Origin of the sequence: Mesorhizobium sp. B3-1-6 (assembly GCF_006439555.1) — a bacterium.
In the GTDB taxonomy this organism is placed as follows: domain Bacteria; phylum Pseudomonadota; class Alphaproteobacteria; order Rhizobiales; family Rhizobiaceae; genus Mesorhizobium.
The window spans coordinates 1-50362 of sequence record NZ_VFTM01000002.1; the positions used below are offsets into that span (position 1 = coordinate 1).

At 63.0% G+C, this 50362-nt stretch carries 73 protein-coding genes and 3 pseudogenes; 31 read left to right on the forward strand and 45 right to left on the reverse strand.

Annotated features, from left to right (window positions below):
- The first annotated feature begins 110 nt into the window (after positions 1–110).
- Positions 111–2207: an EAL domain-containing protein gene (locus FJ414_RS02155; protein WP_140640874.1), complete on the forward strand. Its 2097-nt coding sequence runs from the start codon at positions 111–113 to the stop codon at positions 2205–2207.
- Between the two features lie 24 nt (positions 2208–2231).
- Here the strand turns inward: FJ414_RS02155 and FJ414_RS02160 are convergent, their stop codons facing one another.
- The gene (locus FJ414_RS02160) at positions 2232–2534 is read right to left on the reverse strand and encodes an AzlD family protein (protein WP_140640876.1); all 303 of its coding nucleotides are present in this window, start codon (positions 2532–2534) and stop codon (positions 2232–2234) included.
- The gene (locus tag FJ414_RS02165) at positions 2531–3274 is read right to left on the reverse strand and encodes an AzlC family ABC transporter permease (protein ID WP_140640878.1); all 744 of its coding nucleotides are present in this window, start codon (positions 3272–3274) and stop codon (positions 2531–2533) included. The genes FJ414_RS02160 and FJ414_RS02165 overlap by 4 nt, the downstream gene beginning before the upstream one ends.
- A 169-nt stretch (positions 3275–3443) precedes the next feature.
- On the opposite strand from FJ414_RS02165, the gene FJ414_RS02170 reads away from it, so the two are divergent.
- Complete coding sequence (locus tag FJ414_RS02170) at positions 3444–3902, forward strand: Lrp/AsnC family transcriptional regulator (protein WP_140640880.1); 459 nt, start codon at positions 3444–3446, stop codon at positions 3900–3902.
- Between the two features lie 50 nt (positions 3903–3952).
- Here the strand turns inward: FJ414_RS02170 and FJ414_RS02175 are convergent, their stop codons facing one another.
- The 5 genes from FJ414_RS02175 to FJ414_RS31315 all read right to left on the reverse strand — a co-directional run bounded on the left by FJ414_RS02175 (position 3953) and on the right by FJ414_RS31315 (position 5540).
- Complete coding sequence (locus FJ414_RS02175) at positions 3953–4270, reverse strand: plasmid stabilization protein (protein ID WP_140640882.1); 318 nt, start codon at positions 4268–4270, stop codon at positions 3953–3955.
- Positions 4271–4305: 35 nt separating this feature from the next.
- Positions 4306–4503, reverse strand: coding sequence for a hypothetical protein (locus FJ414_RS02180; protein WP_140640884.1), 198 nt, complete (start codon positions 4501–4503; stop codon positions 4306–4308).
- A gap of 25 nt (positions 4504–4528) precedes the next feature.
- Entirely contained in the window at positions 4529–4747 is a 219-nt protein-coding gene (locus tag FJ414_RS02185; protein ID WP_140640886.1) for a hypothetical protein, read from the reverse strand.
- 27 nt (positions 4748–4774) lie between these two features.
- Complete coding sequence (locus tag FJ414_RS02190) at positions 4775–5269, reverse strand: hypothetical protein (RefSeq protein ID WP_140640888.1); 495 nt, start codon at positions 5267–5269, stop codon at positions 4775–4777.
- A gap of 169 nt (positions 5270–5438) precedes the next feature.
- Complete coding sequence (locus FJ414_RS31315; RefSeq protein ID WP_082056318.1) at positions 5439–5540, reverse strand: KGG domain-containing protein; 102 nt, start codon at positions 5538–5540, stop codon at positions 5439–5441.
- Between the two features lie 441 nt (positions 5541–5981).
- Here FJ414_RS31315 and FJ414_RS02200 point away from each other — a divergent pair, with 441 nt between their 5' ends.
- Entirely contained in the window at positions 5982–6206 is a 225-nt protein-coding gene (locus FJ414_RS02200) for a hypothetical protein (protein ID WP_140640890.1), read from the forward strand.
- A 75-nt stretch (positions 6207–6281) separates the two neighbouring features.
- On the opposite strand, the gene FJ414_RS02205 is transcribed toward FJ414_RS02200, so the two are convergent.
- A complete protein-coding gene (locus tag FJ414_RS02205) occupies positions 6282–7175 on the reverse strand; it encodes an alpha/beta hydrolase (protein ID WP_140640892.1) in 894 nt (297 codons plus the stop codon).
- A 40-nt stretch (positions 7176–7215) separates the two neighbouring features.
- Positions 7216–7446 (reverse strand): hypothetical protein, encoded by a 231-nt coding sequence (locus FJ414_RS02210; protein ID WP_140640894.1) that lies wholly within the window; start codon positions 7444–7446, stop codon positions 7216–7218.
- A gap of 164 nt (positions 7447–7610) precedes the next feature.
- On the opposite strand from FJ414_RS02210, the gene FJ414_RS02215 reads away from it, so the two are divergent.
- The gene (locus tag FJ414_RS02215) at positions 7611–8330 is read left to right on the forward strand and encodes a Crp/Fnr family transcriptional regulator (RefSeq protein WP_140640895.1); all 720 of its coding nucleotides are present in this window, start codon (positions 7611–7613) and stop codon (positions 8328–8330) included.
- Between the two features lie 4 nt (positions 8331–8334).
- On the opposite strand, the gene FJ414_RS02220 is transcribed toward FJ414_RS02215, so the two are convergent.
- Together FJ414_RS02220 and FJ414_RS31320 are read right to left on the reverse strand one after the other, a co-directional pair.
- Positions 8335–8634, reverse strand: a complete 300-nt coding sequence (locus tag FJ414_RS02220; protein WP_140640897.1) for a DUF982 domain-containing protein — start codon at positions 8632–8634, stop codon at positions 8335–8337.
- Between the two features lie 208 nt (positions 8635–8842).
- Complete coding sequence (locus tag FJ414_RS31320) at positions 8843–9019, reverse strand: hypothetical protein (protein WP_181181498.1); 177 nt, start codon at positions 9017–9019, stop codon at positions 8843–8845.
- Positions 9020–9179: 160 nt separating this feature from the next.
- Between FJ414_RS31320 and FJ414_RS02225 the strand changes: the two genes are divergently transcribed.
- Positions 9180–10199 (forward strand): SDR family oxidoreductase, encoded by a 1020-nt coding sequence (locus tag FJ414_RS02225; protein WP_140640899.1) that lies wholly within the window; start codon positions 9180–9182, stop codon positions 10197–10199.
- Between the two features lie 17 nt (positions 10200–10216).
- Positions 10217–10522, forward strand: coding sequence for a hypothetical protein (locus FJ414_RS02230; RefSeq protein WP_140640901.1), 306 nt, complete (start codon positions 10217–10219; stop codon positions 10520–10522).
- A 15-nt stretch (positions 10523–10537) separates the two neighbouring features.
- Here FJ414_RS02230 and FJ414_RS02235 read toward each other — a convergent pair whose 3' ends face one another.
- Both FJ414_RS02235 and FJ414_RS02240 read right to left on the reverse strand, forming a co-directional pair.
- Positions 10538–10723 (reverse strand): hypothetical protein, encoded by a 186-nt coding sequence (locus tag FJ414_RS02235; protein WP_140640903.1) that lies wholly within the window; start codon positions 10721–10723, stop codon positions 10538–10540.
- Positions 10724–10804: 81 nt separating this feature from the next.
- The gene (locus tag FJ414_RS02240) at positions 10805–11395 is read right to left on the reverse strand and encodes an NAD(P)H-dependent oxidoreductase (RefSeq protein WP_181181499.1); all 591 of its coding nucleotides are present in this window, start codon (positions 11393–11395) and stop codon (positions 10805–10807) included.
- A gap of 268 nt (positions 11396–11663) precedes the next feature.
- On the opposite strand from FJ414_RS02240, the gene FJ414_RS02245 reads away from it, so the two are divergent.
- A complete protein-coding gene (locus tag FJ414_RS02245) occupies positions 11664–12767 on the forward strand; it encodes a flavodoxin family protein (RefSeq protein WP_140640907.1) in 1104 nt (367 codons plus the stop codon).
- Positions 12768–12774: 7 nt separating this feature from the next.
- Positions 12775–13836 (forward strand): YihY/virulence factor BrkB family protein, encoded by a 1062-nt coding sequence (locus tag FJ414_RS02250; protein ID WP_140640909.1) that lies wholly within the window; start codon positions 12775–12777, stop codon positions 13834–13836.
- A 16-nt stretch (positions 13837–13852) separates the two neighbouring features.
- On the opposite strand, the gene FJ414_RS02255 is transcribed toward FJ414_RS02250, so the two are convergent.
- From FJ414_RS02255 to FJ414_RS02290, 8 genes and pseudogenes are all read right to left on the reverse strand, one after another.
- Entirely contained in the window at positions 13853–14065 is a 213-nt protein-coding gene (locus FJ414_RS02255) for a hypothetical protein (RefSeq protein WP_140640911.1), read from the reverse strand.
- A gap of 512 nt (positions 14066–14577) precedes the next feature.
- The gene (locus FJ414_RS02260) at positions 14578–14775 is read right to left on the reverse strand and encodes a hypothetical protein (RefSeq protein WP_140640913.1); all 198 of its coding nucleotides are present in this window, start codon (positions 14773–14775) and stop codon (positions 14578–14580) included.
- 70 nt (positions 14776–14845) lie between these two features.
- Positions 14846–15133 (reverse strand): DUF982 domain-containing protein, encoded by a 288-nt coding sequence (locus FJ414_RS02265; RefSeq protein ID WP_140640915.1) that lies wholly within the window; start codon positions 15131–15133, stop codon positions 14846–14848.
- 28 nt (positions 15134–15161) lie between these two features.
- Positions 15162–15464: a DUF982 domain-containing protein gene (locus FJ414_RS02270; protein ID WP_140640917.1), complete on the reverse strand. Its 303-nt coding sequence runs from the start codon at positions 15462–15464 to the stop codon at positions 15162–15164.
- Positions 15465–15781: 317 nt separating this feature from the next.
- Positions 15782–16294 (reverse strand): ferritin-like domain-containing protein, encoded by a 513-nt coding sequence (locus FJ414_RS02275; RefSeq protein WP_140640919.1) that lies wholly within the window; start codon positions 16292–16294, stop codon positions 15782–15784.
- 156 nt (positions 16295–16450) lie between these two features.
- Complete coding sequence (locus FJ414_RS02280; RefSeq protein WP_140640921.1) at positions 16451–17758, reverse strand: Nramp family divalent metal transporter; 1308 nt, start codon at positions 17756–17758, stop codon at positions 16451–16453.
- Positions 17759–18319: 561 nt separating this feature from the next.
- Positions 18320–18613 (reverse strand): hypothetical protein, encoded by a 294-nt coding sequence (locus FJ414_RS02285; RefSeq protein ID WP_140640923.1) that lies wholly within the window; start codon positions 18611–18613, stop codon positions 18320–18322.
- 229 nt (positions 18614–18842) lie between these two features.
- A pseudogene (locus FJ414_RS02290) lies at positions 18843–19404 on the reverse strand (Crp/Fnr family transcriptional regulator); the annotation flags it as partial.
- Between the two features lie 2 nt (positions 19405–19406).
- Between FJ414_RS02290 and FJ414_RS02295 the strand changes: the two are divergent.
- Entirely contained in the window at positions 19407–20156 is a 750-nt protein-coding gene (locus FJ414_RS02295) for a trimethylamine methyltransferase family protein (protein ID WP_140640925.1), read from the forward strand.
- A gap of 59 nt (positions 20157–20215) precedes the next feature.
- Here the strand turns inward: FJ414_RS02295 and FJ414_RS02300 are convergent, their stop codons facing one another.
- Positions 20216–20419 carry a CsbD family protein gene (locus tag FJ414_RS02300; protein WP_140640927.1) on the reverse strand — a complete coding sequence of 68 codons (204 nt, stop codon included), beginning with the start codon at positions 20417–20419 and terminating at the stop codon, positions 20216–20218.
- 447 nt (positions 20420–20866) lie between these two features.
- Between FJ414_RS02300 and FJ414_RS02305 the strand changes: the two genes are divergently transcribed.
- The 3 genes from FJ414_RS02305 (at position 20867) to FJ414_RS02315 (ending at position 22427) form a co-directional block, all read left to right on the forward strand.
- Positions 20867–21280: an HD domain-containing protein gene (locus FJ414_RS02305; protein ID WP_140640929.1), complete on the forward strand. Its 414-nt coding sequence runs from the start codon at positions 20867–20869 to the stop codon at positions 21278–21280.
- Between the two features lie 465 nt (positions 21281–21745).
- On the forward strand, positions 21746–21955 hold the full coding sequence (locus tag FJ414_RS02310) for a cold-shock protein (RefSeq protein ID WP_140640931.1): 210 nt from the start codon (positions 21746–21748) through the stop codon (positions 21953–21955).
- A 262-nt stretch (positions 21956–22217) separates the two neighbouring features.
- Positions 22218–22427: a hypothetical protein gene (locus FJ414_RS02315; RefSeq protein WP_140640933.1), complete on the forward strand. Its 210-nt coding sequence runs from the start codon at positions 22218–22220 to the stop codon at positions 22425–22427.
- 140 nt (positions 22428–22567) lie between these two features.
- Here the strand turns inward: FJ414_RS02315 and FJ414_RS02320 are convergent, their stop codons facing one another.
- The gene (locus FJ414_RS02320) at positions 22568–22831 is read right to left on the reverse strand and encodes a hypothetical protein (protein ID WP_140640935.1); all 264 of its coding nucleotides are present in this window, start codon (positions 22829–22831) and stop codon (positions 22568–22570) included.
- A gap of 351 nt (positions 22832–23182) precedes the next feature.
- On the opposite strand from FJ414_RS02320, the gene FJ414_RS02325 reads away from it, so the two are divergent.
- The 7 genes from FJ414_RS02325 to FJ414_RS02350 all read left to right on the forward strand — a co-directional run bounded on the left by FJ414_RS02325 (position 23183) and on the right by FJ414_RS02350 (position 28081).
- On the forward strand, positions 23183–23425 hold the full coding sequence (locus FJ414_RS02325; protein WP_140640937.1) for a hypothetical protein: 243 nt from the start codon (positions 23183–23185) through the stop codon (positions 23423–23425).
- A 38-nt stretch (positions 23426–23463) separates the two neighbouring features.
- Positions 23464–24555: a PAS domain S-box protein gene (locus FJ414_RS02330; protein WP_140640939.1), complete on the forward strand. Its 1092-nt coding sequence runs from the start codon at positions 23464–23466 to the stop codon at positions 24553–24555.
- Between the two features lie 143 nt (positions 24556–24698).
- Complete coding sequence (locus tag FJ414_RS02335; RefSeq protein WP_140640941.1) at positions 24699–25058, forward strand: SPW repeat protein; 360 nt, start codon at positions 24699–24701, stop codon at positions 25056–25058.
- A gap of 142 nt (positions 25059–25200) precedes the next feature.
- Positions 25201–25368 carry a hypothetical protein gene (locus FJ414_RS31325; RefSeq protein WP_181181500.1) on the forward strand — a complete coding sequence of 56 codons (168 nt, stop codon included), beginning with the start codon at positions 25201–25203 and terminating at the stop codon, positions 25366–25368.
- A gap of 217 nt (positions 25369–25585) precedes the next feature.
- Positions 25586–26026, forward strand: a complete 441-nt coding sequence (locus FJ414_RS02340; protein ID WP_140640943.1) for a hypothetical protein — start codon at positions 25586–25588, stop codon at positions 26024–26026.
- Complete coding sequence (locus tag FJ414_RS02345) at positions 26010–26915, forward strand: HTTM domain-containing protein (RefSeq protein ID WP_181181501.1); 906 nt, start codon at positions 26010–26012, stop codon at positions 26913–26915. The genes FJ414_RS02340 and FJ414_RS02345 overlap by 17 nt, the downstream gene beginning before the upstream one ends.
- Positions 26912–28081 (forward strand): SdrD B-like domain-containing protein, encoded by a 1170-nt coding sequence (locus FJ414_RS02350; RefSeq protein WP_140640947.1) that lies wholly within the window; start codon positions 26912–26914, stop codon positions 28079–28081. The genes FJ414_RS02345 and FJ414_RS02350 overlap by 4 nt, the downstream gene beginning before the upstream one ends.
- Before the next feature lie 109 nt (positions 28082–28190).
- On the opposite strand, the gene FJ414_RS31330 is transcribed toward FJ414_RS02350, so the two are convergent.
- Positions 28191–28616, reverse strand: coding sequence for a hypothetical protein (locus tag FJ414_RS31330; protein ID WP_181181502.1), 426 nt, complete (start codon positions 28614–28616; stop codon positions 28191–28193).
- Between the two features lie 380 nt (positions 28617–28996).
- Complete coding sequence (locus tag FJ414_RS02360; protein ID WP_140640949.1) at positions 28997–29464, reverse strand: Lrp/AsnC family transcriptional regulator; 468 nt, start codon at positions 29462–29464, stop codon at positions 28997–28999.
- A 141-nt stretch (positions 29465–29605) separates the two neighbouring features.
- Between FJ414_RS02360 and FJ414_RS02365 the strand changes: the two genes are divergently transcribed.
- Together FJ414_RS02365 and FJ414_RS02370 are read left to right on the forward strand one after the other, a co-directional pair.
- Entirely contained in the window at positions 29606–30346 is a 741-nt protein-coding gene (locus FJ414_RS02365) for a tryptophan 2,3-dioxygenase family protein (RefSeq protein WP_140640951.1), read from the forward strand.
- Between the two features lie 277 nt (positions 30347–30623).
- Positions 30624–31046 carry a DoxX family protein gene (locus FJ414_RS02370; protein WP_140640953.1) on the forward strand — a complete coding sequence of 141 codons (423 nt, stop codon included), beginning with the start codon at positions 30624–30626 and terminating at the stop codon, positions 31044–31046.
- Between the two features lie 93 nt (positions 31047–31139).
- On the opposite strand, the gene FJ414_RS02375 is transcribed toward FJ414_RS02370, so the two are convergent.
- The 4 genes from FJ414_RS02375 to FJ414_RS02390 form a co-directional block, all read right to left on the reverse strand.
- A complete protein-coding gene (locus tag FJ414_RS02375; protein ID WP_140640955.1) occupies positions 31140–31445 on the reverse strand; it encodes a hypothetical protein in 306 nt (101 codons plus the stop codon).
- Between the two features lie 76 nt (positions 31446–31521).
- Positions 31522–31791 (reverse strand): hypothetical protein, encoded by a 270-nt coding sequence (locus tag FJ414_RS02380; RefSeq protein WP_140640957.1) that lies wholly within the window; start codon positions 31789–31791, stop codon positions 31522–31524.
- A 235-nt stretch (positions 31792–32026) separates the two neighbouring features.
- Positions 32027–32482, reverse strand: coding sequence for a hypothetical protein (locus FJ414_RS02385; protein ID WP_226891873.1), 456 nt, complete (start codon positions 32480–32482; stop codon positions 32027–32029).
- Positions 32483–32607: 125 nt separating this feature from the next.
- On the reverse strand, positions 32608–32931 hold the full coding sequence (locus FJ414_RS02390) for a hypothetical protein (RefSeq protein WP_140640959.1): 324 nt from the start codon (positions 32929–32931) through the stop codon (positions 32608–32610).
- Between the two features lie 233 nt (positions 32932–33164).
- Here FJ414_RS02390 and FJ414_RS02395 point away from each other — a divergent pair, with 233 nt between their 5' ends.
- A complete protein-coding gene (locus FJ414_RS02395; RefSeq protein WP_140640961.1) occupies positions 33165–34109 on the forward strand; it encodes an IS1595 family transposase in 945 nt (314 codons plus the stop codon).
- Between the two features lie 245 nt (positions 34110–34354).
- On the opposite strand, the gene FJ414_RS02400 is transcribed toward FJ414_RS02395, so the two are convergent.
- Together FJ414_RS02400 and FJ414_RS02405 are read right to left on the reverse strand one after the other, a co-directional pair.
- The gene (locus FJ414_RS02400) at positions 34355–34597 is read right to left on the reverse strand and encodes a hypothetical protein (protein ID WP_140640963.1); all 243 of its coding nucleotides are present in this window, start codon (positions 34595–34597) and stop codon (positions 34355–34357) included.
- Positions 34594–34803, reverse strand: coding sequence for a hypothetical protein (locus FJ414_RS02405; protein ID WP_140640965.1), 210 nt, complete (start codon positions 34801–34803; stop codon positions 34594–34596). Before FJ414_RS02405 ends, FJ414_RS02400 begins: the two co-directional genes overlap by 4 nt.
- 248 nt (positions 34804–35051) lie before the next feature.
- Between FJ414_RS02405 and FJ414_RS02410 the strand changes: the two genes are divergently transcribed.
- The 3 genes from FJ414_RS02410 (at position 35052) to msrA (ending at position 36439) form a co-directional block, all read left to right on the forward strand.
- A complete protein-coding gene (locus FJ414_RS02410) occupies positions 35052–35420 on the forward strand; it encodes a hypothetical protein (protein WP_140640967.1) in 369 nt (122 codons plus the stop codon).
- Positions 35413–35754: a hypothetical protein gene (locus FJ414_RS02415; RefSeq protein ID WP_140640969.1), complete on the forward strand. Its 342-nt coding sequence runs from the start codon at positions 35413–35415 to the stop codon at positions 35752–35754. The genes FJ414_RS02410 and FJ414_RS02415 overlap by 8 nt, the downstream gene beginning before the upstream one ends.
- Positions 35755–35917: 163 nt before the next feature.
- A complete protein-coding gene (msrA, locus tag FJ414_RS02420; protein ID WP_140640971.1) occupies positions 35918–36439 on the forward strand; it encodes a peptide-methionine (S)-S-oxide reductase MsrA in 522 nt (173 codons plus the stop codon).
- A gap of 108 nt (positions 36440–36547) precedes the next feature.
- On the opposite strand, the gene FJ414_RS02425 is transcribed toward msrA, so the two are convergent.
- A complete protein-coding gene (locus tag FJ414_RS02425; RefSeq protein WP_181180736.1) occupies positions 36548–36694 on the reverse strand; it encodes a hypothetical protein in 147 nt (48 codons plus the stop codon).
- A gap of 216 nt (positions 36695–36910) precedes the next feature.
- On the opposite strand from FJ414_RS02425, the gene FJ414_RS02430 reads away from it, so the two are divergent.
- Positions 36911–37171, forward strand: coding sequence for a hypothetical protein (locus FJ414_RS02430; protein WP_140640973.1), 261 nt, complete (start codon positions 36911–36913; stop codon positions 37169–37171).
- 26 nt (positions 37172–37197) lie between these two features.
- Here the strand turns inward: FJ414_RS02430 and FJ414_RS02435 are convergent, their stop codons facing one another.
- The 4 genes from FJ414_RS02435 to FJ414_RS02450 all read right to left on the reverse strand — a co-directional run bounded on the left by FJ414_RS02435 (position 37198) and on the right by FJ414_RS02450 (position 39375).
- The gene (locus FJ414_RS02435; protein WP_140640975.1) at positions 37198–37743 is read right to left on the reverse strand and encodes a hypothetical protein; all 546 of its coding nucleotides are present in this window, start codon (positions 37741–37743) and stop codon (positions 37198–37200) included.
- A 547-nt stretch (positions 37744–38290) separates the two neighbouring features.
- A complete protein-coding gene (locus FJ414_RS02440; protein ID WP_140640977.1) occupies positions 38291–38731 on the reverse strand; it encodes a GFA family protein in 441 nt (146 codons plus the stop codon).
- Between the two features lie 123 nt (positions 38732–38854).
- Entirely contained in the window at positions 38855–39160 is a 306-nt protein-coding gene (locus FJ414_RS02445) for a hypothetical protein (protein WP_246672275.1), read from the reverse strand.
- A gap of 47 nt (positions 39161–39207) precedes the next feature.
- Positions 39208–39375, reverse strand: coding sequence for a Thivi_2564 family membrane protein (locus FJ414_RS02450; protein WP_095819989.1), 168 nt, complete (start codon positions 39373–39375; stop codon positions 39208–39210).
- Between the two features lie 146 nt (positions 39376–39521).
- Between FJ414_RS02450 and FJ414_RS31335 the strand changes: the two genes are divergently transcribed.
- Together FJ414_RS31335 and FJ414_RS02455 are read left to right on the forward strand one after the other, a co-directional pair.
- On the forward strand, positions 39522–39659 hold the full coding sequence (locus tag FJ414_RS31335; protein ID WP_181181503.1) for a hypothetical protein: 138 nt from the start codon (positions 39522–39524) through the stop codon (positions 39657–39659).
- Between the two features lie 94 nt (positions 39660–39753).
- Positions 39754–39918, forward strand: coding sequence for a DUF3309 family protein (locus FJ414_RS02455; protein ID WP_082048942.1), 165 nt, complete (start codon positions 39754–39756; stop codon positions 39916–39918).
- 14 nt (positions 39919–39932) lie between these two features.
- Here the strand turns inward: FJ414_RS02455 and FJ414_RS02460 are convergent, their stop codons facing one another.
- A complete protein-coding gene (locus FJ414_RS02460; RefSeq protein WP_246672276.1) occupies positions 39933–41792 on the reverse strand; it encodes a CHASE3 domain-containing protein in 1860 nt (619 codons plus the stop codon).
- 638 nt (positions 41793–42430) lie between these two features.
- Between FJ414_RS02460 and FJ414_RS02465 the strand changes: the two genes are divergently transcribed.
- A complete protein-coding gene (locus tag FJ414_RS02465; protein ID WP_140640979.1) occupies positions 42431–43654 on the forward strand; it encodes an anion transporter in 1224 nt (407 codons plus the stop codon).
- Positions 43655–43710: 56 nt separating this feature from the next.
- Here the strand turns inward: FJ414_RS02465 and FJ414_RS02470 are convergent, their stop codons facing one another.
- Complete coding sequence (locus FJ414_RS02470) at positions 43711–44295, reverse strand: TetR/AcrR family transcriptional regulator (RefSeq protein ID WP_140640981.1); 585 nt, start codon at positions 44293–44295, stop codon at positions 43711–43713.
- A gap of 82 nt (positions 44296–44377) precedes the next feature.
- On the opposite strand from FJ414_RS02470, the gene FJ414_RS02475 reads away from it, so the two are divergent.
- Positions 44378–45214, forward strand: coding sequence for a crotonase/enoyl-CoA hydratase family protein (locus FJ414_RS02475; RefSeq protein WP_140640984.1), 837 nt, complete (start codon positions 44378–44380; stop codon positions 45212–45214).
- 46 nt (positions 45215–45260) lie between these two features.
- Here FJ414_RS02475 and FJ414_RS02480 read toward each other — a convergent pair whose 3' ends face one another.
- The 3 genes and pseudogenes from FJ414_RS02480 to FJ414_RS02490 all read right to left on the reverse strand — a co-directional run.
- The gene (locus FJ414_RS02480) at positions 45261–46337 is read right to left on the reverse strand and encodes an HPP family protein (protein ID WP_140640986.1); all 1077 of its coding nucleotides are present in this window, start codon (positions 46335–46337) and stop codon (positions 45261–45263) included.
- A 214-nt stretch (positions 46338–46551) separates the two neighbouring features.
- Positions 46552–46836: a hypothetical protein gene (locus FJ414_RS02485; RefSeq protein WP_140640988.1), complete on the reverse strand. Its 285-nt coding sequence runs from the start codon at positions 46834–46836 to the stop codon at positions 46552–46554.
- A gap of 14 nt (positions 46837–46850) precedes the next feature.
- Positions 46851–47114: pseudogene (locus FJ414_RS02490) on the reverse strand (SDR family oxidoreductase); the annotation flags it as partial.
- On the opposite strand from FJ414_RS02490, the pseudogene FJ414_RS02495 reads away from it, so the two are divergent.
- Positions 47112–47264: pseudogene (locus FJ414_RS02495) on the forward strand (CGNR zinc finger domain-containing protein); the annotation flags it as partial. The pseudogenes FJ414_RS02490 and FJ414_RS02495 sit on opposite strands and share 3 nt — an antisense overlap.
- A gap of 43 nt (positions 47265–47307) precedes the next feature.
- On the opposite strand, the gene FJ414_RS02500 reads toward FJ414_RS02495, so the two are convergent.
- The 4 genes from FJ414_RS02500 to FJ414_RS02515 all read right to left on the reverse strand — a co-directional run bounded on the left by FJ414_RS02500 (position 47308) and on the right by FJ414_RS02515 (position 50248).
- Positions 47308–47610, reverse strand: a complete 303-nt coding sequence (locus FJ414_RS02500; RefSeq protein ID WP_140640990.1) for a cupredoxin family copper-binding protein — start codon at positions 47608–47610, stop codon at positions 47308–47310.
- Positions 47607–48131 (reverse strand): DUF4142 domain-containing protein, encoded by a 525-nt coding sequence (locus FJ414_RS02505; protein ID WP_140640992.1) that lies wholly within the window; start codon positions 48129–48131, stop codon positions 47607–47609. The genes FJ414_RS02500 and FJ414_RS02505 overlap by 4 nt, the downstream gene beginning before the upstream one ends.
- 99 nt (positions 48132–48230) lie before the next feature.
- Complete coding sequence (locus FJ414_RS02510) at positions 48231–48935, reverse strand: RNA polymerase sigma factor (RefSeq protein ID WP_140640994.1); 705 nt, start codon at positions 48933–48935, stop codon at positions 48231–48233.
- A gap of 140 nt (positions 48936–49075) precedes the next feature.
- Positions 49076–50248 carry a cystathionine beta-lyase gene (locus FJ414_RS02515; protein ID WP_140640996.1) on the reverse strand — a complete coding sequence of 391 codons (1173 nt, stop codon included), beginning with the start codon at positions 50246–50248 and terminating at the stop codon, positions 49076–49078.
- Between the last annotated feature and the right edge of the window lie 114 nt (positions 50249–50362).

Genomic DNA, 50362 nt, shown 5'->3' on the forward strand with positions numbered 1-50362 from the left:
CCTGCCGGCCATCTCCCCCACAAGGGGGGAGATTGGCTGAAGAACCCCCGGTAACTCTTTCTTCTCTGCTTTCATGCAGTATTGCTGCGACGGGACGGCAAGAACAAAGAATGGCGGACGACGACAAACGCAACGGCAAGTTCTGGGCGCAGGCGCTCGACCGGGCTCATCTCGGCTTGTGGGACTGGAATCTGTCGACCGGCGATTGCTATTATTCGCCGACCTGGTCGAAGATGCTGGGCTACGAGGCGAACGAACTCGCCAACACGCCCGATCTCTGGCTGAAGCTCACCCATCCCGACGACCGCCAGCGCGCGCAGGAGAGCGGCGACCGGCACATTGCGGGCATCGTCGATTCCATCGAAACCGAGCTGCGCCTGCGTCATAAGGATGGCCATTGGGTCTGGGTGCTCGACCGCGGCGGCATTGTCGAGCGCGACGCCGACGGCAAGCCGCTCAGGCTGATGGGCGTGCAGACCGACATCACCCGGCAGAAAGAGGCCGAGGCGGCGCTCGAGCAGGTCAATGTCCGCTTCCGTCTCGCGCTTGCCGCCAGCGGCACCGGCATCTGGCACCACGATATCGGCACCAGGAAAAGCTATTGGGACGCGCGCACGCGCGAGATATTCGGCCTCGTTGCCGATACCGATGAGGTGACGGCCGACCTGTGGCACACCTATCTTCATCCCGACGACAAGGACGCCACCGAACGGGCCCACCAGATCGAGCCCGGCTCTAGCAGCGTCGTCGCCTCGCAATACCGGATCGTCCTTCGTGACGGCGAAGTCCGCCATATCGAGTCGCTGGTGCGTTTCATTGCCGGCGTCGGCTCGGCCGGTCAGATTTTGGGTACGGTTCGCGACATCACCGAGGAGAAGAGGCGCGCCGAGGAGCTTGCCTTCGCCGCGCGTCACGACGCCCTGACCGGGCTGCTCAACCGTTCGGCCTTCGACCGGCTGCTTGCCGAGAACATCGCCATGGCCGGGCGGCTGCCGCTTGCCGTGTTCTATGTCGACCTCGACTACTTCAAGGCGCTCAACGACTATGCCGGTCATGCCGCCGGAGACCTGGCGCTGAAGAGCGTCGCGGCTGGCATCCTCGCCAGCCTGCCCGCGTCGGCGCAGGCGGCCCGCCTCGGCGGCGACGAATTCGCGCTGCTGGTGCCGAACTGCAATGACGCCTGTGCCGAGCACCTTGCCCGCGCGGTGCTCGCCGCGGTGCGCAACGCCGATCTTGGCTCTGCCATCACCTCGCGCAGGCTTGCCGCCAGCATCGGCATCGCCTTCGTGCGCGACCGCAACATGACGGTGGCCGACGCGCTCGCCTGCGCCGACGATGCCTGCTACGCCGCCAAGGCCGGCGGTCGGGACCGCTTCGCGGTGTTTTCGCCTGAAACGACGTCGGGCGCCGGCGGCCTCAACGCCGCGCGGCTGGCCGCCGACCTGGTCGATGCGATGGAGGACGGCCGGCTGAAGCTGTTCGGCCAGGAGATCCACCGGCTCGGCCAGCCATGGGAAGACAGCCGCCACGTCGAGGTGCTGGCCAGGCTCGAGGCCCGCAACGGCAAGATGATCCCGCCCGGCGATTTCATGCCGGTCGCCGAACGCTTCGGCCTTGCCGCCCGGCTCGACCGCTGGATCATCCGCGCCGCGCTGACGCGCCACGGCGAGGCGATGCGCGCGGGCGCCATCTCGCTCGACTTCAACCTGTCGGCGCAGACGCTTTCCGATCCGCAGCTCTGGGATTTCGTCGACGAGGCCATCGCCGACAGTGGCGCGCCGGCGTCGGCCATCGGCTTCGAGATCACCGAGACCGCCGCCGTCACCAATTTCGATGCCGCGGCGGAGTTCGTGCGCAAGGCGAGGCTCCGCCATTGCCGCGTCAGCCTTGATGATTTCGGCGCCGGCATGAGCTCGTTCGAATATCTCAGGCGCTTTCCCATCGACGCCATCAAGATCGATGGTTCCTTCGTCGAGCACATCGCCGAAAGCCGCTTCGACCGTGAGATCGTTTCGGCGATCACCGGCATCGCCCGCTCGATGGGCGCCGCGGTGGTGGCGGAAAAGATCGAGGAGAAAAACGCGCTGGAGATTCTCATGGGCATGGGCGTCGCCTATGGCCAGGGCTATTTCCTGCACCGCCCCGAGCCGCTGGAAGCGATCGTGGCAAGGGCGACCGGCGGCGCGCGGGGGATGCGGGCTGGCTAAGCGTCTCCTCCGTCGGGGGAGAGATCAGCCACCCATCAGCCACTTCAGCACGCCCGCCGAAGCCACCCCGATCACCACGGTCGGCAGCATCGACAGCCTCGTCGCGGCAAACACGGTTATGGCCAGCGCGGCGAGGTCGGCCCGGTTCCTCGAGACGAAGTCCGGCGCGATCACCGAGATCAGCACGCAGCCGGGCGCGGCCTCCATCACCGCCGTGGCGCGCGGGCCGAGCGTGCGGTTCCTCAGCACCACATAGCCGCCGATGCGGGTGAGGTACGTCACGCCGGCCATCGCCAGGATGGCGAGCACGGTCATCGGATCGATCATCTCTCACCTGCCAGGAACCACGCGGCCACCAGGCCGGACAGCGCGCCGGCCGCCACGTACCAGGCGCCGGGGACGACAAGATAGACGAGCGCCGCCACCACCAGGCTGACCAGCCAGGGCCGCGCCGCGGCAACGCCCTTCCACATGCCGCGAAGCAGCACCAGGAAGACGGCCGGGAAGGCCATTGCAAAGCCGTATGTTTCGACGTCGCCAAGCACCGGCCCGAGTGCCGCGCCGCAAGTCGTGAACGCCACCCAGGCGAGGTAGAAGGGCAGGCCGGCGCCCAGATAGAAAGGCAGGCTGAAGGCCGGCCGCAGGCCGGCGGCGGCGCGGCGCTGTGCATCGGCCAGGCCCACGGCCCAGCTCTCGTCGCACATCAGAAACAGCGCCGGAAGAACCTGTCGCTTCGGCAAATGCTTGATGAACGGCGCAAGTGCGGCGCCCATCAGGAAATGCCGGCTGTTGACCAGGAAGGTGATGGCGGCGATCAGCAGGATATGCGGCGGCGAGGCCCAGAGCTGGATGGCCGCGAATTCCGAGCCGCCGGCGAAGTTGAGCCCGGTCATCAGCGGCACCTCGACGACGCCGAGGCTTTTCTGCGAGGCCTGCGCGCCAAGCACCAGCGCGTAGGGGATGATGCCGAGCAGCACCGGCGTCGAGGCGGCGAGCCCGCGCCGGAACTCGGCGCCGCGTCCATCGGTGCTTTGGCCCTCGGCGAGGGCGATCTCGGAAATGCTCATGGCTTTGCCTGCGGCTGGCCTTGCGGCCGCCGTTCTCCCGCTCGGTTGTCGGTTATCGGTTGCCCGACCATAGCCGAAACGCCCGGCAATCGGGTTGCGAAGATACGCCGCTTCTGCAAATATTTGGCAGCAGATGGCGTATTTTGATCAAAAGTTGGAATTTGACACCATGAAGCTGGATGAGATCGACAGGCGCATCCTGCGCGCCTTGCAGCGCGACGGGCGCATGGCCAACAACGATCTAGCCAGGGAGGTAGGCCTTTCGCCGTCGCCCTGCCTGCGCCGCGTCAAGCTCTTGGAGGAGGCCGGCGTCATCGATCGCTATGTCGCGGTTCTCAATCCGGCTAAGATCGGCCGCGGCCAGACCTTCTTCACCCGCATCTGGCTGAAGCAGCAGGACGAAGACACGATCGAGCATTTCGCCGCCGAGGTGGCGAAATTCCCGGAAGTGATGGAGTGCTACCTGATGCTGGGCGATTGCGACGCCATGGTGCGGATCGTCGCCGCCGGCATCGACGACTACCGCCGCTTCCAGTCGGAGCATCTGAGCCGCATCAAGGGCGTGCAGAATGTCAAGACGGATGTGCCCAGCCAGACGATCAAGCAGACCTCGGAGATGCCACTGTAGGGCATTCTCCTTCTCCCTTGGGGGACCCACAAGGAGAGAAGGGAAAGTCCTCAATGATGCGCGTGGCTGTCATTCCGCTTGCGCGTCGCCGCCGCCTTTTTCGCCGAAGCCGATCTGTCCGCCGCGGAGCGCTCGCCGGAGGCCTTGCCGCCCGTCCTGCCGCCCTTGTGCGCGGCCGGATTGCCGGTGTGCTTGCCGCGGCCGGAGCCGCCTTCCTTCTTGCCGCCGGCGTCGTCCTTGTTGACGGTCGCCCAGGCGCGCCGCTCGGCTTCCTTTTCGGACACGCCGCGCTTTTCATAGCCTTCGGCGATATGGTCGGCCTTGCGTTCCTGCTTGTCGGAGTATTTCGATTTGTCGCCACGTGGCATTTGCTTGCTCCTTGTTGCACTGAGTGAAATCGGCCTCAGGAACCTTTCTTCTTAGCGACGTCGCCGAGGTCGGACCGTTCTGGATCCTTGTTGTTCTCGCCGGCCGCGTCGCGGTTCTTGTCGGGATCGTCCTTCGGCCTCAGATAGCCCGGTGGGCGGTTGCCCTTCGGGCCCTCCCAGCGCGGCCATTGCTCGGTCGTTCCGGGCCGTCCCGGATGTGGTTCGTTGCTCATGGTCTGCCTCGCTTTCGTAGGAGGGTCAGCCCTCCGCCTTCATGGTCCGTGCGATCTCGAGCAGCTTGTCGCGGTCGTGCCCGTGCTCGCGGATCAACTCCCGAGCCTGCTTCGGCGAAAGATCGGTGTGCTCCGCCAGGAAGCGCACATCGGGATCGTCGCCGCCCTTGGTCGGCAAATTGCCGGTCGCGGGCGCATCGGCGGCGCCCGGCCGGTTCGGTATATTGTTGTTCGCCTGGGTCATCTCAGGCCTCCTTCGATTTCCGCCGTATCAGGTCGCCGTCTGGGACTGCCTGCGGCGTGCTTGCTTCTTGCGGCGCAGCACCTCGTCGGTGCCGACGATGTCCTTCGAGCCGCCGGTGATCGCGGTCGAGACCACGGCCGGCGGATCGCTTGCCGGAAAGGAGTCCTCAAGGCCGGACTGCAACTGCTCTTCCAGCGTGTCCGGATCTTCCGAACGACCTTCGGCGCGGCGTCCGTCGATCTCTTCCAGATCTTGCTTGGCGTCGGGATGCCCGCGCACATTGCGCAGCGTCGACACGATGAGCTCGACAGCGAATTCCTTCATCTCCTCGCCCTGCGGCGCGGCGACGTCGGTCTCCTCGATCAGCCGCACCAGCGATTGTTCGAGCTTGTCCAGTTCGCGTATCCCCTGGCAGAGCGCCAGTTTCTGCGCCAGCGAATGAATCAGCAAAGGACCGAAGATCGAATAGGCCTGCATGCGGGTCTCGTCGACGCGTTCGGGGTGAAGTGTATGCAAGGACATTGGTGCCTCCATGTAACGCCCTGCGGCGACGGCTTCGCTTGAGGCGGCCGGCCCTTAAGGGAACTGGAGGAAGGGGAAGAGGTTCCATCCCGGGCTGGAAGTCGCGGAACAGCTGGAAGTCGCGGGACACGAAAATGGCGTCCGCGTTTCGCGAACGCCATTTTGAAACTCAGCGCTGACCGCCCTTGCGGCCGGCCTCGGAGGCGCGCTGGCGGTCTTCGGCGAAGTTGCCGCTGCCACCTCGATGCTGGCCGGCGCTGCGCTGACCCATGTTGCGGTCCTCCGCCTGCTGCTGCCCGCTGCCGCGATGCTGGTCTTCGCGGTTCTTGTGGCTCTGCTGGCCGGCCTTGACGTGCTGTTCGTGGGTTCCGCCTTGATTGGGCATATCGAATTCTCCGTTGTTTCGGATTTTTCTTGAGGGTGAATTCAAGGACGCGTCCAACATCCCTGAGTAAGGAGAACAGGCGCCGGCAACCGATGTTCCGGCCGAAACATTTCGTGACTCGGTCAGACTGAAGTCCGATCCGGCCCGCGCATTGGGCCGGCCTGTGCAACCAAATCTCTTTTTGCGAATTGGTGAGCGGCCGACGAAAAAGCCCCCTCCATCGCCGGCCATCATGGTGTCCGCCGGTCGCCCCCCGCGCAATTCCGGCGGACACCAATATCCATAAACAAGAAAGCCGCGCAGTCGGCTTCGGAGCGAGACGACGTTTTGACCTATATCTCTGCAAAGCCCGCTCGGCAGGATGCCGAAAGCCTGCCTGCCAACGACAACCAGCGTACCACCCGTGCCGATCTCTCGTTCCTCGATGTCATCAACGACGAGAACGAGGTCGCCGACATTGCCAGGCGCGCGGAGCGCCTCGGCCATGCCGCGCTCATTGCAATGGCAATCGGCCTGGCGGCCCTGCCGTTGCTCTACCTGATGCTGATGTGAGCCAGGCCGGCCGGCCGCTTGGCCGGCCGGCACCATCTCCGGGAAAGAGCCTCTCCTCTTCCGGAGAAGAAGGCGTCATCTTCCAGAGAAGAAGGCGTCGAGCGTGGCCGCCGTTTCGATCGGCGACTCCTCCGGAAAGAAGTGGCCGCCGGGCATCGCTCCGCCGCTGGCATCGTCGGCCCAGTTCCGCCATATGCCCAGCGGTCCGTCTTCGTCCCGATACCATTCTGCCAGCGCCCCATGCTCGCTCCACAGCGCCAGCACGGGGCAGGATATACGCCGGCCGGCCTCCCGGTCCGCATGGTCGTGCACACGGTCGAGCGAAGCCGCGGCGCGATACTCTTCGCAGATGGCGTGGATATGCGCCGGATCGCGCAGGGCATCGACATAAGCTTGCCGCACGCCGGGCGGGAACGCGTCGGCTGCGGATCCCCAGCCGGAAAGCGCATTGTCGACGATTGCTTCGCCCGCCGCCGCCAGTATCGTCTCCGGCAGCGGCTCGGGCTGCGCCAGCAGCGACCACGGCCAAAAGCTTAGCGCGAGTCTCGCATCCGCCCGGTCCCAGGCCTCCGCGGTAGGGATGATGTCGAGCACGGCGAGCTTCTCGACGCGGTCCGGATGATCGAGCGTCAGCCGGTAGGCGACGCGTCCGCCGCGATCATGGCCGGCGACCAGGAAGCGTTTGAAGCCGAGTTCTTCCATAAGCACGACCATGTCGGCGGCCATGGCGCGCTTGCCGTAGGGCGCGTGGTCGGCGGCCGATGGCGGGCAGGAGCTCTGCCCATAGCCGCGCAGATCGGCACAGACGACGGTGAAATCCCGCGCCAGGCTCGGCGCCACGTCGCGCCACATCACATGCGTCTCGGGAAAGCCGTGCAGCAGAAGCAGGCCGGCCCCACTGCCTGCTTGGCGGGCGAAGATGCGCGCCTCGCCAGTGTCGATTTCCAATGCCTCAAAATCGGCGAACATGCTTGCCTCCTGCGGGATGCGGCGCTGAGGGCCGAACGCCTCAGGTCCAGGTCGAGTCCAGGGTCAGCGACGCCTCGAAGATCTGCGCCTTCTCGGTGCGCAGCTTCACGGTGATCTTCAACTGTTCGGTCCCGGGCGCCTCGTCGCGGGCGATGTCCTGCAGGATGCGCAACGCCTCAAGGCGGGCGCGCTCGCGGTTGGCAAAAAGCTGCCCCTGGTCGTCAACCTGGCCATGCTCGGCGTTATACAGGTCAAAATAATAGCGTTCCATCGATGAAGCACTCCAGGCGGTTCGCAAGTTCAATCCCTGGCCGCGATCATGGTTCCAAGCGGTTGATCCTGAGGGGAAATCCGCAGCGCGCCCGCCCTTGCTGCGCGGCCGCCCGCAACCGGTCCAGCCCTGCGGCGTTAGCTGTTGCGAATGGAGAACCCCGAATGCTGGAATCGCTCTACCTCAACCTCGGCCAGCATGACGCCCTGTCGGAAGAAGAGAAGGCGCTGCTCGTCGGCGCGATGTCGCTCGAACGATATGTCGCCGCCGGCGAGGATATCGCCACCGAAGGCACGCGGCCGACCTACAGCACGCTGATCATCGACGGGCTCGCCGCCCGTTACAAGGTGCTGGAGGATGGCGGTCGGCAGTTCACCTCACTGCAGGTCGCGGGCGATTTCGTCGACCTGCACGCTTTCCTGCTGAAGACGATGGATCACGGCATCATGGCGCTTTCGCCATGCCATGTGCTTGCCGCCGAGCATGGCAAGCTGAAGACGATCACCGAGCAGGCGCCGCACCTCACCCGGCTGTTGTGGCTCGACACGCTGGTCGATGGCGCCATTCACCGCGAGTGGATCGTGGCCATGGGGCGGCGCTCCAAGACCTCCCATCTCGCGCATCTGATATGCGAGCTCTTCGTCAGGCTGCAGGTGGTGAAAAAGACCCGCGAGATGAGCTTCCATCTGCCGCTCTCACAGGCCGAACTCGCCGACGTGCTCGGCCTCTCCGTCGTCCATATGAACCGCGTCATCGGCACCCTGCGCCGCATGAACGTGATCAACTGGACAAGCCATATGGTCACGATCCTCGACTGGGAGCGGCTGGTTACGATCGCCGAATTCGATCCAACCTATCTCAGCATGACGCGCGAGCCGAGATAGGCATCTAGCTGGGCGGGGTCTTGGAGCGCGACCACAACTGGTCCAGCATGGTGAGCGCAGCACTCGGCTGGGCCGGTCTCAGCAGGCCTTGCTGCGCGGCGACCTTCTTGAAGGCGGCAAAGGCGATGGCCGGACGGCAGGTGCCTGCGATCGCGTCGTCCACCAGCCGGGCCGCTTCGAGATAGGCTGGCGCCTCCTTGTTCTTCCATGTGCCTCCGAGCGCCTTCTTGGCCTCCGCGACGGTGGTGACCACCATCGTGCCGCCATTGACGAAGCGTATGGTGAGGGGCAGGAAACGGCTCATCGGTCGTTCACCACCCGAACCATTCGCGCGTCCGCCAGGCAAGGCCGGCGAAGGGAGCGGCCGTGATCATGACGGCGGCGAGAATAAAAAGCGGGCTGTTCATAGACAAGGATTTCATGTTTCACCGTAAAAATTTCGGATGGCGATAAACGATGACTCCGCCAGTCGGTTGCATCCGGCCGGCCAGTTCGAGGCTACAAATCTGAGCCTACATATTGCTCGCGGGCCGGGCCGGCGGCGCCGGCCGGTGCGGCGGACGCGGGCGCGGCCTGAGCGGCACATCCGCCAGCGAGGCGCGGATCACCCTGACCGGGATTGGCGGCGCTGCGGCACGCCGGCGCAGCATTGCGACCGAGAGGCTGCCGATGAGAGTTCGAACGTCCATGGGACTCCTCCTGAAGAGTCCCCCCAATGACGAAGGGTTAGCACCGCGGCCGGGCGGCCGCATTTAACTTTGATGTATGCCTACGCGTCTCGGCGAGGTGCGACGAACCGGGGCCAACCTTTTCCGTTGGCATGCGTTGTCCTCTGAAAAGGAGACCACCATGCCGACCACCAGCCGAACGAAAACCGACACGGCCAAAAAATCATCCGCCGGCAAGAAGACAGATACGGCCAAGACCGCGCGCAGGCAGCGCGGCGTCCAGCGCAGGGTCGATGCCACGGACCGCAGCAAGCCGAAGCCGAAAGCCCCGGGCGCCATGCAGGCCGGCGCCCGCAGATATCCCACGCCGCCTTTCCCAAGGCAGCATCACCCCAAGCCCGGCGAGGAATGGGCGATCGAACCGGCGCCGCTCTATGACGCGCCGTTCTGGCAAGGGTCGGGCAAGCTCAAGGACAAGGTCGCGCTGGTTACCGGCGGCGATTCCGGCATCGGCCGCGCCGTGGCCGTGTTGTTCGCACGCGAGGGCGCCGATGTCGCCATCGTCTATCTCAGCGAGGACCGTGACGCCAAGGCGACGAAGCAAGCGGTCGAGGCGGAGGGCAGGCGTTGCATCACTTTGCGCGGCGACGTGGCCAAACGTGTCTTCTGCCGCAAGGCGGTGGATGAGACGGTCAAGGCCTTCGGCAGGCTGGACGTGCTGGTCAACAACGCGGCTTTCCAGGTTCACTCGGCCGATTTCGCCGATCTCACCGAAGCGCATTTCGACACCACGCTGAAGACCAATCTCTACGGCTATTTCCACATGGCGCAGGAAGCCGTGCCGCACATGAAACCGGGTTCGGCGATCGTCAACACCGGGTCGGTCACCGGCATCGAAGGGTCGAAGGAACTGGTCGACTATTCGATGACCAAGGGCGGCATCCACGCCTTCACCCGCGCGCTTTCCGGCAACCTTATCGGCAAAGGCATCCGCGTCAACGCGGTGGCGCCGGGTCCAGTCTGGACGCCGCTCAATCCGTCCGAGAAGGAAGCGGAGGACGTTTCGCAATTCGGCGCCAAGACGCCGATGAAGCGGCCCGCTCAGCCGGAGGAGATCGCGCCGGCGTATGTGTTCCTGGCCTCGCCGCAATGTTCGAGCTACATCACCGGCGAAATCCTGCCGATCATCGGGGGTTACTGACCCATGAGGAGGATCTCATGAAAAAAGCGCTTCTCATTGCGGCTCTGACCCTGATCCCGGCCCTGCCGGCGGCGGCCCAGACCGCCGCGCAACCGAAGGACCAGCAGGCGCAGAACTGCCAGGCCAAGCCCGATGCCAACGACCAGCAGCAAAAACAGAAGCAGCAGGCCGATACGGATGAACTGTCGAAACAGCTCGGCAATTGCGGCGGCGTGCTGAAGCCGCCCCCGACCGGCGACAAGAACGCGACGCCGCCCCCGCCGACAGGCAGCGACATGCCGGTGATCAAGCCGGGCGAAGTTCCGCCGCAGACGGGTCAATGAAACCCGCATCCAAGGTCAGTGCTTGCGCTTCTCGTCCGCCGCCGGCTTGACGGCCGGCGAGCCTTGGGCTTCGCGCATTATCTGTAATGCCTCGTCGCGGGTGAGGCCGCATTTGCGGGCAAAATAAGCCGCTTCACTGATCTCGGCCGGGGAGGCCGCCGCAATCTCGGAAGGAGCTTGCCTGTCTTTCTTCTTGGCCATCGGCTCACCGCGCCATGAATCACTTAGTCAGCTAAATATATATCCATTGTCCCTCATTGCAAATTCCGGAGACGGACCCGCTCAAAATCGTTCGAACCGCCGCTCCACATTGCGGGCGAATTTTGCCCGCTCCTCGCGAGTAATGTTCTCCACCGAATATTTAGCCAGATAGAGGTGTTTCTCCGTGCGTCCGCACATGGATTTCAAGCCGCGCAAAAGCACCTTTCTGCCCGGGTCCTGCATATAGAGCCTGGTGTACCACCATGGCGAGCCGAAGGTGGTGACCACGCCCATCCGGTGGATGTTCAGAAGCGCCGGTTTGATCGTGCCGCCATCCGTCGATAGTTCGAAGGCAACGCCCGGCCGCCACACGCGGTCGAAATATCCCTTGAGAACAGCGGGCATACCCGACCACCAGGTCGGGAAGCAGAACACGCACGCTTCCGCCCATTGCAGTGCGTCGATGTAGACCTGCAGATCCGCCGGCGCGGGCGACGGACCGGCGTGCCCCTTCAACTCATCGACCCGCATGACGGGGTCGAATTTCATGGCATAGAGATCGAAGTCGACGACCTCGTCGCCCCTGGCCTTCAGGATCTCCACGACGCGCCGGTGCAGCGACGCCAGGTAGCTGTCCTGCGCCGGATGCGCGTAGACGACATTGACCTTCATCGCATGGCCCCCGCGCCTCTGATCCCGGCCTGAGGCTAGTTGAACGCCATTGCTTTGCCTAGGCTTGAGCATTGGTCGTACGCGGCCACTCATCGATAGGTGGCCGGAACCATCGCGCCGGCACCGGGTTGTGTTCAGCGGGCCGCGTCAGCCGGACCCGGTGGCAAAGAGAATACGGCTTGGTTTCTCCGGCTTCACGCCCTGGCCAACGAAAAGGCAGTCGAGCTCTTATCCCACCCGGCCCGCTCCGTATTGGCTTGGGCAGCAAATGGCAGAACAGACACAATCCGACAAAGCCGCCATAGAACCGCGCAAGGGCATGCCAAGCCCGCGCCTCGGCGAGGCGGAATTCAAACAGCGCTACAGGAAATTGTTCTACGACCCGGCCTTCGAGGCGGAAGCTGACGCCATCGGCCGGCTGGCCCAGATCGCCTGGCGGGCCTATAGCGACGAACGCAAGAGTCCGGTGACCCGGAAGGCGGGGCAGGGCTTCCACGACCCCGGCTACGACCTTTCGGTCGAATGGATCGCCGCGCATGATGCGGTCGAGGCCGCGCAGCGCCGGCACGAGGATAAGGCCGCGCCCTCGCGCATCCTGATCATCAACGGCTCGTCGCGCAGCGAGCATACCTGTCCGGGCGAGATGTCGAAGAGCTTTCGCCTGGTCGAGTTGGCGCGACGCGCCATTGCCGACAAGCAGGGCTTTTCGGTCGAGGTGCTCGATTTGGCGCGGCTCGCTTCGGAATACGGCCGCAAGATCTACCCCTGCAAGGCATGCTTCTCGACAGCGGCGCCCCTCTGCCACTGGCCGTGCTCGTGCTATCCGAACCACTCTCTCGGCCAGGTGCAGGACTGGATGAACGACATCTATCCGCTGTGGGTCGAAGCGCATGGGGTGATGATTGTCACGCCCGTCAACTGGTACCAGACGTCATCGCCGCTGAAGTTGATGATGGACCGGCTGGTCTGCGCCGATGGGGGCAATCCTGACCCGACGCTGACGCAGGGCAAGGGTGCAGAGCTTGCCAAAAAGGTGGAGCTGGCCGGCTGGGACTATCCGCGCCATCTCGCGGGCCGGCTGTTTTCGGTCGTGGTCCATGGCGACACCGAAGGCGCCGCCAATGTACGGCACGCGCTCGCCGACTGGCTGCGTTCGATGAAGCTCGACGCGATCGGTGAGGTGGCTGAGCTCGACCGTTATATCGGCTACTGGAAGCCCTATGCGAACAGCCACGACGAGCTCGACGCCGACAAGGACATCCAGGCCGAAGTGATCAACGCCGCTTTGGCCCTGGCCGAAGCAGTCGGGAAGCGTCGGGCAGGCGACTTTCCCACTATCGGCGCCCGGTTCGAGGATCCGCGTCAGAAGTGAGGGGAAGATGCCGCGCTGGCTCGACGAAGGCTGGATACTGCTGAAGGAAAGCGTCACCGGCTATATCGATGACAATGCGCTGAGCCATGGCGCGGCGATCGCTTTCTACGCCACCACGTCGCTGGCGCCGATCCTTTTGATCGTCGTGGCGATCGCCGGTGTCGCCATCGGCAATGATGCGGCCCAGATCGCGCTGTCGGCCGAGATTTCGGGCGTGATGGGGCCGCAAAGCGCCGACCTTCTGAAGGCCACTGTTGAGAGCGCCGCGCAGCGCTGGTCGAGCACGCTTGCCACGCTCATCGGACTGGTGACGCTTTTCGTCACCGCGTCGGGCGTCTTCGGCGAGATGCAGCAGTCGCTCAACGAAATCTGGAAGGTGAAGCCCAATGGCGTGTCGCTGTCGCGCCTTGTGCGGGCGAGGGCGGCGAGCCTCGGTCTCGTCGCGGCGCTCGGCTTCCTGCTGCTGGTATCGCTGGCGGCAAGCACGGCGATCTCGGCGCTGGGCGAATTGATCAACCGGCGCCTGCCGTTCGGTGGCGTGATCGTCAGCGGCGTCAACACGATCGTCTCTTTTGTCCTGATCGCGCTGCTTTTCGCCGCGATCTACAAGGTCCTGCCGGACCGCACGCTCAAATGGCGCGATGTCGGCATCGGCGCCGTGGTGACCGCGCTGCTTTTCACCATCGGCAAATCGCTGATCGGCTGGTATATCGGCACCAGCGCCATCGCCACCTCCTACGGTGCCGCCGGCGCGCTGATGGTCGTTTTGGTATGGGTCTACTACTCGGCGCAGATTTTTCTCTTCGGTGCCGAGATCACGCGCGCCTATTCGGTGCGCCGCGGCAGCCGGCGCGACCTCGCGCCGGTCATGGCGGACGCAAACGACCGGGCTGCGCAGCGCCATGCCGAACAAGTAGCCAAACCCGAGGCGGCGATGCCGGCCAGCGCTGGCACAGTCAGCAGGGAGGCCCCTCGGTCACCGGCATTCGGCGGCGAGATCGTCGCATGGATTGTCCTCAGCAGCTTGATCACTCTGCTTGTCACACGGGTCCTGCGCCGCGAAGGCTGATACCAACCTCGGACGCTTACCGCCGTTCTTCCTGACGTTTCTCGATTTCGTAGGATAGCCAGCGGCAGAACATGCCGATAACCGAGGTAGCGGCTCCGCCGAGCAGGCAAGCGATCAGCAACGGACTTTTCGATGCGCTGTCCCAGCTGACGATCGCCAGCAGCGTCACGCTCAGCGTGGAAATCAAATACCCTGTACCCTTGAGCAGATGAAGCGACGATCTGGTCATGCTGGCCCGCCTTGCAATGGAACTGACAACCCTGATCGAGGTTCCATTTACCCGATGTTCCACCACGACAGCTGCTGCATTAGGAGGCATCTAAGGGCGGTCGGGTGTAAACGCTTGTTGGCCTGCCGCTGGTTCTCGACAGGGCGGCGGGCTGGGACTCCGGACTCGCCCCTCAGCCCAACCGAATTTGCTCGTAGCTCAGGCGGGGCGTCATTGACCCCAGGCCAGCTATCGGCGGAACTCGAAAGCTGGGCCGGCAACAACCGACGTGCCGGGTAGCCGGCCGGGCGAGCCCTGCAGCCTCACGCCGACGAGGCGGATTCTTGTGGGACGACTTGACGAAGACTTGAGTCCCTTCATCGTCAGCTGTTTGAACGCCCACCATCCGCGATTGGTGGGCGCCCGTTCGAAGACAGGTCATCCAGTTCAAGGGACGAGACTGGATGACATGCTGCACCGCATATCAGGTGGCCGTAGTTTGGCATACGCGATATTCGCTGCTCGCGGTCCTGCTAGCTTTCGGCACGTGCATTGAGGCGCTTTGCCGCAAGATACATCACTGCCGACGCGGCACGGTTCCTGTCCCAGCCCGCAGCTTCCGCCTGTGCCAGCAGGCCATCGAGAGAGCCAGCCAACGCCTCTTGGCAATCGCTGTCGTATCGGGCGGCGTTTACCTCATGAACGGGTTTTCTAATGGCGAGTTCTGCCATCGAAGGTTCCTCATCATCTATCCAGGTTTGGTGCGAGGCGCCCCGACAATGGTCGTGGGCGCCCCGATCGTCATTGATGATGTGACGGCTGGGCTCTTCCGATGGCGGGAGGGATTGCTCCGTCCTCGACCAGGATATCCTTCCTGCGCGCGAACGCGGCGAAAACGCCTCGCGCGGTTTCCGCGTCGACGTCGCCAACCAAGGCCGCCTTACAGGCGCGGATCGCCGCTTTCTGCTCCGGGCTATTGCCGCACCAGTCGATCGCGAACTGATAGGCATCGACGACGGTGTTTAGTTGCCGGGGAAAGCCCAGTCCGACCCAAACGCGAAGGGGTTTCTCGAAAGGTTTGGAAAGCATCGCGAACTCCCATATAACCGCGATGCTTTCAAGCAGTCAGTCCGCCGCCGCGGCCGCCTTTGCCGGTCATCCATGGCAAGGGGACGCTCACGTCCTCGAGAATTTTGACCGACTTTGCGAAACCGCGAAAGGCATCTCTGGCGGCAGTCAGCGGATAGCCGCTGTCGAATGCCCGCTGGCAGGCACGAAGGGCCGTTTCAAATATGGTTCCGCGCCTGTTCCTGGGCCACGCGTAGAGAAACTCCAGGGCATCTTCCAGGCACGCGATTTCCTGGATGAGGCTGTTTTCGGTCTTCACGAAAACAGGGCTGTCGAATATCCGATCGTTCATAAGGTCCTCCAATCGAACGAACAATTGAGTTTAGGCGAAGGCTTGGGACCGACAGAGGCCAAGCCCAGCGGCGATATGGGTTTGTGGGTTTTGACCGTCAAGAGCTTCCCGGTCGCTACAAGAACCGGCGCGCCAATTCTGTTACCCGCAACGGCTTTATCGGTCCTGCAACTCGGCGTGATCGTTGGGTGTCGTGGGCAAGGGCGGTCGCCATTCGATTGAAAGTGGGTCCAACAAGCAGCAGCGAGCCCCGGCAATCTGCCGGGGCTCGCTGGAAGCTGGACCAAGGGAAAGCTGCGCCCGGGCGCGGATCGTCGCTACGCGGCTTCAGCCGCGACATTGACCGCGGATTCGGCGAGCTGGGTGAGCGCTGCGTCCGTTTCTTTTTCTTCGTTCAGCGTCTTGTCGAGCAGGGTGACGGCTTCGGTCAGGCCGAGCTCCTGCGCCCAGGTCCTCAGCGTGCCGTAGCGCGAAATCTCATAGTGCTCGACGGCTTGAGCAGCGGCCAGCAGACCTGCGTCGAGCGACGGAGATCCCTTGTACTCGTCCATGATCTCGGCGCCTTCCTCGGTGATGCCCATAATGGCGGCACACGTCTTGCCCGCCGGCTTCTTGTCGATCACCTCGAAGACTTCCTCGAGACGCGCGACATGTTCTTCGGTCTGGTCGCGATGTTTTTCGAACGCGGCCTTCAGCGCGTCATCCTGTGCCGCCTTGGCCATCTTCGGCAGCGTGGCGAGAATCTTCTTCTCGGCGAAATAGATGTCCTTCAGCGTGTCGTGGAAAAGTTCGTTCAGGCCCTTGTTCGAGGCCGCCTTCGTCGTCGCCATATCTGCATCTCCTGGTGAGGTTGGATCATCAACAACACGGCCTGACTGAACTTGTTCCAGAAAGAAATTCATGCGGGGCCCCGCCCAAAACATCATTTGTTATTGACCTGGCTCTGGTATGGAAACGGGCCGGCGGTAAGGCGGTTCGCAGCCCATCTATAGGAACCACTGCGCCACGAGCCCCACCGACGAGGCTGCCATTGTCAACGTCGATAGCCAGCCAAGCGCCCGCAGCCAGCCTTGCAAAGGGAGCTCCCCCATCACGTCCTTGCGGCCGGCCATCAGCATCATGACGATCATCACGGGAACGGCGCATATGCCATTGATGATGGCGCTCCAGTAAAGCGCCTTGATCGGGTCTATCGGTGTGAACATGATCCCGGTGCCAAGAGCGGTCGCGGCGGCGAGCGTCGCGTAGAACGCCACGGCTTCCTTCGGCTTGCGCTGCAGCCCGACCGGCCAGCGCAACGCTTCGCCGACGGCGAAAGCCGCTGACCCAGCCAGCACCGGCACAGCCAGAAGCCCGGTGCCCATAATTCCCATCGAGAAAATAATGAAGGCGAATTTTCCGGCCGCCGGCTCCAGCGCCTTTGCCGCGTCGGTGGACGAAGCAATGTCCGTCACCCCTGCCTTGTGGAGGGTGGCGGCCGTAGTGAAGATAATCGCGATGGCGATCAGATTCGAAAAGGCCATTCCGACCAGCGTATCGGCGCGTATCCGCCGGAAGGCTCTGGGCGCCTGCCACGGCGCCCACCTCAGCGGCTTGGCGGTTGGCTTGAGCTCTTCCTCTTCAACCTCCTGCGAGGCTTGCCAGAAGAACAGATAAGGCGAGATCGTCGTGCCGAGGATTGCCAGCAGCGTGGTGAAGAAGGCGCCGCTCCATTCGATGTGCGGGATGAACAGCCCTTTGGCCGCGTCCGCCCAAGGCACATTCGCGGCGAACATCGCGGCAACATAGGCGAACAGGCTCAAGGTGGTCCATTTGAGGACTTTCACATAGCGGGTGTAGTCGAGGAAGACGATCGCGCCGATACAGACGATCGCGAAAGCGATCACATAGAGCGGGCTCGGCCCGCCGACGAGCAGCTTCAATGCATCTGCCATGGCGCTGAGATCGGCGCCGATATTGATGACGTTGGCGAGGAACAGCAGCATGACGACCGCGTAAAGCAGCGAGGCCGGATAGTGCCGGCTGAGATTGCCGGAAATACCTTCGCCCGTGGTTCGCCCGATACGGGCGGCGATCTCCTGGATCGCGGCCATCAGCGGGAAGGTGAACAGCATGACCCAGCCGATGTTGAAGCCGAGCTGGGCGCCGGCCTGGCTGTAAGTTCCGATACCGGACGGATCGTCGTCGGACGCGCCGGTAATGAAGCCTGGCCCGATCGTGCGGAGGAACCGCTGGAACGGGCCCTTTGCCGGCGTGTTGCTTTGTTCTCCCTCGACGGAACCGACCTCGGTCATTGCCGGCCTTTCCAGCCTCGCTCAAGCGGGAAAGAAGCGGCTGTCGGGGCGACGGGCTGCGCAAGAGGCTGGGTGAGGCTGTTCCACATAAAATGAGCACCGGCTAATGAAGGCATGATGTAACCGGCGGACATGACGTCGGTTCCACCGGGACCGCCACCTTGGCATCGCGGCCACACGGTGATCATCAACATTTGTTTGGCCAGCCGGCATTTGCGTCGGCGCCGCAGCGTCGCCGCGCAGCGTGACCTCGACCCCGAGCGCCTTTCGGGCAGCCTCGAACGGCGCCATCGCCTCGACGGCGTGGCTTGCAAGGACGGTCTCGCCGTCCAATTCCTAGACGCGATAGGCCCCCATTGCGCCGGGTCCCCGCAGCCATGCGAGTTTGAGCGGCAACGCGAGGCGTTGAAAGTCCATTTGATATGAGAGGCGGCTAATTCGTCACGAATTGCAGCGACTAGGTCGCAACATCGCTGCAGGCACAGCCCCCGGCCGCTCTTTCAGTACAGCAAGTGCCGGATGCTCGCTCCGGTGCGGGCGTCCAGCGCTCTTCTGAGACGCTCAGTTATTGCCGGCGAGGTCCCTGGTCGCCTTGCAGAATTCATCGTGGGACTTCGCGATGGTCTCGTCTGCGCAGTCTTTCTTCATGGACGCGCGATCCTCTTCGGTAAGCGCCATCCAGGCTTTCTTGAACTCATCGCCCGGCCTCATGGTTTTCATGCCGGCATCGGTGAAGAAGGGCGACATTTTCTGGGGATCGTCCAGCGCGGACGTTCCGGTGTTCGCGCCGGCAAATGCCGAGCATGTCATGACCGAAATCGCGAACGCACTCATCAAGATCACTTTGGTTTTCATGGTACGCGTCTCCCTGCCTAATTTAGAAAATCCGCATCGAGATAGCGTTCTTGACGCGAAATAGTTCCAGCTAGCGGACGAAAAACAAGCAAGGCAATCGAGTATCATTCCCATCGCCTGCCTGGCGCACGGCGGTCCGGGCAGATTGTTCGCAGTTTTCACCGATTGACGAAGAAGACGGCGAGGATTTGACCCGTGAGTTTCCGGCTAACGCGGCTCGCGCGTCATCGAGATAGGTCGGGTCGAACTCGGCGATCTGCTGCAGCTTCTGCCAGTCGAGGATCGTCACCGTATGGCCGCCCAGGCGATCACGCCGCTGTTGCGCAGCGCGCTGATGACGCGGTTCATATGCACCACCGACAGGCCAAGCACATCGGAGAGCTCGGCTTGCGAAACGGGCAGATGGAAACTCATGCCGTTGGTGCGCTTGACCACCTGCAGCCTGACGAACAGCTCGCAGAACAGGTGCGCCAGATGCGAGACTTTCGAGCGCCGCCCCATGGCGACGATCCACTCGCGGTGGATGGCGCCGTCGATCAGCGTGTCGAGCCACAACAGCCGCGTCAGGTGCGGCGCGGCGCCCGCTCGGTGATGCTGCGCAGCTTCGAATGATCTGCCAGGATGACGCGGCAGGGCGAGAGCGCGATGACGCCGTGGTCCATGGTCTTCAACAGGAAGGCATAGAGGTCGACGAAATCGCCAGGAACCTGCAGCGAGGTGAATTGCCGGCCGCCATCGGCAAGCACCTTGTAGCGGGCAGCGAGGACGTCGCCGAGGACGGCGGCCGCTGGAGATGCTGCTTGCGCATCTCACCCATTCCGACAAGCCATTCATGGGCAGCATCGCTTCGCCGGCGGCCGCCGAGGCGGTGATCGACCTGACCGCAGCCGCGATCGGCCGGCCGGCGCTCCCCGGCGAATGCAATCTTGTCCGCCTCATCAACGCCACGCCGCCGCTCACCTATTGGCCGAACCCGTTGAAGTGCCTGCGGGCGATCGCGCTGAAGGGCGAGGCGAGCATGGTCTCGTCCTATATGATGATGGGCGCGACGGCGCCCGTCACCGTGGCCGGCGCGCTGATCCAGGGCTACGCCGAGGTGCTGGCCGGGCTAGCGTTGGCGCAGCTCTGGCGCCCGGGCGCGCCGGTGGTGATGGGCATCCTCGCCTATCCGTTCGACATGCGCCGGATGCAGCCCAACTTCGGCGACCCGGCTTCGCAGCTCGTCCAGTTCTACGCCGCGGAACTGGGCAGGCGGCTCGGCGTGCCGGCGCGGGGCGACGGCGCCGTCACCTCGGCCAAGGTCGACGATGCGCAATCCGGCGCGGAAGGGGGCAGGGTGCTTTCGGCCGCGCTGTCCTCGGGCGCCCATTTCATCCTGCACGCCGCGGGCTGGCTGGAACAGGGCCGCACGGTGTCGCGCGAAAAATTCCGCCGCGACGCCGCGGCGCTGGCGGAACTCCGCCTTGGCCGGACGGCGGAACCGCCCGCGCCGCTCGAGCGAGGGATCGAGATGGAGCTACGCGAGCGTATCGAGCGCGCCTGAACAGCCAAAGGAAAAGGCGCTGCCGCGAGGCAACGCCTTCGTTTTCGGGAAGCCGGCTGTTACCAGCGCTGCATGTTATACCAGTCGTCGATGTCGCGGCGCACGCGATCCTTCTCCAGGCCGTAGCGTTCCTGGATCTTGCCTTCGAGCTGGTCGCGCTTTCCCGCAATGCGGTCGAGGTCGTCGTCGGTGAGCTTGCCCCACTGTTCCTTGACCTTGCCCTTCATCTGCTTCCAATTGCCTTCGACGCGGTTCCAATCCATTGCCGGACCTCCTGTTGGACACGGAAGGCTAACGGCAACGCCGTCGCGAGGTTCCTGCCGAAAAGCTTTTCTGCGTCGAGATCCTGCACCGAGCCCAACGACATGGCCGAAGGAGGTTTCATCTGGCGGTCATATAGAACCGGCAAACTGGCAAGCGCTGAACCAGGCCCCTCCGGTCAGCATGTTCCCAAGACTTCTCTTGCCCGGCTCCTGGTCCGGGCTTTTTTTTAGGCGCCGCTTCGAAGGGGTGCCACAGATGGCCTGACCGTTCTTAAAAATCCGCGAGCAGCGGAACATTCGCCTGGCGCCGATGTTCTTGAATGCAGGATGGCGCGCAGCCCGCTTCTCCCCCCGCGAAAAGCGCGCCACCCGGGGCTCAGGCCCGAGCAAGCCCGCCTCGGCCGTCCCTCGCCGGGACGGGCTTTATTGTGACGAGATTGGAAGACCATGCTCCACGAAGCAGCAAGGATCGCTGAAGAGGCCCATCGCGGACAAACGGACAAGACCGGCCGGCCCTATATCGAACACTTGCGACGCGTAGCCGATGCCGTCGAAACGCTTGATGAAAAGACCGTCGCTTACCTGCATGACGTCATTGAGAAGGGCGAGGGCTGGACGCTCGACCGCCTACAGTCGGCGGGTTTTGGATTCGTGGTCGTGGCTGCCGTCGATGCGCTGACGAGGCGTCTGGACGAGAGCGAAGAGGGCTTCATCTGTCGCGCCATCTCCAATGAACTGGCACGGCCGGTAAAGGAGGCGGATCTCAAGGACAATCTTTGGCAGGCTCACCAGGCGGGTGCTCCGGCGGAGAGATATGAAACCGGCCTGACCATCCTTGATCGTCTGGATGCAAGGGGCTGAACCTCGAGGCTGCGATGCGATCGCCTTGGCCTCGCGAACGAGCGAGCTCCAGTTCAAGCCGACCAGATTGAGTTCGAGCGCCTGCGCTTCGCTTATTTCCGTTTCGCTCACCAGCCGCTGCACGAACTCGTCCAAGGGAAGGGTGGTTCTCATTCCAGATCGGGTTCCAGATCGGTCGTCGTCCGCCGTTGCCCTTTCTCTTCCAAGGTCCAACGCCTTGTCGGCTGGGCTCGTTGCCCTCGGCTGGTTGGCTCTCGATCGCAACACCATCTTCGGAAGTATTATTTTGAAAAGCCTTGTCGATCAGGAAATTTAGCGCTATGTATGGAAGATCGATCTTGCTGAAAGAACGTTGTTTTCGCGCTAAATGGCGCACTTACGATCTTCCCTCTCAATTTCGAAGATAGCGTCGCTCGGCGATTGTCGGGCGCGTATAATTTTGCGTCGATTTGTAAGGAGATCGCAATGACTACTGGAACGGTGAAGTTCTTCAATGCCACCAAGGGTTTCGGCTTTATCGAGCAGGGCGGCGGCCAGCCGGACGTGTTCGTCCATATTTCAGCCGTGGAGCGCGCAGGACTGCGCTCTCTGGTCGAGGGCCAGAAGGTCAGCTTCGACATCGTGAAGGATGCTCGCAACGGCAAGAGCTCGGCAGACAATCTGCAAGCCGCCTGATCACAGCGCCTCGGGGTCCTTTGACCACGGATGTACTGGCATCGGCCGCACACGCGCGTTGGAGAAGGTCGGGCTGTGCCCGGCCTTTTTTGTTCTAATGCATGTCGCGCAAAAGTGACCTCGGTTTGCGACAACGACATGCATCAAGCAACGACCTAAAGCGCGTCGCGTGAATCCGTTTCGACGCGACGCGCTTTAGGCAATTCCTAGAAAAGTGTGACGCGCTTTTTCGTCCGGAATTGCGTGAAACAAGGAGAAAACAATGAAGTCGCTACCGGATACCGGCCTGTTCAAGCCGGTCCCATCCCGCACGGAAGCCAAGACCGACACGACGTCCCGCGTCGCGCGACAGATACAAGACCTGGAAGCGGCTGCCCGGGCTGCCAAGACAAAGCGGTTGCGCGAAGCCAGGCTGGCGCAAGAGGCCGACGCACCTCCCGTCGCGCCGAAGAAACCAGCCCGCAAGCGCTAGCCAGCAAAGGCTGGCCGGCAGGTCATACTGCGAGAGCAGGCAGGAGGAAGTTTCCAGGGCGCCTCGATTGGTTGAACGCAGCGGCCTCGACCCCAAGTTCGCCAATCGCATGACGCGACTGATGGGGGAGAGCGAGGTTTTTACGCGCCCCGATCCACCTGAAGCAGGTGTTCCATGGATCCGTCTGGCAAGGATCGCTCGCTGAGCGCTCTTTCCAGATCGTTGCGATTGTCGCGGCCGCTGGCATCGGGCAGGTCGAGCGCGGTAAGCGCCTGTTCATCGAATTCCACGATCGCCCCATAGAGTTGCGCGACTTGCAGAACCAACTCCTCGATGTCCTCGCGGGCTATGTTTTCGGCGAGATTTAGGAGCCTTATCTCCTCAGCCACCACGACCAGATTCACGACTCCGTGAGCCCACAGGGCGGTCTGTACCCGGCTGTGGGCGTCGTCTCTCAGCTTGTTTGTATATCTCATCCGCATGGAAAACCCTCCCTTTCACGGACGGTTTGTCCCTTTGACTCGATGATGCTCCCCTGGCCCTGGAATGGCAAGTGGAAATTAAAAAAATAGAAATGATATCAGTCAGTTATGATAGAGCACGTAGTGCTTGGTAGACGCATCGTTGGCATCGTTGGTCTGTTGCGGTTTTGACTCACAGAGCGACCTTGACGTTTCATTGGACGTAACCTAGTTAATTGCAAAATAAGACATATACTAACTCGTGGCATTTGTAGCCTTTAAAGGGAGGCACACGTGGCTGAACTTGAGCGTCCGCAGCGTTTGCAGATCATGCTCAATGACGAAGAACTCGCGGCTCTGGAGAACTGGCGCTTTGAAAAGCGCATGCCCAGCCGCTCCGCGGCGGTGCGGGAGCTTTTGCGCCGCGGCCTCGCCTCGGAAGGGTTTCTGATGGCGGAAATCGGGATCAAGTCGCAGGATTTCGGCGTCGTGCGACCGGCGAAAGCGCACGGCGACGCCGAGAACTCGGCCGATTAGGATGTTGCCTTTATGCAGTCCGGCGCTACCTTCAGCATATGACAAAAATCGGGGGGATTATCCGCCAGGACGCAAGCGCTGACGCACGCCTGGCGGCCATCGTCGATTCTTCCTACGATGCCATCATCGGCAAGGATCTGAACAGCATCATCACCGATTGGAACCAGGCGGCTGAGCGCGTCTTCGGCTACAGCGCCGAAGAGGCCATCGGCCAGTCGATCCTGATGCTCATCCCCGATCATATGCAGAACGAGGAGAGCGAGATCATCGCTCGGATCCGCGGGGGTGAGCGCATCCCTAGCTTCGAGACCACCCGAAGACGCAAGGACGGATCGCTGGTTGCCGTTTCGCTGACCATCTCGCCGATCAAGAACAGTGCCGGCGACATCGTCGGCGCATCGAAAATCGCCCGCGACATCACCGCCGCCAAGGAAAGCGAGCGCCGCATCCGGCTTCTGATGCGCGAAGTCAACCATCGGGTAAAGAACCAGTTCGCGGTGATCCTGTCGATGGTCAGGGAAACCAGCAAGCGTTCGACCGATCCTGTCGAGTTCGAGCAGATGATCCGCTCGCGCATCATGGCGCTGTCGCGCTCGCACGATTTGCTTGTCACCTCGGAATGGGCCGGCGCCAGCCTTTTCGACCTGATCCAGGAGCATTTGAAGCCCTTCGGCCACGAAGAGCGCATCTCGCTTTCCGGGCCGCTGCTTACGCTGCAGTCCAATGCTGTGCAGAATCTCGGCATGGCCTTCCATGAGCTCGGCACCAACTCGGCCAAATACGGCGCGCTGGCGGCCGAGGGCGGCCGCGTCGAAATCACCTGGAAGGTCGAGGCCGGCCCCGAGGCGCAGCGGCGCTTTCATCTTCTGTGGCACGAGACGTCCGGGGCGACAGCAAGCGAAGCCGGGCGGAACGCGGCCGACCGCAAGGGTTTCGGCGACCGCAAGGGTTTCGCCGACCGCAAGGGTTTCGGCACGGTGGTGCTGCAGCGGGTGGCGCCGCAGTCGCTGAGCGGTTCCTCAAGCCTCGAACGCGCTCCCGGCAGCGTGAAGTGGGAGCTCGACGCGCCGCTCGAGGCAATCGTCGTGCCGCAGCTGGGGGCGGAGGACGAAACCGACTTCAGCCTCTGAGAGGCTGCGCTCGCTGGCGCGCGGGGCTGTCCACCCGGTCGGCACCTTGCAGCTTCATAGAAGCGTAATTACATCAATGGCTAAGCGTGCGATGTCCACGCGAATGCAATTGCTTTGGTCAAGCTTCATCCATGGAGGTTGTCATGGCAAGCAAACTGATGGAAGCAAGAAAGAGCCAGGACTGGATTACTCTGGTCCTCGCGATTTGCCTGTTCATCTCACCCTGGGTCATCGGATTCACCGCGGCGATGGTGCCCGCGTGGAACGCCTGGATAGTCGGCGTTCTGCTCGGCGCGCTGGCGCTGGCGACGCTTTCGGTGTTCGCCGAGTGGGAGGAATGGGTAAACGTCGTCCTCGGGCTCTGGCTGATCGTGTCGCCCTGGCTGCTGGGCTTTGCGGCCGACACGCATATCATGGCCACGCACGTCGTGCTCGGCGTGCTGGTGGCCGCGGCATCGGCCTGGGCCGTCTGGGACTTCCGTCATCCCCACGCGCATGCGTGAGCGGTGACTGAGCGGGAGCCCGCCGCGCAAGCGGCGAGCCCCTGATATTGCGGTATCGGGGCATCGGGCTGGACGGTGATTGCGGCGTTCACGCAATTGCTGCAACCGGGAACCTTTTCGTGCATTCTTGGGAATGGTCTCGATGTTCAACCCCGACACCCCCGCCAAATGCTGCTCCTATTGCGGCGGCCGCGACCATGATTTCGAGGAATGCCCGAAACGCAAGGCCGACGCGGAGAAGGAAAAGGTGGCGCGGGCGGCTGACGCTATGCCTTTGTTCGCCAGCGAAGATGTATCGATAAAATCCTAAGGCCGCGATCCTTCGCGCTGTCTCGCCACGATCCACGTTGTTCCGCTCCAGCACTCATCCGCTCGGGAGCACCCCGCAGCCTCCGCAAAAGAACTTGCCCTTGATCCTCGCCATCGAGGCGGGTGGGGTGCCCGCGCGCCGCGCCGCGTCCTGACTTTTTCTGGGATGGTCGCGGAACGGCCGTTGATCCGGTCTATGATCACGACGGGGTGCGCGGGTGGCGGACATCATCTCGATCAGAACAGGCGCGGAGCCTGCCGGACGGCTGTCGGCGGGACGCTTGCGGCTGGCCGCCTTCACGGCGATCGCCGCGTTCATGATCGCCGGTCCGGCCGTGGATCAAATCTTCGGGGTGCAGACGCCATGGCTGCGCTCCTGGACCATGTTCAGCGCGATCGGGCTGGGCGTCATCGACGCTTCCTTCGAAATCCGCCAGCCGGACGGCGCGCTCATCCTGCTCGACCGGTTCGAGATGCTCGGCGCTTCTCGCGACGGCAGGCTGAAGCGGATCGAAAGCCGCGAGGAACTGGCATCCGTCGTCAAGCGGCTCTGCACGGCCGCCGGGCAGGGCGCCGACATCCGTGTCCGCGCCCGGCTGGGCACGCGCAATGGCTGGCAGACCATCCATACCGATGCCGAAAATGCCTGCGCCGGCTGACGCGATCGCCGACTGGATGAGCTGGCGTTCGGCGCACGCCGTGGCGGCGCGCTTCGTCGGCTGGGCGGTCGATACGGAGGGATCGTCGCGCTCCTCCGCATTGATCCGCATCGGCCTGGCGATGCTGTTCTGGTCTCGCTGGGCCGGCGAGTTGCTGCTCTACAGGGACCAGTCGGCGATCGGCCTGTTTCTGGCAGCCAACTTCTTCGTCGCGACGACGCTGCTGTTCGTCGGCTATCAGAGCCGCGCCGCCGCTGTCTGGGCCGGGTCGGTCGGGCTGGTGATGTATTATTATTTCGGCCACCAGCTTGGGCGCGAGCCCTGGACTCACCACCATACCTATCTGCTCGCCGTCGCGGCACTTCTGGTCGCGCTCACCCCATGCGGCCGCTCCTATTCGCTGGACCGCTACCTGGCGGTGGCGCACGCCGAGCGCATGGGCATTGCGCCGCCGGCGGAGCGTGGCAATCTGTGGGGGCTGCGGCTGATCGTGCTGCAGCTATCGGTGCTCTATTTCTTCGCCGCCTTCGACAAGTCGAACCATGCCTTTCTGAGCGGCGCGCGGATCGAGCAGATCTTCCTCTGGTTCTATGCGGGTTCGGATTACCCGGCCGGCCTTGCCTTGCCCGCCGCGGTCGTATCCTTCGGTGTGGTCGCGCTCGAATATGGCCTTGCCTTCGGCCTGCCGTTCCGTGCGACGAGGCGCTATCTGGTCCTGCCGGGCCTGGCCTTTCACGCCATCATCTATCTGACGCTGCCGGTCTATACGTTCAGCGCGACCATGGCGTTGCTCTATCTCGCCTATTTCGATGCGGATGCCGTGGACAGGATCATCGCGCGGCTCCAGGGGATCGGACCGACATCGACTGCCAGAGGGGAAATTTCGTGAAGCGTGGTTTGTTGTTCCCGGGCGCCGTCGTCGTCGCGGCCGCCGGCCTCGCCATGGTCTGCGGCTCGGCGCGTGCCGGCAGCGCGGCGGACTATTATCCCAGGCGCGCGTGGGACGCCTTCAACGGCGGCCAGATGAACACATCGATCCTGGTGTTCCGCGACCGCAACAGAAACGGGATCTACGATCTCGGCGACCGGCCGATGTCGCATGTGGCCGTCGAACTCGGCAAGCCGAATGGCGACACCATCATGCGATGGACCAATGTCAGCGGCTTTGCCAACTTCCGGATGTCGGTTCTCCAGCGCAATCTCGAGGTTGTCGATCCCGGGCATTATTCGTTCCGGGTCGTGCCTCCGCCGGGCTTTTCCGTCACCACCGCAAACGCATCCCAGGAAAGCGATTATACGGCTTCTCCCGGTTCGCCGGGCGACATGATCGCGCAGCGCACGACGCATCCGGTCGGCCTTGCCGCGGACCTGACGATCAGCGGCGTAGCCGCTCCCGGGGCGCGAATTTCCCTCACCGGGCCTGCCGGGGTAGGCGTCGCCGCCAAGGTCGATCCGGATGGGCGCTTCAGCGCGCCCGTGACATCAGGCGAATGGCTGGTCGAGGTTTCGGCCGACGGAGCGACCGAACGGCGCAAAATCGTGGTCGACGAGGCGCCGGTCGTGCTCTCCGCGTTTTCGGGCAAGGGCGGGCCCGCCGAGGAGCCGCTGCCCCGACAGCACGTCGTCGGCTTCGACGACCTTATGACGACGTCGGGCGTGTTCGAAATTCCGTCCGGCTATGGCGGGCTCGACTGGTACAATCTCGTTGCCATGCACCAGCGTTTCACCGACGGCCCGGGTTACATCAACACGACGATGTCCGGCGAATTCATCGCCTATAACAGCTCAGGCCACCCCGGGCAGGTGTTCAGCGACAAGCCGTTCGATTTCACGGGCGCCTATTTCGGCGTCGGCTGGAACGACGCCGAGGGCGAGACGCTTGTTCTCAAGGCCTGGCGGGGCGACCAGCCGGCCTATGACGATCAGCTTGTGCTGTCCGCAAGCGGCCCGGTCTATTTCGCGGCCGACTACATGCGCATCACGCGGCTCGAGATCCGGACGCAGCACTCCTGGCAGGCCGCGATGGACGACTTCGCCTACCGCACCGGTCCGTAGAGCAATCCCAGGAAAACTGCGCAGCGGTTTTCCGTCCGCGCGCAAACAAAGGCTTGCTGCAGGTCCGTTTGATCCGCTTCGGCGCGACGCGCCTTAAGGTCAAGCCGCGTCAGCAAGACGATCGCCAGGAAGCGCCGCAGGAACCGACGTTGCCGGAATGACCGGAACCGGTGTTGTGATGGCCGGCGCCGCCACCGCCGCCCGAACTGCCATTGCCGCCGGTTCCACCATTGCCGGCGCCACCGTTGCCGCCGTCGCCGCCATTCCCGCCAGAGCCGCCATTGCCAGTGCCACCGTTGCCGCCGTCGCCGCCATTCCCGCCGGAACCGCCATTGCCGGCGCCACCGTTGCCGCCGTCGCCGCCATTCCCGCCGGAACCGCCGTTGCCGGCGCCACCGTTGCCACCGTTGCCGCCATTCCCGCCGTCGCCGCCATTTCCGCCGGAGCCGCCATTCTCCCCATTCCCGCCGTTGCCCCCTGCGGCCTGAGCCAGAAGAGCGCGGTTGGCGTCCTGGATGAGCGCAGCCGGGTCCATCGACCGGTGGACTCCGTCCCGCGGCTCCGACAGGACCGACGCGGCGTGGGTTGCCATGGCCGTCGCCAGCAGCATGGTCGATGCGAGCAGCACCGCTGCCGAATTGCTTTTGAGTTGTGGGAAGATGGGGCGCGCGATGTCGGCATTCGCCGCCGATGTGAAAAACCGCGGACGCCCAGCCGACAAGACAGGCTCCGCCCCGATTCTGCTTGAGATGATATCAGCCACCCGCATACCCCCGATCCCGACTTATAGACCGGTTCGGCGCGCGTTCTTCGACCATGCCAGAAAAAGTCAGGGTCCGGTGCGGTGCCCGTGCGGCTCGCATCCGCGGTTCGGTTTGGGGAGGGCCGCCGAGGCCTCAAATCACCTTGCAGCTCCTAAAGCGACGCACGCGCCGCCGCCTCGGCGAACGAGATGTCGCCCTTGATCTCGCGCATCGCCATCGAGGTGACGGTGCGGCGAACGCCTGGCAGCCGGCTAAGCTCCTCGCGCAGCATCCTGTCCAGCGCCCTCATGTCGACGGTGACGATCTGCAGGAGATAGTCGGCCTCGCCGGTCGTGGCGTAGCAGCGGCGGATCAGCGGGTGTTTCCTCACTGCCGCCTCGAAGGCGTCCGACACTTCGAAGTCGATCGACACCTGGATGAAGGCCTCGATGCCGAAGCCGATCGAAGCGGGATCGACACGGGTGGAATAGCCGCGGATGACGCCGGCCTCTTCCATCGCCTTCACCCGTTTCCAGCATGGCGTCTTGCTCAGGCCCACTTCCTCGGCCAGCTCGCCGAAGGAGAGGCGCGCGTCGCGCTCCAGGGCCGCCACGATCTTGCGGTCGAGCATATCCAGCATGAAGCGTTCTCCAAATATCCATAAAAGACGAAGTGTCGTGCTCCAATCCAGGAATATTGGATAACAGAAAGGAACAATGTTCAAGCGCGAACGCGCTATCCTTGGCGCCCGCCTAACCATGCCCGCGCCAGGAGATGAGCCATGGACAAATCCGACTACCACGCCCGCATCGAGGCGCCCGAGATGCGCGACTACGGCGTCTATCTGCAATGCGACAAGCTGCTCGCCTGCCAGAAGCCGCTTGCCGACATGGTCAACGCCGACGAGTTGCAGTTCCAGATCGTGCACCAGGTCGAGGAATTGTGGATGAAGCTCATCGCCTACACGCTGGTCGATGTCCTCGACTATCTGGAGAGGCAGGACACGCACCGCATCGTCACGCTGATGGGTCGCGTCCACTGGCTGATGCGCATGATGACGGCGCAGCTCGATCTCCTGGAGACCATGTCGCCCAAGGAGTACCAGCAGATCCGCCTGCAGCTCGGCAATGGCAGCGGCCAGGAATCGCCGGGCTTCAAGCTTTTGCTGCGCCTGCCGCCGGATCTTTGGCGGGCCTTCAAACATGCCTATCTCGATGGCCGCGGGCAGACCGTGCAGGACATCTATGACGAGCATTACGACCACGGCGATGCTTACGTCGTGGCCGAGGCGCTGATCGAATTCGACGAGCTGTTCCAGAAATTCCGCGCCAATCACCTCTATCTGATCCACCGCTCGATCGGGCTCGGCGCGAAGTCGCTGAAGGGCCGGCCGGTGGAAATCCTCGAAGGCGGCGCCCGCCACCGCTTCTTCCCCGACCTGTGGGACATACGCTGCGACATGACCGATCGCTGGGGCGCCGAATACGGCACCGTGCGGGAATCGATCAGCCATCCGGGCTGAGCCTTTTTCCTCGCCCGCGCGAAGCGGGGGGAGGTGGCCGCGTAGTAGCCGGAGAGGGGCCTTCGTAGAGCGCAGAGTTGGCGGGAAGGGCTCGTCGCGTGGCGTTCATGCTGCCGCCGCCGGCGTAGCCCCCTCTCCGTCGCGGCTTCGCCGCGCCACCTCTCCCCCGCCTGCGGCAGGGGCGAGGAAGAGGGCGCTCCAAACAATTTTCCCATCCCTGTCGGAACCATCTCCCTCCGCCCGTCCTTGGGGCATCAACAGACAAACCCGGAGGAACATCGTGGAAACGCAATCGACCTGGCAGACCGCCGCCATTCTCGTCGCCCGCCTGATCTTCGCCGCCATGTTCGCCATGGGCGTCGCCTTCAAGCTGATGGATATGGGCGCCACGGCCGGCTACATCGCCGCCGCCGGCTTCCCGTTCCCCCTGTTCCTCGCCTGGTGCGCGGCGATCCTTGAAACGCTGCTGGTGATCGCCTTCCTGACCGGCGCCTTCATGACGCCGCTGGCGCTGATCGGCGCGGTTTATGTCGTCTTCCTCGGCTTTGCCTTTCACGGCCCGTCACACTGGACGGCGGACCAGGCCGAGTTCGGCGCCTTCATGTCGCATTTCCCATTCGCCGCCGGCCTGCTCTACGCCGCGGTCCACGGCCCGGGCAGCGTGCTCGCGCTCAAGCAGGGTTGGCCGGGCCGGGCATGACCCTTCCTTCTCCCCGTTCTACGGGGAGAAGGTGCCCGAAGGGCGGATGAGGGACGGCGCCTGCATTTCCGGGCAAGGCGCCCTCCCATCGCCTCACATCTGGTCGTTATACGGCTCCTTCATCTGCCCGACCATGCGGGCCAGCTTGGAGAAGGATGGCATGTCCGCTTCCGGCTGGCACTGGTTGGCGAGTTCGAGCAGGCGGATCGGGAAATTGATGGCGTCGCGGTTCGATGCCGAGATCGCCTCCGAGCGCTCCTCGCCGGTCTCGCCGGCTTCGGCCTTGCGCAGCGCGATGTCGATCTCCTCGACGCCGAGCACGCCTTTCTTGACGAGCACATGGTTGATTGCGGCGACAGCCATCAGCAGGCCCTCGAGCTGGAGATTGGCGACGTTCATGGCGTTCCTCCCATTGAACTCGCCTCAAGAACGCATGAGGGGCGTTTCCGATCCGGACGGGGAAAGCCGGCGCGGTTCAGGCCTCCATCCACCGCTCGCCATATTCGCTCCAGAGCTGCCTGATCTCGCGGTTGCCGAGCGGCGGCGTCTGGCGGTCGCCATAGAAGACGGCGACGGCGCTGAGGTCGTATTGGCCCTCGGCCTGGGCGATGAAGCGGATCGCTTCGCCGAGTGGTCTCGAATGGAAGATCGGATCGGCCTGGCCTCGGCCCAGGCTGCGAACGCCCGAAATGCTTGCAGGTACATGCCGCATCCGAAAGACGGATGCCATGGCAGGTCTGTCCATGCCGCTCTCCGCGATTCCCTTGGGGAATGATCCCATAAGCTCCGGCTAATGACCAGCCCGGGGGGACAACCGGCCACAGCAAGAGAGCGGCAAGGCACAATTTTGAAACGAAAAAGACCTGGAAAGAAAAGGGCCGGGCGCAATAGCCCGGCCTTCCTTTCTGCGCGGCCGTCGCAAGCAGCCTGCGCTCACTACTTTGGACGGTCGCGGCTGGGTGCAGCCGGACCGGAAATGTCTACCTGTGCCAGCGATGCAGCCAGTCCGGGTCTGGATCGGAATTCCTGCTGATTGCCATGCCGGCCAGCAAGCCGACCAGGCCGCCGATCAACATCGCGGTCGAGAAGGTGCCCGGGTTCTGCTGCACCGTTTCCGAAACGCTGTGCGCCTGGCTGCGCAACTGGCTTGCGGCGCGCGACGCGCGGTCGGAGGCGCCGCTGTAGAGGTTCGAAGCGCGGTCGGCCGCGCCCCGGTACCAGCCATGCGCAGTCTCGGCGGCCTCCTCGGCCTGTTCGGAAAGCGCGCGGTTCAGACGGTTCACCTCGCGCTTCAACTCGGCGATCTGCTTCTTCATCGCGTCTTCCGATGCACGCGTGGCACGCGCGCTGCTACGCGACGCGGGACGGTTGCGCGCGGCGGTGGCTTTCACGTTGCCGTTGGCTGAATTGGTGGTGCTGGTGTCATTGTCTGCCATCGGTCTCTCCTTTTTGCCTCCTGGAACGGCCATCACGCCTCATTGTTCCCGCGGGCGCGCCGCCCGGCCAAAACACCGGGGCCGCGGAGCGTGCTCCACGGCCCCGTGCCGCAAGCCCGATGCCCTTACTTGCCGCAGTTCTTGTCGTTCACGTTCGGCTGCATCGTGCCGGCGGTGCTGTTGTTGGCATCGCCCACCGCGCCTTGCGGACTGCTCGGGCAGTTCTTGTCGGCGTTTGAATTCATGTCGCCGCCGGTGACACTGCCGGTCGTGCCGGTATCGGGCGGCGCGGCCTGGTCGGGCGACGGGCTGGCCGGCGTCTTCGGCTCCACGGTAATGGTCTGGCCGCTGCCGCCACCCTCATTTCCGGCCGTGCCGGCGCTCTGAGCCATCGCCGCCGTGGCGAGGCCGATGGTCAGCGCCGAAGCTGCAAGAATCTTCGTAAGCATGATCTTTCTCCTCTGTTGCGAGACGGTCGTCCGTCACGTTGCGACTAAGGATGGAACCCGTCGGACCAAGGTTGGTTCCGACAAAATTTGTTGTAATCTGGCCCGGCGTTTCAATTTATGGGTGTGGCGCGCCGGGCGCTGCGATTTTGACGAATGTAGGAAAATGTACATAATTATATCCTTGACACCACAAACGCTAAGGATAGTATGAGCTGCAAGAGGGGATTGCAGCCATGTTCGCAGCACCGCATTTTCACGATGACGAAGCCGCCCGCAGGCTGCTCGAAGAAGTCCGTTGGCCTTCCGAGCGCTCTTGCCCGCACTGCGGAACCGTTGGCCGCTCCTACGCCACCAAGCGCACCCAGAAGTGCGGAGCGACCGTCTACCGTTGCGGCGAGCCGGAATGCCGCAAGGATTTCAGCGTCACCACGAACAGCGTGATGGAGTCCTCGCATATCCCGCTGCACAAGTGGTTGCAGGGCTTCTACCTCATGGCATCGTCAAAGAAGGGCGTTTCCGCTCACCAACTCCACCGCACCTTGAAGATCACCTACAAGGCGGCGTGGTTCATGGCGCATCGCATCCGCGAAGCGATGCGCGCCGACGGCACGTTCGGCCCGCTCGGCGGTGAAGGCCAGATCGTTGAAGCCGACGAAACCTACTACGGACATCGCGACGACAAGCGCCTTGGCAAGACCACCATTCGCGGCAAGCGCGGCCTTGCCGGCAAGCGCCCGATCATCGCCTTAGTGGAGCGTGGCGGCTCTGTGCGCTCGTTCTATGCCGCCGTCGCCGACAAGGAAGCCGTCACCAAAATCGTGGCCGAGAACGTGGCCCGCGAAAGCTATCTCTACACCGACGAAAGCCGCCTCTATGGCGATGCCGATCAGCTTTTTGCGGAACACGCTACCGTCAAGCATTCCGCTGGTGAATACGTTCGCTATGAAGGCGAGCGCACCATCCACACCAATACGGTCGAGAACGTGTTTTCAGTGTTCAAGCGCGGTATGCGCGGCGTCTACCAGCATTGCGCTGAAAAGCACCTTCACCGCTACCTGTCGGAATTCGATTTCCGCTACAACCATCGCTCGGCGCTCGGCGTCGAGGATGAAGCCCGCACGCTGGCTGCCATTGCTGGCGCTCCCGGCAAGCGCCTCACCTATCGGCGGCCTGACTAGTCCGGTTCTCCGTCACCGCGCCTTGCGCTTTTTGCGCTGGCGGAAGAAGCATCCGAAGAAGAAGCGCTAGGCTTCCTGCCGCGCTTCTTCTGTTGCGCCGGCACACCAATCGGTGCCAAGCTCTTTAACGGAGCGGGAGGCGTATTCACGGCAGATTTAAGCAGTCGCCGGAAGCGCGCTTCCGCTTCGTTGTCGCCGTAGGTCTCATTTGCCGCTGTCGTGTTCTTTGCCACGATGAAAACCCTTCAACGTTGGGTGGCGTAATGCCCGAGGAAGATACACCGGATCATTGGGATGTCATACTGGGTTACGAACAGCCCTTTTGGGAGCCCATCGGACAATTCGTCATAGCTTTCGGAACCCTTGAAGCGAAAGTGGATCACGCCATTGCTCTCTTGCTTGCGGTTCACAATCGACAGGCTGAAGCCGTGACCTCGCAAATCAAAAACCTCAGCGCCAGGATAAACCTCATCCAGCAATTGGTTCACTTGGGCGTCGGCTGACCTTTCGAACCTTGCTGCGGAAGTGATCCGCGATCACATGAAGCGACACGAATACGTTCCATGGTTCGATAAACCTCAGCCGCCACTACCCAAGGAAGATCAAACTCAGGATTGAAGCCGTCGACCAGCTTTCCGCCTGCGTCAGCCATCTCATCGGTAATCTCAATTTCCTTCTCGGGCGCGCCAGACATGGGGACCTCCATAGTCAGCGGATACTAGCACCAGAGCTTGTGGTGTCAAAGACATAATTAGGAAAATGTACCTAGAAGCTATTGCCCGGTGAAGGCAGCTATGCTACTATTTTGTCCATGGTGCTGATTTGCGCCAACGACCCGCCGCCCGGCGGGTTTTTTGTTTTTCGCGCCATCCATTCCTTCGAAGCGCTGGCGGGCGCCCTCTCTGTCCTGCGGCGCTTTCAACATTTTTGCCTGAGGCCCAGATGCCACGCTATGCCACCATCGTCACCGCCGATGACGGCGCCGAGATCGTCAGCGCCATCGGCGAATTCGAAGGCGCAAGCCTGCCGCGCGGCTCAGGCCGTGTCGTGCAGGTCGCGCCAGGCGTGCGCATCGGCATGGTTCGCGGTGGCCCTGATGAGGCCGTCGCCGGTTTTGGTTTTCCGCGCCAGGACCTCGGCCCGTCCTCCGTCCGCGCGGTGACGGCGAAGCTGAAAGCAATGGCCGCGCCGGCCGCCGAAGCCCGGACCGCCAAGCAGGCCAGCGCCAGGCCACGCAGGAAACCAGCGCGCAAGGTCCGCAAGGTCAAGGCGGCGAAAGCCGCGCCATCGCAAGCGGCCACCCATGGCTGACGAAAGCAGGCGCCGCGCCGGCGCGAAGCGGGCAAGCCGAAAGCCGAAGGGCCCCCAAGCCGGGGCCGCTCTGGCCACTCGCCCGAAGCGCCCGCGAAAAACGCTCGTCGACGATTTCGCGGCAGCCCTTCGCGCCGATTTCCGCGCCCATGGCGCCGGCGTCATCGCCGCGGTGCGGGCCGAAAAACCCGAGCAGTATCTGAAGGTCGTGCTGACGCTGCTGCCCAAGGATTTCTCCGAAAGTGTCGATGCCAATCAAAACAGTCTCGGGCAGTTTTCGGATATCGTCTTCGAGGTGATGGTGCGGAGATTCAGGCAAACGCCGGATTCGTGATCGCGACGGCGTCGAAGCCGTGCAAGCATATATTTTCGAAACAGACAGGGGCAGACCGTCCACGCCGGATACTTCGATGCCGGTGTCAGCGATTAGCCGCTCGAACCGCTGGAAGAACCCGGCCGCAACGCCTATCTATGGAGCAATCCAAAGGAGGTGTGACATGGCTTCTTCCACCGAACGCGCGGTCCTTGCGGGCGGCTGCTTCTGGGGCATGCAGGATCTGATCCGGCGCCTGCCCGGCGTGATCTCAACGCGAGTGGGCTACAGCGGCGGCGATGTACCGAACGCCACCTACCGCAACCACGGCACCCACGCCGAGGCGATCGAGATCAACTTCGATCCGGCCAGGACAAGCTTTCGCACATTGCTCGAATTCTTCTTCCAGATCCACGATCCGACGACAAGGAACCGCCAGGGCAACGATATCGGCATGAGCTACCGCTCGGCGATTTTCTACACCAGCGATGAACAGAAGCGGATCGCCGAGGACATGATAGCCGACGTCGACGCGTCCGGCCTGTGGCCTGGCAAGGTCGTCACCGAACTCGCCCCGGTCGGGCCTTTCTGGGAAGCGGAGCCCGAGCATCAGGACTATCTCGAGCGCTATCCCAACGGCTACACCTGCCATTTCGCGCGGCCGGGCTGGAAGCTTCCGGTCCGCCAACAGGCGGCCGCGTCATAGTCAGAGGCCAGGCTGTTTCATACAGCCTTACGCGCTTTGATCCGCCCGCCGTGCCGGAAGGCATGGCGGGCTTTTTGCGTTCCGGCCGCCGTCTCGGGCGGGCAAACCTCAGCCCTTGGCGCGGCGGCCTTCGTGTTCGTGGCTGCCGATCCAGTGGGCGCGGATGCGGTCGCTGGCTTCGAGATAGGCCATGTCGATCAGATAGGTCAGAAGCTTCTCGCCATCGGCCTCCGCCTTCTGGCGAAGTTCTCGCAAGATCCCCTGCGCAAACTGCAGGTTTTCCATTTTGCTAGGCTGGTCCATGGATGCCCCCAAATGTCTGTGCGGTAAGTTTGGCTCACTATGCTTGTACGAACATTGTCACCACGCTCGCGGCGAAGCTGTACTCGGTTGCACTGATGCCCGATCAACGAACCTGTTGGACATTGCGCGGAAATGTCGATATTTTACGCGCCCAATCGGATGGCGACCATGCACGAAGACGAGGGCAGCACTCCTGACAAGTTGCAAGCCATGCTTGACGTGATTGCCAGGAGCGAGCCCTTGAGCGAGAGCGGGCAGGCGGATTTCGGCCGGTTGAGGGCCGACGCCGCCAAGGCCGCCGGCGTGCTGATCGAATTTTACGGCGATGCGGCCCTGGAACGGGCCAAGCTCATCGAGCGCCGATCGCCCCAGTCGCATTTCGCGCGTATGGTCGCGGCTGAAGTCGGCAGGCGCGGCAAGCGAAGCTGATCCGCAAACAATCGGCGAAAGCCGCTTCAAGACGATCTTCGCCTCCCCAGCCTTGCGCCAAGCCGCTGCTCGACCTCTTCCTCGACATTGTCCAGGAGATAGGACATCAGGTCGTGTCCGATCGATCGCGCTAGGTCCTTGGCTTGCCCGACATGGTTGCGGATCTCGCGCAGCGCCCGCTCTTCGCACGCGGCCTCGTTCGTCAAATCGACGAACCAGCCGGGATAGAGCGCTGCCTCGCCCGCCCCGTCAACGCAACATTGGCCGACGGCCAGGATCTTGCGCAATCCCATCTTTTCGGAATGGACCCTATAGACCTCCCTGAAGCCGGCCCTGCGCTCCACGGCCTTGCGGATAGCCAGCCGAACCCTTGAGCGGTCGTCCTTATCGATGCTTTGCATGCATCGTTCAAGTGAGGCGCCGTGGGAGAACTCATCGAGTGTCAGACCGAAATAATCTGAAAGATTGGCATCGCCATAGACACGGTCGCGCTTGATGTCCCAGGTCCAGAACCCGTCGATCGGTGGATACCGCATATGCATGTTGCGGCCGTGTTCAGGCGCCGATGTCATGAAAACCGCCCCGTCCGGTTTCAAGATTCGGCAGCACTATGTAGCAAAAAATGAAAGAAACAAAGATGGCCTTTTGTACAAGGCCGGAAGTCATAAGGCTTGCTGCCAATGGCATTTCGGGATGTCATATTTGATATAATCAGAAAGAGGGCGAAGAGAAAATTTCTTGAGCCGAAAGAATTTTCACTTTGGTAACGCAACTGCAGCTTGGTATTTCACATGGCAAGCGCAGCGGGCAAGCAGGCAAAACAATCCCGGAGGTGTATTTCCGCAAGAAACATGACTGAAAATTCTTATATTTTGTAAAACGGATAAAATTCTTTGCGTGCTGCTGTCTGGAACCAGGCCGGCTTGCGGCCTCATGTTCGCCGCATCCCACAACGCTAACGTCAGCTGATTGGCCGGCAAACCGACCGGTGGTTGAAAATGCGAAACTTCCAGAAAGCCCGAGCATATCGGCCCACGGCCGGGCGTTTTTCCGGACGTGCCGGAGGCACCGGTGGACCGAAGATTATCGTTCTGACTAAAAGTCCGCCAAGAACTCAACCTAGGCCGAACTTTGCAGTGGCTCCGGTCCGGCTCCAGCGCCTGCCGTCGAATCATCGGCGATCCGGTCATGCTCGAATTGCCGCGCCGCGGGGAGGGCTTGCAACCAGGGCTCGCGGCGTCCGATCCACAGCTCGTAGCTCGGCATCAGCCCTTCAGTCGGAGCAATGTCCAGGCTGCCGATCGTGACCTCGGCCTCGTCATCGCCGACGAAAGGAACGCGGCTTCCGCAGGTGGGGCAAAAACTCCGAGCGCCATAGTTGCTGGTGATGCCGGTGGTTTCGAACGCTCTTAGCGGCCATACGGCGTAGGCATGGAACGCCGATCCGCTTGTCTTGCGGCAGTCCTTGCAGTGACAGAGGCCGACCCGGAGTGGCTCGCCATTGACGCGGAACTGCACGCCGCCACACAGGCAACTGCCGCTGCGCGCGATTTCAGGCATTGCCGTTCCTCCTGCGGTTGTGCATGGAGCCGCGTTTCTCTCGCGCCCGGCAAGTCCCGCTGCTGGCTGCTAAAACCCGCAGGAGGTTGCAATGGTTCCGCGCCGGCGCGCAAGAAGCATCGGTCAATCGGGAAAGTTGATCGGCTCCTCGCACCGATAGACGCGGCACTCGCCGCCTTTGGTCGGAACCGTCGTCGAGACAGGCACTTCCGGCCAGTCGCACTCATTGCCGAATTGCCGGACGAACCGGTCATAGGTGTCTGGACCCGTGGTCAAGACCACGGCATGGTCGCTTTTGATCAGCGCCTGCGTCTGCGCGCAAGTCATGGCGCGCGTATCTGGCCGGGCATAGGCAACGCTCGCGGCGCACAACATTGTGCCGCCCAGCAATATCTTGCCTGCGGTAAGTGCGATCGACGGGGGTCTCATGGGACACCAGGTTTTTGACGTTTCCGAGTGCCGAATATGGATCGCGGCTAGAACACCGCAAGATATTTGAGCAGAGAAATGATGCCGATGATGATGACGATGATCTGCGCGATCTGCCGCGCGCGGGCATCGAGCGGCAGCCGTTGCACGAGGTAGAGCACCAGGATCACCACCAGGAAGGTGATCAATATGCCGATGAGAACCGATGCGCCCATATGCCTGCCTCCGTTTTATCCCAAGGTTGCCCAGATCGGGCTGCCTCAAACGTTGCGGACGGGAGAATGGTTCCACGAAGGTCAAGTGGAACAGGAGACTTGGCGAAGACGTTGTTCAGCATCTCTGAATATTAAAGGATGGGAACGTGAAAGACGTATTCAGCACCGCTACCCTCATCGCCTCGATCGCGATCGCCATCGCGCTTATGTTTTTGGTTCCCATCAAACTTGAGGCCAACCCCGGGCAGCCAATGGTGTCGGCTCACTCGGCCAGTCCTGAATAGCATCGGCCCGGAGGTGAGCGGAACATGCGTGCCGCTTGCGAGTTGACTTGGTCATAACGGCGCTGGGTTCGCGCTTCAGAAAGAGGAAAAGTCCATGGGTCTCGGCACAATTCTTATAATCATTCTTATCCTTGCCCTGCTGGGCGGCTTCAGTGGCTTGGGCGGCGGGCCGTTCTACGGCACGGGCTACTATGGCGGCGGTGGTCTGGGGCTGGTTCTTGTCATTGTCATCATTCTGGTTGTGCTCGGACGGATCTGATAGCCGCCCAGCAATCAAGCCAGCGCATCCCTCAGCTTCGCCGCCAGCTGTTCCAGCGTGAACGGCTTGGCGATGAAGTGCACATCGTGGTCGAGCACGCCATTGTGCACGACCGCGTTACGGGTGAAGCCGGTCATAAACACCACTTTCAGCGATTGGGAATGCCCGCGTGCCTGTTCGGCCAACTGACGGCCGTTCATGCCCGGCATAACGATATCCGTCAGCATCAGTGCGATGGCCGCATTCTCGGCGAGCGTGCGCAGCGCCTCCTCACCGCTCGCGGCCTCAACGACCGTGTAGCCGAGCTCCAGCAGCGTAGCGGCCGTCGAAAAGCGCACGCGGGCGTCATCCTCGACGAGCAGGACGGTTTCGGTGGCCGGGACATCGCTCCTGCCACTTGCTTTTGGCGGCGCTGCCGCCTCTTCCGGGCCTGTGAAACGTGGAAGATAGATCTTGATCGTCGTGCCTTCGCCGGGCTCCGAATAGATTTTGACGTGTCCGCCCGATTGCTTGACGAAGCCGAACACTTGGCTGAGCCCGAGCCCCGTTCCCTTGGTTGCAGGCTTGGTGGTGAAGAACGGCTCGAAAGCCTTGGCCATGATGTCGGGTGACATGCCAGCGCCGGTGTCGGTCACCGCGATCATGACATACTGGCCAGCCTTCACCTCCGGATGCGCCACCGCATAGGCTTCATCGAGATAGCAATTGGCCGTCTCGATGGTGAGCTTGCCCTTTTCGTCCATCGCGTCGCGCGCGTTGACCGCCAGGTTGATGATCGCGTTCTCGACCTGGCTCGGGTCGGCATGCGTTTTCCAGAGTCCGCCCGCCAGCACCGTTTCGATCTCGACCGCATGGCCGAGCGCGCGGCGCAAAAGGTCCGACATGCCGGCGACGAGGCGATTGGCGTCGACGATCTGTGGCGCCAGTGGCTGCTGCCTGGAAAAGGCAAGCAGCCTGGCCGTGAGATTGGCGGCGCGCGCCGCGGCGTCGGCGGCCGCCTCGACGAAGCTCTGCACGTCATGTTCGCCGCGGGCTAGCTTGCGCTGCGCGATATTCATGGCGCTGGTGATGACGGCCAGCATATTGTTGAAATCATGCGCGATGCCGCCCGTGAGCTGGCCAACCGCTTCCATCTTCTGCACCTGGCGAAGTTGCGACTCCGCCTTTTCACGCGTCTCGATCTCGTTGAGCAGCGCAGCGTTCTTCGCGCTCAAGGCGTCTTGCGCCGTAGCCACCTCGTGGAAGCGGCGGCTGGATTGGCGGATCGTGTAGATGCCGAGCAGGAAGATGCCCAGCAGCGCGGCGAACGAGCCGGCGCGCAACCAGCCTTCGATTTGCTCCATGCGCTCCGCGCGGGAAGCGAAGCTCGCGCCGTCGATGCGCCGGATCGCGTCGATATTGGCGCGGATCTGGTCCATATCCAGCTTGCCCCGGCCGCCGCGCACGATGTCCAGGGCCTTGGCCGTGTTGCCCATGTCGTAGAGCCTGATCGTCTCCGCGAGTTCGGCCTGCTTGCGGGTAATCGCATCCTTGATGCCGACGGCCTGCTGCGCCCTGTCGCTGCCGGCCGGAAACATCTCGTCGATGCGCCTGAGCAGCGCCGGCAGCGCATCGACCGCATGCTGATATGGCAGCAGGTAATTCTTCTCGCCTGTCAGCAGATAGCCGCGCTGGCCGGTCTCGGCGTCCTGGGCGAGCGATAGCAGGCCCGACAGCAACTGCTGGGCTTCGAACGCTTCGCGGCTGGCGTCGCGATCCGCGATCTGCGCTTCGGCGAGGATGGCGCGTGCGCCAATGATCAGTGCGACAGTGGCAAAGCCGGCAAGGAGCGGAAGCGCTTGCCATCGCAGGGCGCGTCGCAGTCGGACGATCATTGCTTTGTCAGCCCTGAGGAAATCATGAAATTCGCCAAGTCGTAGGCGGCGGCAAAGCGCAAGGCAATAGCCAAGTCCATCAGGCAATGAATGCAGCAAGTTAGCCAGGTCTGGCTATGTCAAACTTTAACGACAGCGCGCTCGGCCGATGCCAAAAGGAAGATTCCGCCGCGGCTGCGTTTGGCGGTCGACCGGCACTCCTCCACGGGTCTCGTTAGCTCTGGCGTCCGCTGCATTCGAGGCAGACAATGCTGTGTCCAGGACAACTCAGCCGATGCGTGCCTCCTGGGCAGCAATGGCCATTTGAGCTCAGCCAGCGCGCGCAAACGAAAACTTTCTTGGCCCCATGACAACGGGAGCATTCCTGCGGACGCATCAATTCCTCCCGTGGCGGGACGCGATGTTCCGCTTCAACGACCGTATTCATCCGTTTAGTCCCCAACGCCTGGATATCGGTCACATATGTTAATTCACTATTCTTTACATTAGGGTTTATGAACGTGAAAGGCATGAAAGCGAGACAAGGCTTTCATGCGCTTGCGCGCTTTCCCTTTGCGCTGGCCTTGTTAAATGTGGTGCCGCCCGATGCGTCGACGGATTCTGGCGGGGGCAGGGCAGGCAACGGGAACCTTCTTGCAATGACTTGGACTGGCGCCGGCGCGCTTTTCATCCTCGTGCTCACCTATGCTGGCGTCGCCGTCGGCCGTATCCCGGGCCTGCGCCTCGACCGCGCCGGCATTGCGCTGCTGGGCGGCGCCGCCATGATCGCCATCGGCGCGATCGGCATCGATGATGCCTACAAAGCCATCAATTTCGACACCATCACGTTGCTGCTCGGCATGATGATCGTCGTGGCGCATCTGAAGGTCTCCGGCGCGTTTCGGGCGCTCGGCGGCTTTGCCATCGAGCATGCCCATGCACCGTTCATGCTTTTGGTGATGGTGACGCTGTTGACCGGCTTGCTCTCGGCCTTCCTGGTCAATGACGCGATCTGCCTGGTGATGGCGCCGATCGTCGTCCACGTCACACGGGTCATCAACCGCAACCCGGTGCCTTACCTCATCGCCACCTGCACGGCCTCGAACTGCGGCAGCGTCGCCACCATTACCGGCAATCCGCAGAACATGGTGATCGGCGCGCTGTCCGGCATTTCCTATCCGGCTTTCACGCTGGCGCTCGCGCCGGTGGCGCTGTTCGGCCTGCTCTGCGTCATCGTCATCGTGCGCATCGTCTACCGCGCCGAATTCTCCCGCCCCGCCGAACTCAGCCCAGAAGTCTATCGCGGCCGCATGCTGCCCGGGCAGGTGTTGAAGGCCACCATCGTCTGCGTGTTGCTGGCGCTCGCCTTCTTTGCCGGCGTTCCCGTCGCCAAGGCAGCACTGATTGCCGGCGCCTTCCTGCTGGTCACCCGGGCTATCAAGCCGCGGCGCATCTACCGCGAGATCGACGGGCCGCTGCTCTTCATGTTCGCCGGCCTGTTCGTGGTGGTGGCCGGCGCCGAGCGCACGCTGCTCACGCCCGGTATGATCGCTTGGGCGAAGAACATCGGCCTCGACGATGTCTGGCGGCTCTCTGGCTTCACCGCGGTGCTTTCAAACATCATGAGCAATGTGCCGGCGGTACTGGCGCTCCGGCCCTTCATCCCTGGGTTGGAAAACCCGGAGCGCGCCTGGCTTGTTGTGGCAATGAGCTCGACGCTTGCCGGTAATTTCACGCTGCTCGGCTCGGTCGCCAATCTGATTGTCGCCGAGCAGGCAAAGGCGGCCGGCAAGGAGCTTTCCTTCTCCGCCTTCTTCAAGGTGGGCCTGCCGCTGACGCTGGTGACGCTTCTGGTCGGTACGGCCTGGCTGGCCTGGTCCTGAGGATGCGGTCCTTTCGGACCGCTCTATTCGGAGCGCAGGGAGCGCTACGATCCGGCTTAGCCTTTGCCCGTCATCCTTGCCCGTATCAGCGTCGCGGCGGCGTGGCCGGCGGCGGCGACGTAGTCGGGGTCGTGATGGATCAGCATGCTGGAAAAGGCGCCGTCCATCAGAAGCACGATCTCGCGCGCTAGCATTTTCGCCTCGGCGACATCGTGGCTTGAAAGCGCGCTTGCCAGCCATTTTTCGAAATTGGTCTTGTGGCGCGCTCCAGCCTTCACCGCCGGATGCCCCGGCGTCGCGGCCAACTCTGCCGCCGTGCGCAGGAAGCCGCAGCCCTTCCATTTGGGGTGGCGCGCCACCCGCGCCAGGTTGGTGAAGATTGCTTCCACCTTTTTATCCGCGCCGCCCTCCGCCGCCTCGAACCAGCCGGCCATCTGCTCGAGATTGGGCTGGTCGCGGCCGTCGAGATAGGCCGCGATCAGGTCGTCCTTGCTCTTGAAGTGATAGTAGAGCGTGCGCTTGGTGAGCCCCGCTTTTTCGGCCACCGCATCGACACTGACGCGGCCGATGCCTTCGGCATAGAACAGCTTGGTCGCCGCGTCGACGAGGCGCTTTCGGGTGGGATTGGCCTTTTCGCTCATGTTCGTAGTATACCGACTAGTGAATATACAAGCAATCGAAAGCCTGCTCCTTATCCCGCCGAACCGCCGGAAAGGAAAAGTCATGACCGACCTTGTGCTGAGCGAGACGCGCGACGGCGTCGTCATCCTCACCCTCAACCGTCCCGACAAGCTGAACGCGCTGAATTACGCGCTGATCGACCGGCTGCTGTCGCTTCTCGACCTGATCGAGACGGACGATGGCGTGCGCGCCGTCATCCTTACCGGGGCAGGGGAGCGCGCCTTCTCCGCCGGCGCCGATATCCGTGAATTCGCGGTGAGCGTCGAGGCAGGTACGGATGTGGCGCTGCGCGATTTCGTGACGCGCGGCCAGCGCCTGACGGCGCGGCTGGAGGCATTTCGCAAGCCGGTCATCGCCGCCGTCAACGGCCTCGCCTTTGGCGGCGGCTGCGAAATCACCGAAGCGGTGCCGCTGGCGATCGCCAGTGATCGCGCCCTGTTTGCAAAGCCCGAGATAAAACTCGCCATGCCGCCGACATTCGGCGGCACGCAGCGCCTGCCGAGACTGGCCGGCCGCAAGCGCGCGCTGGAACTGCTCCTCACCGGGGATGCGTTCTCACCCGCCCGGGCAATAGAGCTCGGCCTCGTCAACCAGGTCGTGCCGCACGGTCAGTTGATGCCGGCCGCGCTCGACCTCGCGCGGCGTATCGTCAGCCATTCGCAGGCGGCGGTGGCGAGCATCCTCACCGCTGTCACGCGCGGCCTCAACCAGAGTATCGCCGAAGGCCTGCTCGTCGAGGCCGAGCAGTTCGCCCGCATGGCTCCCACGGCCGATCTGCGCGAAGGCCTGAGTGCCTGGAGGGAGCGACGCAAGCCGATCTATGACGGCACATGGATGCATATCACCCGGCCGGCCGGGACAAGACGAGCGGCGCGGTAGCGCGATCGAACGGAGAGCGGGGGCATGCCAGGTGATTGGTCCAGCACTATGCCACCGCTTTGAGCTGCGCCGGCGCCTGTACGCGCGCGGCTGCCGCCAGCATGTCGGTCTGGGTGATCAGGCCGAGTATACGCCGCTCGCTATCGACGATCACCACGGCATGGCTGCGCCCGTCGGTCAGCACAGGCAGCAGGCTCATCGCCGGCGTGTCGGGTAAGGCGGTGCCGGCCTTCGACATCACCCCTTTCACCGTATCGGTGGCTCTCGTCAGCTCGCGCAGGCCTACCGCACCGGTGAGCCTGCCGTCCGTGTCGACCACCGGCAGAGTGCGGATGTTGTGATCGATCAGCTGTTTGCGTGCTTCGTCGGCCAAGGCGGTTTCCGGCACCGAGATCACATCGCGGGACATGATATCTTTGCACAGCAGCGTGCGCTGCGAGCGCACCATCGCCTGCAACTCGACCTGACGCAGCAGGCGCTCCAGGTCGTCGCGGTCGATGTCGAAAGTCTCGTCCAGCGCGGACAGCGCCGCATCGACGTCCTCGGGCCGGAAACCGACACGCTCGGCCGGCGGCCGGTCGGCGGTGCCGTGGCCGCCCGCGGGTTGATGCACGTGTGGATAGCTGCGTCGTGACAGCTTGTGGAACAGAAAACCGAGCGTCACCAATATGATTGAGTTCAATGCCACCGGCACAAAAGGAAACAGGAAGCCGGCGGCGGCAACGGCCGGCCCCCCGAGTACGCCGGTAAGCGCTGCTGCGCCGCCCGGCGGATGCAATGAGCGCGAGAATGACATGGCGGCGATTGCCAGCGCCACCGCAAGGCCAGAGGCGATCACCGTGTCGTGCACAAAATGCGCCACCGTCACGCCGACCAGCGCCGAGATCGTGTTGCCGCCGATGATCGACCAGGGCTGCGCCAACGGGCTCGAGGGAACGGCAAAGAGCAACACCGCCGAAGCGCCCATCGGCGCCACCAGCATTGCTACATCCGCGCCCTTGCCCATCGCAAGCCCGCTGATCACGCCGGTCAGCGCGATGCCGATCACGGCACCGATGCAGGCGATCAGCCGTTCGCGCAGCGTGGCGCCGGCTAGGATCGGAACAAAGAGGCGGAACGCCATGGCAGGTCCTGGATCGATTGGGGTGGAATTGCGTTGCTCGCAATGCCGTTGAAACCACGGATTTGGAAGCCAAACCAATCCGTATATTCGCAGCCTCGGAGAATATTATTGCGCCGCCAGCTGCGTAGGACATGCCGCCAGCGGCCTCGGCTTTCTCAATCGCGCCAAGGCGTTACGGCCGTTTGCGGAATCGGCCCTGCAATCGCCGGCCACCCTACCTTTGCTTTGGCCGGGCGTTGAATCCCAGCGCGCCGAGTACCTTCACCGCACCACTCTTGCCCCCTTCGAAATCGCCAGAGGCTAGCCGCGCACCCGTGGCGAACTCATAGGCGGTGCCGAGGATCGCCTTTGGTGGATAAAGACGGTCTTCCCAGGCCAATTCATAGGTCGTGGTCGGCGCAAAGCCGTGCTCGGCGAAAAACCGGTCAGGCCCCAGCCGGTCGTAGTCCTCTATCGCGCGCAAGATATGCGCGCGCGTCACGCGATCCCAGGTAATCATTGCATTGTCCTCCCTCAGGCAGACTTCACCTCACCGCCGTCCATGCGCAGCGTCGAGCCGGTCATCCAGCGTGCCGCCGGCGAGACGAGGAAGGCCATCAGTTCGGCGATCTCCTCCGGGTCTCTATATCGGGCGATGCCGGCTTCTTTCGGAAAATTCGCCGCCGCATCCTTGACGCTCATCGTGTGCAGCGGTGCCCAGTGCTCGAGATAGGAGCGTCGCCGGCCGGTCATCACCGGTCCCGGCAACACGCTGTTGACCTGCACGCCATCGGCAATGTGAAGGCTTGTGAAGGTTCCGCCTGGACGTTGCTTTTCGCCGACCATACGCGCGGTCACAGACGCCGCTGGTGCAGCATGGCCGCCTGTGGCAACTGGGCAAAGCAGGCCACGCACCGGCACAGGCACAAGGATGATGACCACAACTAAATCGAGCGAGGCGCGGCGCGCCTCGCTCGATTGGTAGGTCGGATCAAGGGGCTACCTCGATACGGCCCTTCATGTTGGGATGGAAGCGGCAGAAATAGTCGACCGCTCCCGCCGCCTTCAGCGTGACCTTGCCCTTCGACTTTGCCGGGATCATCACATCCCAGCCGCCTTTGACCGTGGCGGTGTGGGCGAGAATATCGTTGTTCGTCCACTCGATCGTATCGCCGACCTTGGCCTGAATGCTTGCCGGCGAGAAGACCAGCTTGTCGATCGTCACCTCGATCGTGGTCGAAAGCGCCGGCGAAGCGATGAGCGTCAGCGCCATGGCAAGAAGCAGCGGCCTCATTTCAGCATGCCGGCGACATGTTCGGCATGCTGCTCATGTCCCTGGAAGATCTTGAGACCAGTCTCCAGCAGGCTCTTCAGTTCGGCATTGCTGGCCGATGGGATTAGTAGGGTTTCGAGCGCGCCGTTGACCTGCTTGTGATAGGCGACTTCGTTGTCTATATAGGCCTTGTCGAAGGCAGCACCTTTCAACTTCGCCAGCTTGGCGCGTTCTTCCTCCGCCGCCTTGGCCAGCGCCTTGCTGGTGTCATTGTCCTCGGGCGTGACCTTCAGCTTCTTCACCAGATCGAGCGCCTGCTTGTTCACCGCCTCATGGTCGCGCGCCATGTCCTTGGCGAAGTCGACGACCGCCTTGTTCTTGGACTTCTTGATGGCCAGCTTGGCCGCTTCGATGTCGATCGCGTCGGCCGTATAGGCGATGTGGGCGATCTGCGGGTCGGTGGGCTTTTCGGCGGCTAGCGCCAGCGGCGCGGTGCTGACGAAGAAAAGGGCTGCGAGGGCGGCGGTCGGTCGCATGAACATGATATCTCCTTCGCCCGGCGCGCATGGCCCTGGGCTCATCCGGTGTTGACTGCCATTGGATGCGGGCGAGAACGAAATGTTCCCGGGAAAAGACCGAAATCAGTGCTCGAATCCGAGCCCTGTCATCACCGCCTGCGTCAGCCGATCGCAGCGCCGGCCGGCGAAGGGGAAGGCGTCGAGCAGCACCGGGCCGATCTCGTCATCGAGCGCCTTGCGCACCAGGGCACGCGCCCGGTGCAGCCTCGTCTTCACCGTTTCCTGCCGGATACCCAAAAGCTCGGCGGTTTCCTCGATGCTCAGGCCCTCGATGACACGGGCTACGAAGACGGTGCGATAGACATCGGGAAGGCTGTCGGTCGCCCGTTCGACAAGTCCCAGAATCTGCCGCTGCGCCATCGTCCGCTCCGGATCGTCACCTGGATTCAAGTCGTTTTGGTTCAAGGGAAACCGGATGATCTGCGCCTCCGTGTTTTCGGGCATCGCTACGACGCGCTTGCGCTTGCGCTTGCGCAGCCGGCCGAGCGCTTCGTTGATGACGATGCGTGACAGCCAGGTGGAAAGCGAAGCCTCGCCGCGAAAGGCGCCGAGATTGGCGAAGGCGCGCATATAGGTCTCCTGCACGACGTCTTCGGCCTCGGCGTCGTTGCGCACGACGCTGCGCGCGATGCGGTAGAGCCGCTGGTTGTGCGTCTTGATGATAGTGCGGAACGCACCCGGATCGCTCGCAAGCGCCCGTCTGACCAATGCCATGTCGCCGGCCCTGGCCGCACCGATTTCGGCGGCTTCAATAGCAGGCTGTCTCATCTCGCCCCGATCTCCCGGCAACGTTACATCCGCGATTGGATGCGCCTGCCGACAAAAGGTTCCCGAGTGGGTAGCACTGGCAATGCTACTTCTTCGACCGAGGCATGTCTGCCGGTCGGAATCTTGCGCCGATCAGCCTGTCACCCGGCCGCGGCTGCCGCTGCCAGCCCGCGCAGAATATCGGCCTTGAGGTCCTCGACATCTTCCAGCCCGACTTGCAGCCGGATCAGCGAGCCGGCATACGAACCCCTGGCAAGTATGCGGTCGCCGAGGAAGACCGGAACGGCGAGGCTCTCATAGCCGCCCCAGGAATAGCCGAGACCGAAGATCTTGAGCGCATCGAGGAAGGCATGCTGCGCCTTCTGCCCGCCGCCGTTGAGCACGATCGAGAAAATGCCGCTGGAGCCGCAGAAATCGCGCTTCCAGAGCGCATGGTCGGGATGGCTTTCCAGAGCCGGGTGCAGCACCTGCCCGACGCCGGGCTGCTCTTCCAGCCAGCCCGCGATCTCGAGCGCGCTCTTGCGGTGATGCTCAAGCCGCACTCCCATCGTGCGCAAGCCGCGCAGCACCTGGTAGATGTCGTCGGGTCCCGAACAGCAGCCGAGCGTGCAGAAGCCATCATAAAGCTGCTTCCAATGGGTCTCGTTGGCCGACACCGTGCCGAGCAGCACGTCGGAATGGCCGGCCGGATATTTCGTCGCCGCATGGATCGAGATGTCGACGCCATGGTCGAGCGGCTTGAAATAGAGCGGCGTCGCCCAGGTGTTGTCCATCATCACGATAGCGCCGGCAGCATGCGCAGCCTTGGCGATAGCCGGGATGTCCTGCACCTCGTAGGTGTTCGATCCCGGCGATTCGGTGAACACCACCTTTGTGTTCGGCTTGATCAGCGATGCGATGCCGGCGCCGATGCGCGGCTCGTAGTATTCGACCTCGACGCCGAGCCGCTTCAGCATCGTATCAGCGAAGTGGCGCGTCGGGTGGTAGACGCTGTCGACGATCAACAGGTGGTCGCCGGCGGCAAGGAAGGTGAGTAGCGGTATCGTCACCGCCGCCAGCCCGGAAGGCACCGCGATCGTGCCGGCCGAGCCTTCCAGCGCATCGACGGCGAGCGTCAGCGCGTCCATCGTCGGTGTGCCGCGCGTGCCGTAAGTGTATTTCTGGCTGCGCCCGGCCATCGAAGCGGCATCGGGATAGAGCACCGTCGAGGCATGCACGACCGGCGGGTTGACGAAGCCGAAATAGTCGTGCGGGTTGTTGCCCGAATGGGCAAGCAGCGTGTTGATGCCCATTTCGATGCCGTCTCTAGCCATGGTTCGTCGCCTGTCGAATGATGTCAGCGGACCAGCCATAAAGCGGCGGCAATGCCGGCGCAACCGCGCCGAGCCCGCCAAAAGCCGATCTTCCGCTGGGCCAATGCAAAGGCG

Excerpts from the sequence above, each read along its gene's own strand:
- FJ414_RS02305 (WP_140640929.1), top strand. The coding sequence starts at position 20,867 with ATGCTCCACGAAGCAGCAAGGATCGCTGAAGAGGCCCATCGCGGACAA.
- FJ414_RS02210 (WP_140640894.1), bottom strand. The coding sequence starts at position 7,446 with ATGGAACGCTATTATTTTGACCTGTATAACGCCGAGCATGGCCAGGTT.
- FJ414_RS02275 (WP_140640919.1), bottom strand. The coding sequence starts at position 16,294 with ATGGCGACGACGAAGGCGGCCTCGAACAAGGGCCTGAACGAACTTTTC.
- FJ414_RS02315 (WP_140640933.1), top strand. The coding sequence starts at position 22,218 with ATGAAGTCGCTACCGGATACCGGCCTGTTCAAGCCGGTCCCATCCCGC.
- FJ414_RS02455 (WP_082048942.1), top strand. The coding sequence starts at position 39,754 with ATGGGTCTCGGCACAATTCTTATAATCATTCTTATCCTTGCCCTGCTG.
- FJ414_RS02335 (WP_140640941.1), top strand. The coding sequence starts at position 24,699 with ATGGCAAGCAAACTGATGGAAGCAAGAAAGAGCCAGGACTGGATTACT.
- FJ414_RS31315 (WP_082056318.1), bottom strand. The coding sequence starts at position 5,540 with ATGGGTCAGCGCAGCGCCGGCCAGCATCGAGGTGGCAGCGGCAACTTC.
- FJ414_RS02310 (WP_140640931.1), top strand. The coding sequence starts at position 21,746 with ATGACTACTGGAACGGTGAAGTTCTTCAATGCCACCAAGGGTTTCGGC.
- FJ414_RS02390 (WP_140640959.1), bottom strand. The coding sequence starts at position 32,931 with ATGCTTACGAAGATTCTTGCAGCTTCGGCGCTGACCATCGGCCTCGCC.
- FJ414_RS02410 (WP_140640967.1), top strand. The coding sequence starts at position 35,052 with ATGCCACGCTATGCCACCATCGTCACCGCCGATGACGGCGCCGAGATC.
- FJ414_RS02245 (WP_140640907.1), top strand. The coding sequence starts at position 11,664 with ATGGCAGAACAGACACAATCCGACAAAGCCGCCATAGAACCGCGCAAG.
- FJ414_RS02330 (WP_140640939.1), top strand. The coding sequence starts at position 23,464 with ATGACAAAAATCGGGGGGATTATCCGCCAGGACGCAAGCGCTGACGCA.
- FJ414_RS31330 (WP_181181502.1), bottom strand. The coding sequence starts at position 28,616 with ATGGACCCGGCTGCGCTCATCCAGGACGCCAACCGCGCTCTTCTGGCT.
- FJ414_RS02485 (WP_140640988.1), bottom strand. The coding sequence starts at position 46,836 with ATGATTACCTGGGATCGCGTGACGCGCGCGCATATCTTGCGCGCGATA.
- FJ414_RS02295 (WP_140640925.1), top strand. The coding sequence starts at position 19,407 with ATGCTGCTTGCGCATCTCACCCATTCCGACAAGCCATTCATGGGCAGC.
- FJ414_RS02155 (WP_140640874.1), top strand. The coding sequence starts at position 111 with ATGGCGGACGACGACAAACGCAACGGCAAGTTCTGGGCGCAGGCGCTC.
- FJ414_RS02380 (WP_140640957.1), bottom strand. The coding sequence starts at position 31,791 with ATGGACAGACCTGCCATGGCATCCGTCTTTCGGATGCGGCATGTACCT.
- FJ414_RS02190 (WP_140640888.1), bottom strand. The coding sequence starts at position 5,269 with ATGTCCTTGCATACACTTCACCCCGAACGCGTCGACGAGACCCGCATG.
- FJ414_RS02450 (WP_095819989.1), bottom strand. The coding sequence starts at position 39,375 with ATGGGCGCATCGGTTCTCATCGGCATATTGATCACCTTCCTGGTGGTG.
- FJ414_RS02260 (WP_140640913.1), bottom strand. The coding sequence starts at position 14,775 with ATGGCAGAACTCGCCATTAGAAAACCCGTTCATGAGGTAAACGCCGCC.
- FJ414_RS02235 (WP_140640903.1), bottom strand. The coding sequence starts at position 10,723 with ATGGCCAAGAAGAAAGACAGGCAAGCTCCTTCCGAGATTGCGGCGGCC.
- FJ414_RS02345 (WP_181181501.1), top strand. The coding sequence starts at position 26,010 with ATGCCTGCGCCGGCTGACGCGATCGCCGACTGGATGAGCTGGCGTTCG.
- FJ414_RS02385 (WP_226891873.1), bottom strand. The coding sequence starts at position 32,482 with ATGGCAGACAATGACACCAGCACCACCAATTCAGCCAACGGCAACGTG.
- FJ414_RS02430 (WP_140640973.1), top strand. The coding sequence starts at position 36,911 with ATGCACGAAGACGAGGGCAGCACTCCTGACAAGTTGCAAGCCATGCTT.
- FJ414_RS02250 (WP_140640909.1), top strand. The coding sequence starts at position 12,775 with ATGCCGCGCTGGCTCGACGAAGGCTGGATACTGCTGAAGGAAAGCGTC.
- FJ414_RS02470 (WP_140640981.1), bottom strand. The coding sequence starts at position 44,295 with ATGAGCGAAAAGGCCAATCCCACCCGAAAGCGCCTCGTCGACGCGGCG.
- FJ414_RS02395 (WP_140640961.1), top strand. The coding sequence starts at position 33,165 with ATGTTCGCAGCACCGCATTTTCACGATGACGAAGCCGCCCGCAGGCTG.
- FJ414_RS02180 (WP_140640884.1), bottom strand. The coding sequence starts at position 4,503 with ATGAGCAACGAACCACATCCGGGACGGCCCGGAACGACCGAGCAATGG.
- FJ414_RS02505 (WP_140640992.1), bottom strand. The coding sequence starts at position 48,131 with ATGTTCATGCGACCGACCGCCGCCCTCGCAGCCCTTTTCTTCGTCAGC.
- FJ414_RS02280 (WP_140640921.1), bottom strand. The coding sequence starts at position 17,758 with ATGACCGAGGTCGGTTCCGTCGAGGGAGAACAAAGCAACACGCCGGCA.
- FJ414_RS02170 (WP_140640880.1), top strand. The coding sequence starts at position 3,444 with ATGAAGCTGGATGAGATCGACAGGCGCATCCTGCGCGCCTTGCAGCGC.
- FJ414_RS02480 (WP_140640986.1), bottom strand. The coding sequence starts at position 46,337 with ATGGCGTTCCGCCTCTTTGTTCCGATCCTAGCCGGCGCCACGCTGCGC.
- FJ414_RS02510 (WP_140640994.1), bottom strand. The coding sequence starts at position 48,935 with ATGAGACAGCCTGCTATTGAAGCCGCCGAAATCGGTGCGGCCAGGGCC.
- FJ414_RS02460 (WP_246672276.1), bottom strand. The coding sequence starts at position 41,792 with ATGATCGTCCGACTGCGACGCGCCCTGCGATGGCAAGCGCTTCCGCTC.
- FJ414_RS02405 (WP_140640965.1), bottom strand. The coding sequence starts at position 34,803 with ATGTCTGGCGCGCCCGAGAAGGAAATTGAGATTACCGATGAGATGGCT.
- FJ414_RS02365 (WP_140640951.1), top strand. The coding sequence starts at position 29,606 with ATGGACAAATCCGACTACCACGCCCGCATCGAGGCGCCCGAGATGCGC.
- FJ414_RS02185 (WP_140640886.1), bottom strand. The coding sequence starts at position 4,747 with ATGACCCAGGCGAACAACAATATACCGAACCGGCCGGGCGCCGCCGAT.
- FJ414_RS02265 (WP_140640915.1), bottom strand. The coding sequence starts at position 15,133 with ATGCTTTCCAAACCTTTCGAGAAACCCCTTCGCGTTTGGGTCGGACTG.
- FJ414_RS02515 (WP_140640996.1), bottom strand. The coding sequence starts at position 50,248 with ATGGCTAGAGACGGCATCGAAATGGGCATCAACACGCTGCTTGCCCAT.
- FJ414_RS31325 (WP_181181500.1), top strand. The coding sequence starts at position 25,201 with ATGTTCAACCCCGACACCCCCGCCAAATGCTGCTCCTATTGCGGCGGC.
- FJ414_RS02375 (WP_140640955.1), bottom strand. The coding sequence starts at position 31,445 with ATGAACGTCGCCAATCTCCAGCTCGAGGGCCTGCTGATGGCTGTCGCC.
- FJ414_RS02240 (WP_181181499.1), bottom strand. The coding sequence starts at position 11,395 with ATGAAGGTCAATGTCGTCTACGCGCATCCGGCGCAGGACAGCTACCTG.
- FJ414_RS02270 (WP_140640917.1), bottom strand. The coding sequence starts at position 15,464 with ATGAACGATCGGATATTCGACAGCCCTGTTTTCGTGAAGACCGAAAAC.
- FJ414_RS02230 (WP_140640901.1), top strand. The coding sequence starts at position 10,217 with ATGAAAAAAGCGCTTCTCATTGCGGCTCTGACCCTGATCCCGGCCCTG.
- FJ414_RS02415 (WP_140640969.1), top strand. The coding sequence starts at position 35,413 with ATGGCTGACGAAAGCAGGCGCCGCGCCGGCGCGAAGCGGGCAAGCCGA.
- FJ414_RS02215 (WP_140640895.1), top strand. The coding sequence starts at position 7,611 with ATGCTGGAATCGCTCTACCTCAACCTCGGCCAGCATGACGCCCTGTCG.
- FJ414_RS02440 (WP_140640977.1), bottom strand. The coding sequence starts at position 38,731 with ATGCCTGAAATCGCGCGCAGCGGCAGTTGCCTGTGTGGCGGCGTGCAG.
- FJ414_RS02445 (WP_246672275.1), bottom strand. The coding sequence starts at position 39,160 with ATGAGACCCCCGTCGATCGCACTTACCGCAGGCAAGATATTGCTGGGC.
- FJ414_RS02500 (WP_140640990.1), bottom strand. The coding sequence starts at position 47,610 with ATGAGGCCGCTGCTTCTTGCCATGGCGCTGACGCTCATCGCTTCGCCG.
- FJ414_RS02160 (WP_140640876.1), bottom strand. The coding sequence starts at position 2,534 with ATGATCGATCCGATGACCGTGCTCGCCATCCTGGCGATGGCCGGCGTG.
- FJ414_RS02175 (WP_140640882.1), bottom strand. The coding sequence starts at position 4,270 with ATGCCACGTGGCGACAAATCGAAATACTCCGACAAGCAGGAACGCAAG.
- FJ414_RS02165 (WP_140640878.1), bottom strand. The coding sequence starts at position 3,274 with ATGAGCATTTCCGAGATCGCCCTCGCCGAGGGCCAAAGCACCGATGGA.
- msrA (WP_140640971.1), top strand. The coding sequence starts at position 35,918 with ATGGCTTCTTCCACCGAACGCGCGGTCCTTGCGGGCGGCTGCTTCTGG.
- FJ414_RS02220 (WP_140640897.1), bottom strand. The coding sequence starts at position 8,634 with ATGAGCCGTTTCCTGCCCCTCACCATACGCTTCGTCAATGGCGGCACG.
- FJ414_RS02360 (WP_140640949.1), bottom strand. The coding sequence starts at position 29,464 with ATGCTGGATATGCTCGACCGCAAGATCGTGGCGGCCCTGGAGCGCGAC.
- FJ414_RS02300 (WP_140640927.1), bottom strand. The coding sequence starts at position 20,419 with ATGGATTGGAACCGCGTCGAAGGCAATTGGAAGCAGATGAAGGGCAAG.
- FJ414_RS02255 (WP_140640911.1), bottom strand. The coding sequence starts at position 14,065 with ATGACCAGATCGTCGCTTCATCTGCTCAAGGGTACAGGGTATTTGATT.
- FJ414_RS31320 (WP_181181498.1), bottom strand. The coding sequence starts at position 9,019 with ATGGACGTTCGAACTCTCATCGGCAGCCTCTCGGTCGCAATGCTGCGC.
- FJ414_RS02475 (WP_140640984.1), top strand. The coding sequence starts at position 44,378 with ATGACCGACCTTGTGCTGAGCGAGACGCGCGACGGCGTCGTCATCCTC.
- FJ414_RS02225 (WP_140640899.1), top strand. The coding sequence starts at position 9,180 with ATGCCGACCACCAGCCGAACGAAAACCGACACGGCCAAAAAATCATCC.
- FJ414_RS02435 (WP_140640975.1), bottom strand. The coding sequence starts at position 37,743 with ATGACATCGGCGCCTGAACACGGCCGCAACATGCATATGCGGTATCCA.
- FJ414_RS02465 (WP_140640979.1), top strand. The coding sequence starts at position 42,431 with ATGACTTGGACTGGCGCCGGCGCGCTTTTCATCCTCGTGCTCACCTAT.
- FJ414_RS02205 (WP_140640892.1), bottom strand. The coding sequence starts at position 7,175 with ATGTTCGCCGATTTTGAGGCATTGGAAATCGACACTGGCGAGGCGCGC.
- FJ414_RS02285 (WP_140640923.1), bottom strand. The coding sequence starts at position 18,613 with ATGAAAACCAAAGTGATCTTGATGAGTGCGTTCGCGATTTCGGTCATG.